Source organism: Flavobacterium rarum (SeqCode), from assembly GCF_965234445.1.
In the GTDB taxonomy this organism is placed as follows: Bacteria; Bacteroidota; Bacteroidia; order Flavobacteriales; family Flavobacteriaceae; genus Flavobacterium; species Flavobacterium rarum.
On the sequence record NZ_OZ248484.1, the window covers coordinates 57,672 to 100,409 of the forward strand.

The window sequence follows — 42,738 nt, forward strand, 5'->3', positions numbered from 1 at the left end:
TTTGTCTTGTAAACCGAAGTGCCTGATTGGGCAGTAATATGATTTCTTTTTCTTTTGAATTTGTGATGGACGGATTAGGCCTAACTCTAACCTTGCCGGTTCGAACAATTACTTCAACGTTTGGTAAATCGGCGTATGCTTTTATTCTAAAACTCGTTCCAACAACTTTGGTTACAATTTCATTAGCATATACAAAAAAAGGTTTTTTTGGATTTTTGCTAATTTCAAAAAAAGCTTCTCCAGAAAGATATACTTTTCTTGTGTTTCCGGTAAATATTTTTGGGTAACTCAGCTTGCTATTTGGTTTTAGCAGAACAGAACTTCCATCAGACAATGTGATTATTTGTGGTTTGTATGAATTATTTGTTTGCTCCACAAGACCAGTGTAGTCGTCCTTTATGATTTCGTTGTAAGTAGATTCTGTATCGTTTGAAATGAAATGATTATTGTAAAACCAATTGGATAAAAAACCAAATAGGAATACAGCAGCAACCCCTTTCATCCAATTTTTTTGCCATAATTGTATAATGGATCTTTTTGCTTCAGCCGATGATTTTTCTTTTTTATTGATTTTTTCCCAAGTGGATACTAATCCGCCTTGGATAACTTCAGTTGGGATTTCCTCATGGTGTACGGACATCGCCAATAGCCATAATCTGGAAATTTCGACTAGTTTGGCACGATCAGGATTTTCCAAAGTCCATTCTTCCCAACCTTGATTATCTATTTTTGATCGCACCCATAACTGGAATGAGGCATCGGCCAAAAAATCTTCTATTTCTGTATAATTATTACGTTCTTGCATAAAAAAATTAGCTTACAAGAACATAGAGGACAGTTTCTTTATTAGATACTCATTAAATTAGTATTATTTTTAAATTAAATAAAAAACAATTAAAAAGTGGTTGAAGATAATAACAAGATTAGGGAGAGATTGCCTTTCCATTCTCTTCGAAGTTGAAGTAATGCTCGATGTAATAAGTTATTCGCTGATTGATAATTGATCTGAAGCAATTCGGCAATTTGTTCCACGGTAAGTCCTTGATGGTATCGAAGATAGAGTGCTTCTTTTTGTCTGGCGGGTAAGTTGTTCAAAAAAGAATTTAGATGTGCCACTTTTAGTGCTGACTCTTCATCTGAGATAAGTTGATGTTCTATTGAAAAATCAAATAAAAATTCAATAGAATCCGTAGTCGATGTCTTCATGAAAATATAATCACGTTCCTGTAAGCGTGCAATTCTCTTGCGTACACAGGATAACAAATAAGCTTTTACTACGACCGAATTACTTAGTGATTGTCTGTAAATCCAAACATCTGCAAATACATCTTGTACGCAATCTTGTACTTTTTCTTTAAAAGGAGAAAATGAATTTCCGTAGCGAATTAAATCCGAATAATATTTTTCGAAAAGTATTGAGAATGATTTTTCATCACCCGCTTTCAAACTGGACCAAAGCGTAGAATCTTCAGTATTTTTTATGTTTTGGATTTGGCTATTCAAAAGTAAGGGTATTTGTTGGTTTATTTGAATTGGTATAATTTTTTGCAATAACGTATTTTTTTTTAAATAAATGTGTTTAAATTGTTATTTTTTGTCAATTTAACTGCTTGTTTGTGTTAAAAACATGACGAAACGTAGTGTTTTAAAAGAAAAGATAAATTTTCTTATAGAAAGAAAAATAATATAAATATTATTTTGAAAATCAATTATATATTTAGACATTTGTCTAAATATATAAATACTTTAAATGATGAACGACATATTTAAAGCATTAAATGATGCCACGCGAAGGGAAATATTAGAGCTTTTGAAAACAAAAGATAGGTCTGCCGGTGAAATAGCCGATCAGTTTAATATGTCTAAGCCAAGTATTTCTCATCATTTGGATATTTTGAAACGTGCCGATTTGATCACTTCCGAAAAATCGGGACAATTTATTTTCTATTCCATCAACACCACCATTATGGAAGATGTGTTGCAATGGATCTTAACTTTTAAAAAATAATAACTATGACTTCAACTTTTAAAAAAGAATTACCTATCATCGCAATTGTGTTAATGCCTTTTGTCTATTTGGCTTTTATCTGGAATTCCTTACCCGAAAAAGTGCCTACGCATTGGAATTACAAAGGTGAGGTTGATCATTGGGGAGACAAATTTTCCCTGATTGGATTGCTCTTTATGTTACCTGTTTTTGTTTATATAATTATGCTTGTTGCCCCAAAAATCGACCCTAAAAAAAGAATAGCACTTATGGGAGGAAAGTATTACCAATTGAAGTTTATCCTCGTTTTATTTATGTCAATATTAGCATTATTTATACTTTATATCTCAAAGAATCAGTCCTTTTCTAGCCCCAATATGATTTATGCCATAATCGGTATTCTTTTTACCGTATTGGGGAATTATTTCAAAGTGATTCAACCCAATTATTTTATCGGCATTCGTACCCCTTGGACATTAGAGAACAAAGAAGTTTGGAAAATTACCCATGTTTTTGCCAGTAAACTTTGGGTTATTGGCGGGTTAGTAATGGTTTTAGGCGCATTGCTGTTTCCTAGTGGAACTTTTTCTATCGTTTTTATTGCTCTTGTTTTTGTTTTAGCAATCGTCCCAATGGTGTATTCTTACATCAAGTTCAAGGAGATAGAGAAAAAAGGATAATAAAAAAAGGTCGATTATTAATTTGGAGTGGAAAGATTGGGTTTTTTTTAGGAGACAAAGTACCCGCCCCCGATAGCTATCTGGGTTCCAATCTTTTGTAGCGACGGGTTTCAAACCCGTCGCTACAAAAGGATTTTCCCTTCCATCGGGACTAAAAGGAAATATTTTACCTTTTTGCCATTATCCAAAAACAGAAAAACAGCAATATTAAATTCAGTTTTTAATTTAATGTTAATCAATATTTAATCAGATAAAATATGAAGAAAACAGCATTTTTTACAATAGCATTTTTAGTAATTTTTAATGCGTTCGGCCAAGAAATTACCGGGCAATGGAATGGCATTCTAAAAGTTCCAGGAGGACAATTAAGAGTGGTTTTTAACATCTCAAAAACCGAAAATGGATACACCACGACTATGGATAGTCCAGATCAAGGCGCAAAAGGAATTCCAGTAACAACAACCCATTTTGAGAATTCCGTTTTGAAATTGCAAATACCCACTGCTACGATTAGTTACGATGGAACTTTAAACAGTGACAATACAATAGTGGGAAGCTTTTCACAAGGAGGCCAGTCTTTTGCAATGAATATGTCAAAAGGTAGTATAGAAAAAAATGCAGTTCTAAGACCACAAGAACCTCAAAAACCGTATTCGTATTATACCGAAGAAATAACATTTGAAAGCAAAACGGATAAAAATGTTTTGGCAGGGACTTTGAGTTTACCCCAAAAAGAAGGTCATTTTCCTGCTGTAATTTTGATAAGCGGTAGCGGTCCTCAAAACAGAGATGAAGAATTATTTGGTCACAAACCTTTTCTGGTTTTAGCTGATTATTTGACTAAAAAAGGAATTGCAGTATTGCGATTTGATGATAGAGGAGTTGCCAAATCAACAGGTGATTATAAAACAGCAACCACTCCCGATTTTGCCAAAGATGTTCAAGCAGGAATCGATTTTTTGCGAACACGAAAAGAAATCGATAAGAACAAGATCGGATTAATTGGCCATAGCGAAGGTGGAGTAATTGCGCCTATGGTTGTAGGGAATTCAAAAGATATAGATTTCATTGTATTGTTGGCAGGAACTGGAATTCGCGGGGATCGATTAATGCTTTTGCAAAAAGAAAAGATAGAACGCCAAATGGGAGTTCCTGAAAATGAAATTCAAAGAGGGCAAGAAATTTTCAAGGGCGCTTATGAAATGATTTTGACTTCCCCAGAAAATGATGCTAATCTTAAAACTAAAATAAACAGTTATTTCAAAGTGCAATTTGGAGACAAAATGAACGAGCAACAACTAAGTGGAGTAACGTCACAAATCACAAGTTCTTGGATGTTTTATTTTCTAAAATTTGATCCTTCATCGGCTTTAGAAAAAGTAAAATGTCCAGTTTTGGTATTAAATGGCACTAACGATTTACAAGTTCCCGCTGATGTAAATATTCCTGCGATTAAAAACGCATTGGCCAAAGGCGGAAATAAAAAAGTAACCACCAAAGTATTACCAAATTTGAATCATCTCTTTCAAGAATGCAAAACGGGTTTAATGGACGAATATGAAACTATCGAGCAAACATTCTCTTCAATTGCATTAGAGGAAATTTCCAAATGGATTTTGGTACAAGTAAAGTAATAGAAATTATATTGTATGTAAAAAGCCCATTTTATTGGGCTTTTTTTGTGCTATTTTTTATCTTTTCAAGCTAAAATGACCTTTGTATTCTTTTCCGTTTTTTCGGGTAACTACAAACCAATAATCTAATTGATAAATTTTTGTAGAAGTAAAATAATTTGTCAAATGGTTATTTTAAAAACCCATTGGCTCTTATTTCTTTATGGATGACAAGAATGTTTTCTGGTATTTCACATTGTAAAATCCAGTTTACGTCTAGTCCGTTGTTTACAGCTGTTCTCATCAGTAGTGGAGTTTCGGAAATATGATTTCCTAATTTTTCTAAATCATTTCTAAATTCCATAAAGTAATCTTCATGGAGAGCATTGATAAGTATCATGATTTTAAAAGTGCGCGCAATTACATAAATGCAAAAAGTATAAGCGTCTTTAGGTTTTGAATTTAGTAGATGCAACTTGTTTAAGGCTAGGGCTTCATTTAGCATTTGCAAATTCAGGCTTATTTCGCCGTATTTATCTTTAGTAATCCTAACGTGTTCTGTAATACTTCCACTCAAATAACGCATATCCATCAAAATGTAACCAAAAGAAAAAAAGCGTTTACTCGTTCTTTTGATTTCTTTTGTAACTTCATCTTGCATTTTATTTCTTCGGTCTTCAACACTCTCGGTACTTACCAACTCAAAGAGTAATCGGTTGGCTAAATCCAAGTCGTGTTTTAACAATCTAAAAATTAGTTTATCTTTTTCAGCACTTGGTAAATTTTTAATTGCTTCTTTAAATTCTTTTGTAAATGTCATTCTTATTATATTTCGATTAACTCAATTTTAAATTTTAAAAGTAATAATAATATTTCAAAATTAAAAAAATACAGGTATCTATGGTGTATTTCTTTTTCAAATTCTAAAATAGATTACTTTTGCACTAAAACAATCTCACCCTTGAAACAAAAAGGTTGAGTCATCACGCCCCCGTTTATCCAACTGAATACTCCGTATCCGACGACCGCTTATATCAAAGGGTTTCTTGATGTAAAATTTAATTAGTAAATTCGCTTAAATTATTTTTTTTATGAAAATTAAAAATCTTTCCCTCAAAAATATAGGTCCTTTTCTTGAGGCTGAACTCGAATTTATTAATGATGAAAATCAAAAACCTCCCGTTATTATCATTACAGGTGAAAATGGAACAGGGAAAACTATTGTTTTGGATGCAATAAGAGGAATTTTGTTAGGAACAAATGATGGACATAGGGGGAGTTTGCAAAGGAATATTATTAGAGATGAAAATGATTTCCAAATTAAGTCAAATTTAGATTTCAATAATACAAACTATACCTTAATTAGTGAAGAAATAGATGATTTTAATAAATTTCAAATCAAATCTGACGAAATTAAATCATTTTATAATGTCTCTAATGGTTTTGGAGGGCATGAAGGAAATATTTGGGTAGCGAGTTATTGGACGTCAAAAACTGACAACTCAAAATTTAAATTAGATTCCTTAGTTTCTTGGAATTCCAAAGGATATTTGAATGGTGCTTTTACTGGTGTTCAATCTAATGTTGAAGTATTGAAGTTGATAACCGCCTTTGACTATTATAGATCGAGTGATAATCCAAAGGAAAAAGAAGAAGGTGAGTTTTTATATTCAATTATTAAAAAAATATTTAAACTTGGACTTTTTGATGGCGAGTTGAAATATGTAGAAAGGAAAACAAATATGCCAATTGTTTCTCAAAATGGGTTTGATGTTTCGTTGGATAAATTGAGTAGCGGAAATTTGTATTTGATTCAAAGAATGATTTCTCTTTTAGGACAAATGTATTCAGTATATGAATTAAATAATTTAAAATTGGAAGAGTTACTTTTGACACCAGGTTTATTGTTAATTGATGAAGCTGAAAATCATTTACATCCCAAATGGCAAAAAACGTTTTTGAATTCTATTTTAAATATTTTTCCAAATCTCCAAATTATTATAACCACACATTCTCCTTTTATTGTTTCATCAATTGAAAATTCAAAAGTTTTTGTGTGTAAATCAGAAAAAGACCATTCTATCATTGTTGATGAAACAGATGTTTATTCTAACAAGCCAATAGAAGAAATTTTGCAATCGGAGGTTTTTAATACAAATCCTTTTAATGCTGAAATTTCAGAATTAATGAAGGAAAGAAAGTTAGCTATCGAAAGTAAAGATTTTGCTAAGAAAGAAGAGATAGAAGAAAAATTAAAAGCAATTAATCCTGAATATTTCTCTTATTTTGATATTGATAAGCTTATTAAAAGTATTTCAAAATAGTTTTATGAGGCATTTAGAACGATTACCAAAACCAAATATCCTTAGTCAAAAAGATAAGGAATGGACTGATAAATTTATTGAATCAGGAAAAACAAGACCAGACAACAGTAAATATGGGCATAAAGATATTATTACTGATTTGAATGCTATTAGTTTTCATAAATGTTTTTATTCTGAACAAAAGTTAAAAGGAATTCCAAGAGAGATTGACCATCATATTGAGGTTTCTGAAAGGAAAGATTTAGCTTATGATTGGGATAATTTATATTTATCTTCTACCGAATGTAATAATAAGTTACCAAATAAAATCATTTCTGTTTCGGATGTTCTTAATCCGTTTAATAATTCTGATGAAGAATTTGAAAGCCATTTTGTTTTTGAGAATGAATTTGTAACAGCACGAAATGGGTCTGAATTAGCATTAAATACTATTAAAAAATATCGATTAGATTCTCCATTATTAGATAGTTTGAGAAGTGCAATATTGCATCAATTTAAAGATGTATTAGAAGTTATTCGTAAAAATCAAATTAGCGAAAATGGAAGAGTTATGAATGATATCGAAATTGAAGCTTTGAGACGTTTTGCCCAACCCGATTACTCTTTTTCTCTAATGTTTCGACTTTTACTCAAAAAACACAATCTTTGAAACCAAAACTTTTCCTCATCACGCCCCCGTTTACCCAACTGAATACGCCTTATCCAGCAACGGCTTATATCAAAGGGTTTTTGAATACCAAAAACATTGAATCGGTTCAGGCGGATATAGGGATAGAAGTGATTTTGAAATTGTTTTCGAAAGAAGGACTTTTAAGTTTGTTTCAAGTGTCAGATTTCAAGTTTGAAGTTGGAGATATTTCGGATAATTCTAAGAGAATTTTTGCTTTACAAGACGAATACATCAAAACCATTGATTCCGTCATTTCTTTTTTGCAGGGAAAAAATCCAACCTTAGCACTCCAAATCTGTCAGGAAGATTTTCTGCCCGAAGCTTCACGGTTTGCACAATTGGAAGAACTGGATTGGGCTTTTGGAACAATGGGAACGCAGGACAAAGCCAAGCATTTGGCCACTTTGTACCTCGAAGACATCTCCGATTTTATCGTAGAATGTGTCGATGAAAACTTTGGTTTCAGTCGATATGCGGAAAGGTTGGGAAGAAGCGCGAATTCTTTTGATGAATTGTATACTGCTTTGCAACAAGAACCAACCTATATAGATAACATTCTTCTTTCGATTTTAAAAGATAGAATTGAATCGATTCAGCCGACATTATTCTTGATTTCGGTTCCGTTTCCGGGAAATTTATACTCTGCTTTTCGCTCGGCACAATGGGTAAAAAAGCATTATCCGAATATCAAGGTTTCTATGGGTGGCGGTTTCCCGAATACAGAATTGCGTTCACTTTCAGATCCCCGAGTTTTTGAGTTTTTTGATTACATCACTTTGGATGATGGTGAAACACCAATTGAGGAATTAATTTCCAATATTAAAAACCCAAATCACAATTCATACAAAAGAACTTTCCTTTTAGAAGATGAAAAAGTAGTTTATAAAAATAATTCCACACAACACGATTACAAACAATCCCAAGTGGGTACGCCTGATTATTCGGATTTGCTTTTGGATAAATACATTTCGGTTATCGAAATCGTGAATCCAATGCACCGATTGTGGAGCGATGGACGCTGGAATAAACTCACGATGGCGCACGGTTGTTATTGGGGAAAATGCACCTTTTGCGATATTTCTTTAGATTATATAAAAGTGTACGAACCCGTTGCCGCGAGTTTGTTGTGCGACCGAATGGAAGAAATGATTGCCCAAACAGGCGAAACCGGTTTTCATTATGTAGACGAAGCCGCTCCGCCTGCTTTAATGCGCGCATTAGCACTCGAAATTCTTCGCAGAAAATTAGCGGTGACGTGGTGGACGAACATTCGATTCGAAAAAAGTTTTACTCAAGATTTATGTCTGTTGCTCAAAGCTTCGGGCTGTATTGCGGTTTCTGGCGGACTCGAAGTGGCTTCGGACAGATTGTTGAAACTGATAGACAAAGGCGTAACGGTGGAGCAAGTGGCCAAAGTAACTCGTAATTTTACCGAAGCGGGAGTTATGGTACACGCTTACTTAATGTACGGCTACCCAACGCAAACGGTTCAAGAAACGGTGGACAGCCTCGAAATGGTGCGTCAACTGTTTGAAGCAGGCGTTTTGCAATCTGGATTTTGGCACCAGTTTGCGATGACGGCTCATAGCCCAGTGGGATTGTATCCTGAAAAATTTGGGGTTACACCAGAACTCCTTCCATTGCAAGGTTCAGAGAAGGGAATTTTTGCCATCAATGACATTAATTATAGCGACAAAACAGGTATTGACCACGAAAAATTTAGTTTCGGACTGAAGAAATCGTTGTTCAATTTTATGCACGGTATTTGTTTCGACTTTGAGCTGCAAGAATGGTTTGACTTTAAGATTCCAAAAACCAAAATTCACCCTGATTTTATTTTTAATGCGCTTCAAGAAGAAGAAAATTTCACCACAAAACCTACAGCCAAAGTAGTTTGGTTGGGAGGAAAACCTTCGGTTGAATATTTTACTAAATCCAAAAAAGGCAATTCTTGGGAACTCGCTAAATTGACCTTTCACGATAAAAAAGAAAGTTTTGCTGTTCAAACCAATAAAGTGGAAGGCGAATGGTTGGTTGCTATTTTAGAAAAAATTGCGGTTTCACAATCCAAAGTGTATTCTTTTCAAGAAATTAAAGCTGATTTTGAAGGCCATTTACCCGATTTTGAGCTGTTTTGGTACTCAAAACCGATGCAAACGTTACGCTCCTTTGGATTGTTGATTCTATAGCGGTAGAATATTTCACACCGTGAATCCATTATACATTGCCACAATCAATCACAGCGATTTCCTTTCTACCACGAAAATGAGGAGAGAATTTTTTAAAAAGTAAAAGAAATACAACTACGGTGCGTTTAGTTAATAAATTTATTTTTCTTTATTGGGCAAACGCTTCTAAAACGGCTGCTAACCCGAGGGATGTGCCAAAAGGAATAGCAGATAAGTCTACCCAGAAATCAGGATTATGATTCGAAAAAGGGAATTGTTTTCCTTCTTTCATAGCCGTTTCATATACTTCATGATTAGCAATACCAACAATAAAGTAATTGTAAGGTACTTCCGGATGGTCTTTTAGTAATTCTTGAACATCTTCTGATCCCATAACTGGCGGTATGGATAAATTCTTATTGGGTCCAGCCATTTTTTCTAGAGCACCATTAATTTTGGCGGTCAATACTTCATTATTTTTCAAAGTACCAAGGTTTTGTTTGATCACTGTTTTGGGATATAAATCCTTAGGAAGATTATTGGCAACAGCTATACCTTCGTTTATCTCATTAATTCTTTTTAATAAAAGTTCTTTGTCTTCTTGTCTATACCAACGGAGGTTTAATTTCAATAACGCTTTATTGGGGATTACATTGTTGTCTATTCCTGCTTCAACAGCGCCAACCGTTAATACTACTGGAAATTGAGGGTGGGAGTTTCTGCTAACAATAGTTTGATATTGAAGAATAGCATTAGCAGCCATCACGATAGGATCTTTAGTTTGTTCGGGCGTCGATCCATGTCCGCCAACTCCAAAAAAGGTAACATCTAATTGTACTGCACCTGCCATTCGCTCACCCGGTCTGTTCAAGTACACTCCTACTGGGGCAGGGCCAGTATGCATACCTAAAAGTAAATCTGGAACTGGGACTCCTTTGGTATACATTTCATTTGCCATGGCTATTGCACCAAATCCGTTTTCTTCAGCGGGTTGTCCAACTAGGACAAGGGTACCTTTCCATTTGTCTTTTAATTTTACCATTTGTTTGGCAATGCCTAGCATCCAAGTGACATGAGCGTCATGCCCGCAAGCATGCATTACAGGTAGATCTTTGCCTTCTTCATTTTTTCCTTTTTTGATGCTTTTGTATGAAAGATTGGTAGCTTCTTCGACTGCAATACAATCCATGTCAGCACGATACATAATCGTTGGTCCATTGCCGTTTTTCAGTACTCCAACAACGCCAGTTTTGCCAACTTTTTCTGTAATTTGAAAACCTAATGCTTTTAACTCTTTAGCAATAATTCCTGAGGTTCGCACTTCCATAAAAGGAAGTTCTGGATTACTGTGTAAATCTTTAAAAATAGCCTCCAATCTTTGTGAGTCATTTTTACAGAGTTCTTTTAATTCTGTAATCGGAATGCCATTGATAGTCGCTTTTGAAGTTTCTGAATTCGCAGTCTGACTAGCTGAAAAATACGAAACAAAGCAAAAAACAAAAGTGGAAAGGATGGTTTTCATGTTTATTTTGGTTTTAAATTGTTGAAAGTTAGTAAATTATTTTTATATATAGAAAGTCAAAGCAAATTTTAGTTCAGTAAATTGAAAAGAAAATGGAACTTATAAGGGTAAGTTGTTTTAGATAATTACAAAAAAAGAACTACTTAAAAATTCTCTGTGTTGAACTTATAATAACAAAGTAGGTAGTTTTGTACCTTCTATTTTATACTCCTTTGGATTATTAATTTTGTAATTTATTTACATTTTTCTTTCGAAATCTATCGTTAAAAAAACCAATTTTCATTATTTCTTTTAAAACAGTATACTACTTAGTATTTTTTGTATAAAACTTACTTTAACTGTGTTACGAAAACGTTTTCTTTAATTACATTTACCAATACTAAAAACGTAAACATGAGTAGTAGTTATCAACTAAAAGTAAATGATACTTTTCATTTCGAATGCGATGCAGCCTCAGCCAATGCGCTAGATGTGGTTGCGACAACTGACAATCAATTTCATATTTTAAGTGAAAACAAGCGGTATCAAGCTCAGATTATAGCTGCTGATTTTCATAAGAAGGAATACACTATTGAAGTGAATAATTCAGTGTATACTATCGCCATTGCTGATGCTTTGGACCTTTTGATTAAAGAAATGGGATTTGATACCAGCACGGTACAAAAAGTAAATGCCATCAAAGCACCTATGCCAGGTTTAATTTTAGAAATCAATGTCAGCGTGGGACAAACCGTTCACGAAAACGATAATTTACTCATTTTGGGAGCGATGAAAATGGAAAACAGTTTTCAGTCGCCACGAAATGGAGTAATCAAATCGATTGCAGTAGCTGTTGGCGATGCTGTAGATAAAGGACAATTGTTGGTAGAATTTGAATAGAAAAAAAATGGAAAAAATACTAGTTGCCAATAGAGGAGAAATCGCGATTCGCGTGATGAAAACTGCTCGAAAAATGGGAATCAAAACAGTAGCGGTGTATTCTACTGTAGACCGAAATGCACCTCACGTAGCTTTTGCAGATGAAGCCGTATGTATCGGTGAAGCGCCATCTAACCAGTCCTATTTGTTAGGAAATAAAATTATTGAAGTGGCCAAAGCGGTACAAGCTGATGCCATTCATCCTGGCTATGGTTTCTTGAGTGAAAATGCTGAATTTGCAGAAGAAGCCGAAAAAAACAACATCATCTTCATTGGTCCAAAATCCAAAGCCATTCATATAATGGGTAGTAAATTGGCCGCCAAAGAAGCCGTTCTACAATACGATATTCCAATGGTTCCTGGAGTGGACCACGCGATTACCGATATTGAAGAGGCTAAGCGTACTGCAAAAGCAATTGGTTTCCCTATTTTAATCAAAGCCTCTGCAGGAGGTGGAGGTAAAGGAATGCGTGTGGTGGATAATGAAGCCGATTTTGAAGCGCAAATGAACCGTGCTATTAGCGAGGCAGTGGCTGCTTTTGGAGATGGAGCGGTTTTTATTGAAAAATATGTGGCGTCGTCAAGACATATCGAAATTCAAGTGATGGCGGATAGTCACGGCAATGTGTTGTACTTGTTTGAAAGAGAATGTAGTATTCAACGTCGTCATCAAAAAGTAGTGGAGGAAGCACCCTCTGCGGTTATCACGCCTGAAATTCGAAAAAAGATGGGAGAAGCCGCGGTATTGGTAGCCAAATCTTGTGATTATTTAGGTGCAGGAACGGTTGAGTTTTTGGTGGATGAACAGCTGAACTTTTATTTCTTAGAAATGAATACGCGTTTGCAAGTAGAGCATCCTGTGACTGAAATTATTGCTGGAGTTGATTTGGTCGAAATGCAAATTCGTGTGGCGAGAGGCGAAGCGCTTACATTGCAACAAGAAGATTTGAAAATTCACGGTCACGCTGTAGAATTACGTGTGTATGCCGAAGATACTTTGAATGGGTTTTTACCGAGTGTAGGTAATCTAGAAGTGTACCAATTGCCCGAAGGCGAAGGTGTCCGAGTGGATAACGGATATGCTCAAGGAATGGATGTCCCTATTTATTATGACCCGATGTTGGCCAAATTAATCACTTACGGAGCTACTCGTGAAGAAGCTATTCAGCGTATGGAGCAAGCTATTGCGGATTATAAAGTGGTGGGTGTGCAAACGACCTTGCCATTTGGTGCTTTTGTAATGCAGCACGAGGCCTTTCGTTCTGGAGATTTTGACACCAATTTTGTGAAAAAATATTACAATCCTGAAATTTTAAAAGAGCAAACCCAAAAAGAAGCATTGATTGCAGCAAAATTGGCGTTGAAACAGTATTTACAGGACCAAAAAGTGCTTCGATTGCCTAATTAAATAGGCGATAGGTACATTTTAATAACAACAGAAAAGTATGGAATCTAAAATTAAAGTATTAAACGAAAAAATAGCACTAGCCCAATTGGGCGGTGGCCAAGCGCGAATTGATAAACATCACGCTAGTAAGAAACTAACCGCAAGAGAGCGTGTGATGTATTTGTTGGACGAAGGTTCTTTTGAAGAAATTGGGATGTTGGTTACCCACAGAACTACCGATTTCGGTATGGAGAAGGACTTGATTTACGGTGATGGTGTAGTTACGGGTTACGGAACTATTAATGGTAGATTGGTGTATGTTTTTTCCCAAGATTTTACTGTTTTTGGAGGTTCTTTGTCTGAAACGCACGCTGAGAAAATTTGTAAAGTGATGGATATGGCGCTCAAAGTGGGTGCGCCAATGATTGGATTAAACGATTCTGGAGGTGCCCGAATTCAAGAAGGTGTCCGTTCTTTGGGAGGTTACGCTGATATCTTTTATCGCAACGTACAATCTTCAGGTGTTATTCCACAAATTTCGGCTATTATGGGACCTTGTGCGGGTGGTGCAGTGTATTCCCCAGCGATGACCGATTTTACTATGATGGTAGAAAAAAACAGTTATATGTTTGTTACAGGACCTAATGTTGTGAAAACGGTAACCAATGAGGAAGTAACTTCAGAAGCTTTAGGTGGAGCCGTAACGCACGCTTCCAAATCGGGAGTGGCACATTTAACTGCTCCCAACGGAGTGGCTTTGTTGAACAGTATCAAAAATCTTTTGAGCTATTTGCCACAAAATAATAAAGAAACGACGCCAAAAGTCCCTTATGTTTTGGGTGATGAAGTACGAATGGAATTGGCTACGATTATTCCAGACAGTGCCAACAAACCCTATGATATGCACGAAGTGATTCGAGGAATTATTGATGCCGATTCTTTTTATGAAATTCATAAAGAGTATGCCGAAAATATCATTGTTGGTTTTGCCCGTTTGGGAGGAAGAAGTATCGGAATTGTAGCCAACAATCCAATGTTTTTAGCCGGCTGTTTGGATGTTAAGAGCTCTATCAAAGCCGCGAGATTTGTTCGTTTTTGCGACAGTTTCAATATTCCGTTGCTGGTGTTGGAAGACGTTCCAGGTTTCTTGCCAGGTACCGACCAAGAATGGAACGGAATCATTGTACACGGTGCTAAATTATTATATGCTTTTAGCGAGGCGACCGTGCCAAGAGTTACGGTGATTACACGAAAAGCTTATGGAGGAGCTTACGATGTGATGAACTCAAAACACATTGGTGCCGATATGAATTTTGCTTGGCCTACGGCAGAAATTGCAGTTATGGGTGCCAAAGGAGCCTCAGAAATTATCTTCAAAAAAGAAATTAGCGAAGCCGAAGACCACGAAGCAAAACTATTAGAAAAAGAAGCTGAATATGCTGAGTTATTCGCCAATCCGTATACCGCAGCACAACGTGGATTTATAGATGAGGTTATCCTACCACAAGACACCAGACGCAAATTGATCAAAGCGTTTAGTATGCTGGAGAATAAAGTAAGCGTAACTCCAAATAGAAAACACGGGAATATTCCTTTGTAGATTTTTTATAAGAAATGAAAAACCACCTGATGATTTTGGGTGGTTTTTTTTTGGACTTATTCTTTCAAAGTTACTCTTTCAATTAATTGTGGCCTCTTTTTGATTTATTGACTTTCAGTTTTGCATTAGAAACTATCAGAAGTATAGATTTTACCGTAAAAAGCTGTTTATTTATAGACTTTACCGTATGTAATATTCGTTTTACTGTAAAAACGCAATAGAATGATGTTACTTTTTATTTTAAATATTGATTTTACCGTAAATAAAGTAATTTATACGGTTTTTACCGTAACAATTATGTATTTTACAGTAAATTGATTTAAATTTAGTATTTTTACTGTATGATATAATTGTTTTACCGTAAAAGCATATCAATCAATGGAACAAAGTGCAGGATTTTATTGGCTCAAAAATCATTATCAATTGCATAGACTTTCGCTAAAAAGTCAATCGTATATAGGAGATAACGAAAAAATGGAAATTACTTCTAAGGGAGTTGTTTTGCGTGTGTTTGGATTAAAGTATGCAGTAGAGAATAATCCAGTGAATCATATTGTTTTTGGTTTAAAATTTGATTATTTCAATCTGCATTTACTAAAATCGGTTTTTAATTGCATTTCTGAAAAGAAAATACTTAATTATATAATGAGCGCTCCAACAGGTATATATAGTCGAAAAATTGGCTTCCTATTTGAGTTTCTTATGAATAAATCACTTGATTTAGACTTTGTTATTTCTGGGAATTATGTTGATTTATTAGACGAAAAAAAATATATCGTTGGTAAAACGGTTAAGAATTCTAAATGGAAAATCAACGATAACTTACTGGGAACTTCAGAGTTTTGTCCAATCGTTAGAAAAACAGCCGAAATAGAAACTTTTCAAAGTATTGATATTTCGGCTCAAATACTGCAATTAAAAAAAGAGTATCCGTTGGATATATTTCATAGGGCGACCAATTATTTGTACGGAAAAGAAACAAAATCATCTTATGAAATTGAGCATGAAAAACCTTCGCCAAAACGTATAGAACGCTTTGTTTCCTTACTGATGAAAGCGGGGACAGTAGCTGGGGAGACAATGTATGATGAGGGTAATTTGACACTTTTGCAAAATGAAATTGTGGATCCCAGATTTGCCGTAAAACAGTATCGCGATTTTCAGAATTATGTTGGACAATCACTTCCCAATTATTCAGAAGTGCTGCATTATATATGCCCGCCACCAGAACTTGTACACTCGTTGATGCAAGGTTTAAAAGGAGTTGCTTTAAAAACGGGAACTGCATCAGCATTAGTTCGAGCCAGCACTTTGTCATTTGGGTTTGTTTTTATTCACCCTTTTGAAGACGGAAATGGACGATTGCATCGATTTTTAATTCATGATACTTTGGTTCGGGATAAAGTGGTTCAAGATGGTTTAATTATTCCTGTTTCAGCACATATATTGAATAATCTCAAAGAATATGATGCAGTGTTAGAAGATTTTTCTAAAGTATTAATGCAAACAATAGATTACGAAAAAGATGACAAGGGAAACATTCATGTTTTAAATTTGGAGGAAATAGAAAGTTATTACCGCTTTCCTGATTTGACAGTACAAACTTCTTTCTTGGGTAAAACGATTCAAGAAACCGTTATGACAGATATTCCGAATGAGCTTGAATTTATTATGAGATACGATGAATTGAGGCTGTCTATACAAGAAATTGTCGATATGCCTGATACTGAAATTAACAGAATGATCCTTTTTCTTCATCAAAATAAAGGCATATTCCCAAAAAGGAGAAGAAAAGATTTTGAAAAACTAACCGATGCAGAAATTGAATTGATGGAGAAAGAATATCTGACTATTTTTGAAATTTAATTATCCCATTTTTTGAGTCTATTAAAGGGTTTCTTAGCTGTTACTCCGCTTTAAACCGAAACCCAATCCCGTGCAAATTCTCAATGGCTATTCCTTTTTCGTTTGCCAAAATTTTGCGCAGGCGGGAAATAAAAACATCCAGACTGCGTCCCATGAAATAATCATCGTCACCCCAAAGAGAGGTTAGGATTTGTTCTCGTTTTAAAACCACGTTTTTATTGTCTAGAAATAATTTTAAGAGGTCGGCTTCTCGCTGGGTGAGCGGTATTTTTTCGGTTTCATTAAAAAGGATGAAATTCTTGGTATCGAATTGGTATTTCCCAATTTCGTAGATTGATTTTTCAACCGAATTATTTTTGCGGGAACGTCTTAGGAATATTTCAATTTTCAACAGTAATTCTTCGATGCTAAAAGGCTTTACGAGATAATCGTCGGCTCCTAATCTAAGACCTTTGATGCGGTCTTCTTTTAAGGTTTTGGCCGAAAGGAAAATTATAGGAACATCAACATCGAGTTTTCTGATTTCAGTAGCCAATTCAAATCCATCCATTTTCGGCATCATTATATCTAGAATGCAAATGTCAAAGCTTCCTTTTTTGAAGGCTTCAAAACCCGATTTTCCGTCTTCGCAATGCGTCACTTCATAGCGGTTTTGCTCCAAATTGTCTTTGGTCAGGAATGCTAAGGTGGCATCGTCTTCGGTATACAATATTCGAACAGTACTCATTTAGTTTTGAGGAATTAATAGTGAAAAGGTACAGCCTTTTTTGGGATTGCATTTTGCGGTTATTTTCCAGTGGTGGAGGTCGCATACTTTTTTGGCATAGTACAATCCCAATCCAAAACCGGTAACTTCATTGCTTTTTTTACTCGGAATTCTATAAAATTTATCAAATACAAAGGGAATGTTTTTGGAATCAATTCCAATGCCGTTATCTGTAAAATCGAATTGCAAATGCTTTCCAACTTTTGCAATAGCGATACAAATTTCGGGTTTGTTTTCGCTATATTTTATCGCATTATCGAGCAGGTTGTACACCAAATTGGTAAAGTGAAATTCGTCCGCTTCAATAGTGACGGTTGCTAAATCGGTTTTAATTTCGATTTGGGTTTCAGGATGTTTTAGGGTGCTGTTTTCAATTACAGCTTCTAAAATTAGCAAGACATTCAGTGTTTTTTTATTCAGTACCAAAGGAGCATTATCCGATTTTGCGACGCTCAGAATTTTCTCGATATGCTGATTCAGCTTGTTGCTTTGGTCAATAATAATGTGGGTGTATTTTTCCAGTTTTTCATCTTGCAGAATTGGATTTTGTTTGATGAGGTAATTGGAAGCAATTAATATGGAGGACAAAGGCGTTTTGAATTCATGTGTCATATTATTGATGAAATCACGTTGCAAGTCAGAGTATTTTTTTTGCTGTAAAAGCGTGAAAATAGAATAGACATAAACCAGTAAAATAACAATTAAAGCAATCGAAAGCACAAACCAAAACCGTAGGGAACTGAATAAATAACTCGTTTCATTGGGAAACCGAATGGCAAAATAATAGACCAAATTTTTGTGTTTGGGGAAATGTACAGAATGTTTGGTCTGTTTTTTTTCGGATAGCGAAATGTAGTTGCCATAGACCATTTCATCGCTTTGGCAATTGTACATGGCATATTCAAAATCGGTGGTGATATTCATTTTCTTAAACTCGGATATGAGATAAAACTCTAAAATTTCGGGTTCAAAATCGTTATCAATATTGACAATATAATAATCATTGGAGATTTTCCGCACCGGATTTTTCCCTGGAAGTTCTTGATTCGTTCCCTGATACAATTTTTTGGCAACCTCCAGTAAGGCGACATGTGCTCTTTGACTGAATTTTTTTTCTTCAACACTGAAGGCTTCTTTCGTCCAAAGCAATTGCGCTATTAGGATTCCGATGATGGCGATTAACCCGATTAAGATGCTGCTATTGAGTTTGGTCAGTTTCATTATGTAATATTAATCAAAATTTGCTTGACTTTTTTGCATTAACAAGTCGTTAACAAAGATTGAATAACGCTTAACAAGAGTGTCTGTTTTTCTAATCTACTTTTGGATTGTTGAAAAACAGTAACCAATAAAACTAATTTATTATGAAAATGATTAAAATTTCAATGTTGGCATTAACTCTAGGATTAATGTCATTTTCGGCCATCGCTCCTGTGAAAACTTTGGTATCAAAAGTAGCTGTTACCGCTTCTTCAATTGTATGGAAAAGCGAAAGCATAGATGTGGGACAGATTCCGCAAAACACTCCAAAACCAATTGTTTTTGAATTCAAAAACACTGGAAAAACAGCTGTAATCGTTACCAATGTGCAAGGTTCTTGCGGATGTACGGCAACAGATTATACCAAAACCCCAATTGCCCCAGGAAAATCGGGCACCGTTACGGCTACTTACAATGCGGCTAATCCAGGTGGATTTACAAAAACAGTATCGGTAACTACAAATGCTGAAACGACAGTTAAAGTTTTGACGATAAAAGGAACTGTTGTTGCAGCTACTGGAGTGAAAAGTTAATTTTTAAGATTAATTTTTGGAGCAGAATCATTAGGCATTTTCAGGAAGCATTGGTTCCCGCCATCATTCCAATCTTTTGTAGAGACGGGTTTCAAACCCGTCTCTACAAAAGGATTTTCCCTTCTGTCGGGGCTAAAAGGGATTATTTTGCTTTTTTGCCATTATTTAAAAAAAAGGTCTGCCCTTAACTGTTTGGTTTTTATAAAAGAACTTTTTTCAAAATAAAATATTGAAAAGAAATAGACCATTAAGGAATTAAGAGTCAGTAAGGTTGTAATGGCTTAATGACTCTTAATTCCTTAATGGTTTAGAATTTTTAAATTTAATCTTAAATTTGAAACCCACACAATTCGTAATAGAATTCAAAAAATAGTAATTCAAGATTTAACTATCGTCAGCGGTTTTAATCGTTGGCATTTCAATAATCGAGTTCCCGATTTAAATAAAAAAGGATATGACTATCCGTAAAGCAGACCATGATTGATTTTTTGACACCGATTAGCACTGATTATTTGGGTATAAATTAAAAGTTTGAGTAATAAATATACATAATCTATAAGGCCAGATATGTATTGACTAATTTTTATCTGTGTAATCCGTCCAATCTGTAGAATCTGTGTTCTATTTTTAGATGTGTCCACTCGTTAGCGGTAATAATTTAACGAATATTTCTAAAAATAAAAATATTGTACATACATTTGTACAAAATGCAATAATTATGTTAGTAGCAAATATTTCAGACTTCAGAAAAGATATTAAATCTTACTTTGATAGAGTAGCAATAAACTTTGAAACTCTAATTATAAATCGTGGAAAAGATTCAGGGATTGTTGTTATTTCACTTGAAGAATATAATTCACTAATTGCAACAAATTATGAATTATCAAACAGAACTAACGAAAGTAGATTAGATTCTGCTATTGATAAACTTAAGAGTGGTAAATCATTTTCAAAAGACTTAATTGAGGAGTAAAATGAAATATGTATTTGTTGATGAATCTTGGGAAGATTATTTGTATTGGCAAAAAAATGACAAGAAGAAAGTAAAAAAAATAAATGATCTACTCAAAGATATTTCAAGGAATCCTTTTGAAGGAATAGGAAAGCCAGAACCATTGAAACACAAGTATGCTGGATTTTGGTCAAGAAGAATTGATGAAGAGCATAGATTAATTTACAGGTTTATCGATGATGAAATTCAAATTTTGAAATGTAGACATCATTATGACTAATATTACTACCGCTTACACACGCTAAAAGCAAATTGGGGATTTGGCTTAATTTGAAGATGGTTTTGTGTCAGGAAGATTTGCCAAATCCTAAAATTGGGCTTAATTTAGTCCCAAACTACTTCTAGCGCGGGTACGATAGGGAAGCTTTTGTTCTGCAAATTAATCTGTGAAAATTTGTGTAATCTGTGTCAAATAATCATATTTAAGTTTTTACATTCATTTAATAAATCGAGTAATAATCTTATTGGAATTAGTTACGGACATTCATAAAAAAGTATATCAAACCACCTCTTCGGGTGGTTTTTTTGTTTGCAATAGAAGCTATGTAAATTTTTGATTATAGTTTGAAGAAATAGTATCGAAAAGTAATTCACAATCAATTTATATTTGTTGTCTATACTATCATGAAAGTCCCAAAAGATTATGAATTGCTTAAAAAAACACCTTTTATTTTTATTGATTGCCATTTCGTTCGTTTCTACTGCCCAAAAAAAGGTTGAAACCCAATCATTTTTTGAATATAAAGGAAGGGTAGAAAAAATGCAAGAAAATAAAGTCATGCTCATAGGTTCTGCTTCGTCTGTGTCATTTGATTTTAGCGGCAATTCCTGTACCATTTCCTTGCAAAGCATCGATTCTTGGGAACATCAAAACTATGTTTCCCTGGAACTCGATGGTAAATACATCGGAAGAATCCGAATTGAAAAAGGAACTGTACAATCTTTCCCGATTACAGTTCCAAAAAGCAAAAAAGCCCATCATCTTTCTATTTATAAAGCCACAGAAGCTTCCAACGGCGGTGTTTTGTTTGCAGGAACGACGGCGAAATTGATCGCAAGTTCTGCTACCCAAAAAAAGAAAAAAATTGAACTCATCGGTGATTCTATAACGTGTGGTTATGGTAATGATGCTTCTGAAATTCCTTGTGGTAAGGGAGATTGGTTTGACCAGCACAATGCGTATTGGGCTTATGGACCAGTGCTTGCAAGAGATTTAGATGCTGATTTTGTATTGAGTTCTGTTTCGGGATACGGAATGTACCGCAATTGGAATGATGAACATCTTGACGAAGCTATTATTCCCGATGTCTATGAAAATTTATACCTGAATAAAGACAAATCGAAGCCATACAATTTTGCTTTTCAACCCGATTTGGTCAGCATTTGTTTGGGAACCAACGACCTTTCAGACGGTGATGGCAAAAAAGTAAGATTGCCGTTTAATGAAGAAAAATACGTTTCAAATTATATTGATTTCATCAAAACGGTTTACAAACACGCACCCAACACCCGAATTGTTTTGCTGAACAGTCCAATGGTTTCGGGAGATCGAAATGTAACTTTGGTGAGATGCTTGAAAAAAGTGATTCAGGCTTTCGAAAACGACACCATTCATAAACCCATTGCTTTGTTCGAATTCCAACCAATGAGTCCAAAAGGCTGTGGTTATCATCCCGATATTGCAGATGATAAAGTGATGGCCGACCAATTAAATCCTTTCTTTAAAAAATTATTAAATGAAAAATAACATATTTAGATTCATTTTCTTACTGATACTTTCAAATACCGCTTTCGCAAATGTTACGCTACCGAATATTTTTTCGGATAATATGGTTTTGCAACGTAATGCCGAAGTTACAATTTGGGGCTGGGCAAATCCGCAGGAAGAAGTGTTGATTACGCCAAGCTGGAATAATGAAACCTACAAAATCAAAGCCAGTAATCAGGCCAAATGGGAGATTGTCATTCCAACTTCAAAAGAGGGTGGACCATATACTATTGCGATAAAAGGCTACAACGAAATCGTATTGAAAAACATTTTGATTGGCGAGGTTTGGATTTGTTCCGGACAATCGAATATGGAGATGAACGCCAGTTGGGGAATTGAGAATGGAGATGAAGTGGTAAAAAATGCGACCACCCCAAACATCCGATTTTTTTCGGTACCCAAATTAACGGCTACGACTCCTCAAGATAATCTTTCAGGAACTTGGACAGCATGCACGCCCGAAACGATGAAATATTTTAGTGCAGTGGGTTATTTTTTTGGAAAGCGTTTGCAGGAAGAATTAAAAAACGTGCCTATTGGTTTGATTTCTTCCAATTGGGGCGGAACACCTGCTGAGATTTGGATGCCAGAAGAAGTAATTCAGAACGATGCTGTTTTATTAGAATCGGCGAAAACCCGAAAAGAAGAAAGTTATGGTCCCAACCAACCGGGACGTGCTTTTAATGCGATGATTTATCCGCTGACTCAATTTAAAATAGCAGGGGCGTTGTGGTACCAAGGCGAAAGTAACGTGGGGTCAGCGGTTTATGACAAGACGCTTTCGGCTTTGATTACTTCGTGGCGACAATTATGGAAGTATGATTTTCCGTTTTACTATGTTCAGATTGCGCCTTATAAATATGGAGAAGATCATTTTGGAGGTTCAATCATTCGTGATGCACAACGAAAAGTGTTGCAGGAAGTTCCAAATACGGGAATGGTTGTAATTAGTGATGTTTCAACAGCTGAAGATATTCACCCAAAGGATAAAAAATCGGTAGGAACTCGTTTGGCGAATTTAGCTTTGGCGAATACGTATAAAACCAACTCGACATTGGTAAACGGCCCACTTTATAAAGGTTTTAACATTGAAAAAAATAAATTAACAGTCACTTTTGAGTATGCAGAAGGTTTGTATTTTAAAGAGAAGAAAGCCGATTTGTTTGAAGTTTCAGGTGCAGATAATGTGTTTTATAAAGCGACTGCTGTAATCAAGAACAATTCCGTCGTTGTACAATCGGATAAAGTAAAAACTCCTACGAAAGTGCGTTACGCATGGAAGAATACGGATCAAGCGACTCTTTTTAATAAAGCGAATTTACCGGCTTCTAGTTTTATAAGTGAATAATTTTTTAACCCTTTCAGAGTTTTGAACTCTGAAAGGGTTAAAAGAGTTGATGATGAACTGCGTAAGGGATAGCAGTGAAAATCCTCCCGATTTTTCTCGGGAGATTGTAACGGATAGCCCGACCCGACTTTTTCTGGAGGGATACGCCCAAATAATAAATTACGAATTATGAAAAACAATACACTAATTATTGCAGGGATTTTTACCCTGATTAGCACAGGAACTATGATTGCACAAAAATCACCACATTTAGACAAAACAAAACCGATTGAAGAACGTATCGATTTGTTGATGAAGCAAATGACGCTTGAAGAGAAAGTCGGACAAATGAATCAATATAACGGTTTTTGGGAAGTAACCGGTCCTGCACCAAAAGGCGGAAATGCCGAGTTGAAATACAAACATTTGCGCGATGGTTGGGTAGGATCTATGCTATCGGTTCGCGGGGTGAAAGAGGTAAAAGCGGTTCAGAAAATTGCCGTGGAGGAAACCCGATTGGGAATTCCGTTAATCATTGGTTTTGACGTGATTCACGGGTACAAAACCTTGAGTCCGATTCCATTGGCAGAAGCGGCGAGTTGGGATATGGAAGCGATTAAAAAATCGGCTCAGGTGGCAGCAGACGAAGCTTCGGCATCTGGAATCAACTGGACTTTTGGTCCTAATGTCGATATTTCTCATGATGCGCGTTGGGGGCGCGTGATGGAAGGAGCGGGAGAAGACCCATATTTAGGGAGCAAAATTGCCATTGCACGAATCACTGGTTTTCAAGGAGATACCAAAGCAGATTTGCAGAAAGTAAATACGATTGCGGCTTGCGCCAAACATTTTGCTGCTTATGGTTTTGCCGAATCGGGAAGGGACTATAATACAGTGGATATAAGCAATTCTAAATTGTACAATACGGTTTTGCCTCCGTTTAAAGCGGCGACTGATGCGGGTGTTCGTACAATGATGAATTCGTTCAATATTTTGAATGGCGTTCCGGCAACCGGCAACAGTTTTTTGCAAAGAGACATTCTAAAAGGCAAATGGAAATTTGACGGTTTTGTGGTTTCAGACTGGGCTTCGGTTCGGGAAATGATCGCGCATGGTTTTGCCAAAGATGGTGCAGATGCAACAGCCAAAGCGGTAAGCGCGGGATCGGATATGGATATGGAGTCGCATTTGTATGTAGCAGAATTGGTAAAACTGGTAAAAGACGGTAAAGTAAAAGAAGCCTTGGTTGACGATGCCGTTCGCAGAATTTTGCGTGTAAAATTTGAATTGGGATTGTTTGATGATCCGTACAAATATTGTGACGAGAAAAGAGAAAAAGCAACCATAGGTAACAAAGCCAATAATGATGCGGTTTTGGATATGGCCAAGAAATCGATTGTGTTGTTGAAAAACGAAAAAGGATTACTTCCGCTAAAAAAATCCGGACAGAAAATTGCATTGATTGGAGCTTTGGCCAATGACAAAAACAGCCCATTGGGAAGTTGGAGAATTGCTTCAGATGATAATACCGCCGTTTCGGTTCTGGAAGGTATGCAACAGTACAAAGACAATCAATTGACTTTTGAAAAAGGAGCCGATTTGACTGTTGGAAAAAAGGCTTTTGTGGATGAATTGGTTTTCAATACCACTGACAAAACTGGATTTGATGCTGCCAAAAAAGCTGCTGCAAACGCTGATGTTGTGGTAATGGTTTTAGGCGAACATGGTTTTCAGTCGGGAGAAGGACGCAGCAGAACAAACCTTGATTTACCGGGCGTTCAACAGGAATTGCTGGAAGAAATTTACAAAGTGAATCCGAACATTGTTTTGGTTTTAAATAATGGAAGACCATTAGCTTTACCTTGGGCGGCCGAGCATATTCCTGCCATTGTTGAAGCTTGGCATCTGGGAACACAAACCGGAAATGCTGTCGCTCAGGTGTTGTACGGCGATTACAATCCAAGTGGAAAATTGCCAATATCTTTCCCTAGAAATGTAGGTCAAGTGCCGATTTATTATAATAATTACAATACGGGAAGACCAGTAAATAGTGATAAAAATGTTTTTTGGTCACATTATATAGATGTAGAGAAAACGCCTTTGTATCCTTTTGGGTTTGGGTTGAGTTATACTACTTTCGATTATAAAAATTTGAAAATCAATAAAACCGCTTTCGCAAAAGGGGAGCCGGTTGTGGTTTCGGTGGATATTACCAACTCCGGTAATTATGACGGTAAAGAGGTCGCGCAATTGTACATACAAGACGTTGCTGCTAGTTTGGCAAGACCCGTAAAAGAATTAAAAGGTTTTGAATTGGTAGCACTGAAAAAAGGTGAAACCAAAACCGTAACGTTTACTTTGACTGACGCAGCATTAGGTTTCTTTGATAATGAAGGTAATTATTTGGTAGAATCGGGAGCTTTTAAAATTTGGGTAGGAGGAAGCTCTGACACCCGTTTGGAAAGTAGTTTTGAGTTGGAATAATTAATAAATTTCTTAGCCATAGCCCACTCCCGATAATTATCGGGATCAACCGTGGGATTTTTTAAAAATATTATTTTGACATTATTGTCTCCAACGGTTGAAACCGTTGGCTATGGTATAACGTTTATAGGGTTACAAGAATTAAGTAAGCTAATAATTCAAACCCGATTTGTACTCAAAAACAAGTCGGGTTTATTTGTATTATAAATTTACGAATGCGAACTTTACCAATTATGAAAATGAATGAGACTGCCCGCAACTGATACCAAGAGTCTAAATGTTGAAAATGTACTTTGCGTCTCTGCGTCTTTGCGTGAAATTGGGCTCGCAAAGGCGCAGAGACGCTAAGAACGAAAAGGTTAATATTTGTAAAAAATAATTCGATAATCGACTTTTATAAAAAATTGCACTAGTGACTGATAGTCATTACATTAAAAATTAAACCTAAAATAGAGACAATGAAATACAACAGATGTGGAAAAAGCGGCTTATTATTGCCACAAATTTCTTTGGGATTATGGCATAATTTTGGTTCGGTCGATTCTTTTGAAAATGCCGAAAGTATTGCCAAAGCAGCCTTTGATAAAGGAATCACCCATTTTGATTTGGCCAACAATTACGGGCCAGTTCCAGGTTCGGCGGAGACTAATTTTGGTACTATTCTAAAAAATAATTTTCAAGGAAACCTTCGGGATCAAATTGTAATATCGACCAAAGCGGGTTACGGCATGTGGGATGGGCCTTATGGGGATTGGGGTTCCCGCAAGTATTTGTTGTCGAGTTTGGATCAGAGTTTGAAACGAATGAATTTGGACTATGTGGATATTTTCTATTCGCATCGTTTTGATCCCGAAACCCCTTTGGAAGAAACAATGATGGCATTGGATTATGCTGTTCGAAGCGGAAAAGCCTTGTATGCTGGAATATCCAATTACAATCCAGAGCAAACGAAGGAAGCTACCAAAATCTTGAAACAACTGGGAACGCCTTGTTTGATTCATCAAGTAAAATATTCCATGTTTGAAAGAACTCCCGAAGCTGGATTATTGGATGTTCTCGAAGAAAAAGGAGTAGGCTGCATTGCTTTTTCGCCTTTGGCACAAGGGCTTTTAACGGACAAATATTTAAAAGGAATTCCAGAAAACTCCCGTGCTCATAATCCAAACGGTCATTTGCAAGAAGATGAGGTGTCTGGGGAAAGAATCCAGAGAATTATTGAACTAAATGACATTGCTAAAGAAAGAAATCAGTCTTTGGCGCAAATGGCTTTAGCTTGGTTGCTCAAAGATAACAGAATTACGTCGGTGTTGATTGGTGCCAGTTCGGTGGGGCAATTAAATAATAATATAGATTCATTACAAAATTTGGAATTTTCATCAGATGAATTGGTTGCAATAGAAACTATTTTAAGTTAATAAGAAAAGGAGCAAACTGATGTTTGCTCCTTTTTTTATTTCAATAGTAAATTATACTTTTTTACAATCTCTAATGTTGTCTTGTCCGCAGAAAAAACTGAGTTCAAACCCTGTGGTTCCTGTGGCGGATCTGTAGTCAAAGGATCACCAGGATTCCATTTTCCGTCTTTGTTAACCGCTTTTCCTTCACCGCCAAAACCCCAAAAATTGGCCGCTTGTAAGGCGCCATTGCTTTTATGACTTTCGGCAACTCTTTGGAAAATATAATTGTAAAAAACGTCTCGGTTGGTTACTAATGCTGTTGTTGTTAGACCTTCATTTTCTCTTGGTAAACCAAATTCTTCAATGATAATCGGTCTTTTCAAATGATTGGCGACTTCAACGTGTAAGTCAATATATTTCCCGGCATTTTCTAGCGTTGTTGGCAATGTTTTTTCGGCATCATCAGCTTTGTACCAATTCCAGTTTTTGGGCCAAATGTGCATGGTTAAATAATCAATATTCGGATTTGTATGTGTTCTTTCAAAAGTTTCCATGCTGTCGTTCGAACTGTTTTTTCCCTCAGAACCTGTCGAAATCAAATGATTTTTATCCAAGCTATCCATTAGGTTGACAATAGTGTTGAGCCAAACCGTAAATTTTGCTTCATTTTCTGCTGTAAAAGTGCGTGGTTCATTCCCCACTTGCCAAGCCATAATAGTGTTATCCTCAGTATATTTTCTTTTGGTATAAGCGTTTGTTCGTCCCAAAATAAATTTCACATGCTTATTCAGAGCTTCCATGCAAGGCTCGCAACTGTGGAATTTCTCGGTATAACTCATAAACTGTGGCCAAGTGTTGGGCGGAATAGCTGGAACCGGAATGGCGCCTTTGCCGTTCCATTCCAAATATTGTGACATCCCACCCGACCATTCCCAGTTGTTGGTTAAGTACAACACTGCATACATCTTGCGTTTCCCCATTTCGGCAATCAAAAAATCCAAGCCGTCGAGTAAGTCCTGATCGTATTTTCCTTGTTCGTATTGCAAAGCAGGACGAACAGTATAATCGTATGTTCCGCCATCGCCACCGACCAAAACCCGCAAGTTGTCAATACCGTATTTTTGCATTAAATCCAGTTCTCGAATCAGTCTTTTTCGGTCACCCACTTTCTTCGAAGCCAACAAACTGCCATACCAATAATTGGTTCCAATGTAAGAGTAGGGTTTGTTTCCTTTAAAGAATTGGGTTCCTTTTACCGTGATTCGGGCTTGTTGTTTTTGGGCTTCACAACCGATGCTTGCCAGACAAATGAGAGCCAAAACTATTTTTAATGCTGATTTTTTCATAATTGATTTAATTTTGTCATTACGAAGAATTAAGTAATCAGGAGCTATTTACTTCGTCAGTTCGCTTCGCTCGTGTCCTGCTATTCGTTGCAAGTCCTCACTGGAAAAGCAAAGTTTCCAATGTTGCAAAAAGAGCTTCCTTTGGTCGCTTTTTTGCACCAAGAAACTTTAACTTTTCCTGTTCCGGGCTTTCCACTGCTATCAAGGCTAGGGCTTTCCGTTTACGATCTTATTTCTGTTAATTTTGGAATTCTTAGCCTAACTTAGATTTCCTTTTATGCTTAAAAAAAGCAGTTAATTCGGCAGAACATACATACTCGGCAGTCCATTTACCAAAGCCGATTTTGATTTTGTTGCAAAAGTTTTAAAATCAGCTGCGTTTGCTGCTGTAGGTGTTGGTACATAATAACCATCTTGATTGTTGTTCCAAAACATAACATAACTGATCTGGATGCTATTTGCCGTCAGTGTGCTGTACAAATAAGAAGAGAACCAATTGGTGACGGGAGAAATAGTTGCTGTAACGCGGTAACCCGTTTCGGTCATTGCGGCAATTTTTACTTTGGTGATTGCCAAATCGGATAGCATTTTAAGTTTAGCATTGGCTTTGTCAGCTCCTACCTGTCCTTGGTTATTCAAATCACCATAATTGTCCATTCCCAAAACATCTACGTATGCATCGCCAGGATAACGGCTCAAATAATTGGAGGAAGTAGAATAGAAGTTATCAGGAGAAAAAGCATATAAAATGTTGTGAATTCCTTTGGTATCTCTTAAATAGTCTACTGTAAATTGATATGCAGCTTTGTACTCATCTGGCGAACAAAAATCAGCTCCCCACCAAAACCAACTTCCATCAAATTCATGAAAAGGTCTGAAAATAATGGGAATCAATTCTCCTTTGGAGCCTTTTAAATTCGAAATTACACTAGCAATTTTATCCAGTTTTGTTTTGTACCAGGCGTTATTGACACCACCAGGCAAAATGCTCTTGAATGCAGTTGCTTTTTGATCGGCGGTCATATCTGTGGCATAAAAGCTGTCTTCTTTATTGGGTTCTCTGAGGTGCCAACAAAAAGTATTAATAATACCTGCGGCATAAGCTTTTTTTACATCGCTTATTGTTTTTAGCTCTTGTTGATAAAACCAATTATCGGCTTGACCATTATTGCTTTTATCAGTGATAAACATAAAATCGGAACCCAAAAGTGCGGGGTCAAATCCAGTTGTTTTCTTGATATCTGACTCTGATGTAGAACCGTTATTATAAAATCCATTGAAAGCATCTTGCTGGCCAATAGCAAATTTGGTTTTTGCCAATTTCTTTAAGTTATAAAATAAAGCAACTGTTTCTGCAGTAGCGTTTTTATCGACTAAATAATTTTTCGCATTTAGAGCTGTAAGTGCATCCGAAGGTGTTGTCACGGGTGGAGTGACAACAACTGGAGGTGTAACTGGATTTGGAGCAGGATCATCTTTGGAACAGCTACTAAATACAATTATAAAACTGCTTATTATGGTTTTTAGAGATAGGTTTTTCATCTTGTGTTTTTAAATACGGTGAATTAATTCAATGCAAGCTCTGCTATTGTGATACGGGCATTTCCAGAAACCAGCCTTGTCTTTTTGCATTTTAGAATAATCACCGTTGATACCCCAAAACCATTCGCCATTTTGTTTGTCAATAATGTGTTTTTGAACAAAATCCCAGTTTTTGAAAACAATGTCTAAGTATTCTTGTTTTCCAGAAAGTTGCCAAGCGTTAAAGTAACCAATCATCAGTTCAGCTTGTGGCCATGAATGTTTTTCGGACATTAATTTTTGGGTTTCTGGATCGTATTCATACCATAATCCGCCATCGGAATCGATTCCTTCTTTGGTTACTTCGGCAATTTGAATGGCGTGTTTTTTATAACTGGCGATTAATGCTGCGTCTCCCGAAATTTCAGCACATTGCAACAAAAGCCATGCTGCTTCAATGTCATGACCGTAGGAGATAACATCTTTCTTTTCTACCCAATTTTCGTCAAAAAACAATCGTAAATGACCGGTTTCGGTATTGATGAAATATTTTTCGATGGTTTTCAGTAATTCGATAATTATTTTTCGTAACGATTTGTCTTTCCAAACTTTATATAAATTGGCATACCCTTCAACGATGTGCAAATGGGTATTCATTGTCTTCTTTTCGTTGGCATCTTTTTCGCTCAAGCGTAAATCTTCAATAGGTTGCCAGTCACAGGTAAAGGCTTCCAGATATCCTCCTTTTGAGACATCGTAACTGTATTTTTGAATTTTTTCATACAAAGAAATGGCCATTTCCAATGCTTTTTTGTCTTGAGTAACCGAAAAATATTCGCTTAAACCATAAATAACAAAGGCCAAGGCATAAATTTGGTTTTTGGTGTCTTTTGGAGTTCCATCAGAATTTAGACTCCAAAAGACACCGCCAAATTCAGCGTCGTAAAAATGTGCTGAAATGTATTCAAAAGCACGTTCTGCGGTATTTAAGTGTTCTTGGTTGTTTGAGATTTTATAAGCCGCAGAAAAAGTCCATAGTAATCTTGCATTCAGCACAGACCCTTTCTCGGCTTCGAAGTTTTTTGCATCATTATAATCTATTTGACCAATGAACCCCCAGTTTTTAGTGTCAACAGTGTTTTCCATCCAATAGGAAAGAATACTTTGAAGTTCTAACTTTAGTTCTATTTTTAGATTTTTTAAATGGGTTTGCACGTTTATGAAATTTCTTTGTTTTTATTCACTTGCTTGATAATAGTGTTTACAGAGCCAGAAGAAGTAAAGGTGTCCTCAGGGGTGTTCATAACATAATCCACTAACTTTTCTACAGAGGAAACTGCCACGTGCATTCTGGTGTCTGAAGAAGCATAATAGATATAAACTGTCCCATCTTTGTCTTCAATCCAGCCATTAGAAAACAAAACATTGGAAACATCTCCAACTCTTTCAATTCCTTCAGGAGCCATGAAATGTCCAGCAGGAACATACGTTACTTTGGCAATATCATTCAAATCTGTCATGAACATGTAAAGTGTATATCGTAAACCTGCAGCTGTATTACGTACACCATGAGCCAAATGCAGCCAGCCTTTTTCTGTTTTTATAGGTGCTGGTCCAAGACCATTCTTCAACTCATATACGGTGTGGTATTGTTTTCCGTAAATGATTTTTTCGTCTTTTACAATTGGATTACTCATGTCTTCGACAAAGCCAAGTCCAATGCCACCACCGTTTCCTACATCAATAAATCCATCTTGGGGACGAGTGTACAGAGCATATTTGCCATCTACAAATTCAGGATGCAAAACTACGTTGCGCTGTTGTCCTGTATTCGAAATCAAATCAGGTAATCTTTCCCAGTTGATTAAATCTTTGGTACGAACAATTCCGGCATTTGCAATAGCGGTGCTTGTATCTCCTTTTGGAGCAGAAGGATCTTTTCTTTCGGTACAAAAAATACCATAAATCCATCCGTCTTCATGGTTTATCAAACGCATATCATACACGTTGGTGTCTGGTTCCTCCGTTTGTGGAATCACGCAAGGTTTGTCCCAAAATTTGAAATTGTCAACACCATTTGGGCTTTCGGCAATGGCGAAAAACGATTTTCTGTCGGCACCTTCTACACGGGCTACGAGGATGTATTTGTCATTCCATTTTATGGCGCCTGCATTGAATGTTGCGTTTATGGCAATTCGTTCCAAAAGCAACGGATTTGTACTTGGGTTAAAATCAAATCTCCATTCCAGCGGAGTGTGTGACGCTGTTAAAATTGGGTTTTTATAGCGAGTGTATATTCCGTTTCCAATTCCGTCTTGTGGTTCGTTTTTTGTTTGAATTAAGGCATTAAATTGTTTGTCGAGTTCGATTTTTATTTGATTTAAATCGGCGTTTAGTTCTGTTGTGCTCATAATTGAATTTTCTAAAGTCAAGTATTATTTGTTTAAATTTCTTTTTGTATTAAGTTCATCTTCGATAGTTTGCAGCATTTCTTCCGATAGCGGGTAGAATAAAATAAAAAGCACCGATACTGCGGCTGCAATTGCTGGAAGTATACTCAGCATTAATAATATTCCGTTTTGTGTTGTAATTGATTGTACCACATTGGCCTGGAAACCAAAATAGCCAAGAAGCCATCCTGTAGCGGCGCCACCAATTGTCCAACCAAATTTTTGGGACATCGACGAAGCCGAAAAGATAAGTCCAGTGGCTCTTCTGCCTTGTTTCCATTCCGAATAATCGGCACTATCGGCATACATAGACCAGATTAATGGGAAGATGCATCCGGCACAAATACTGATTAGTACTTGGAAAACCATGATAAGCACTACATTTTCTTTACCGATATAATAGAAAAAGACACTCAAAATAGCGGCTAGAGCCATAGCACCAAAGAAGGTTTTCTTTTTGCCAATTTTATTAGCAATTGGAGTAGCTGCGATTACACCTATGATGTTGGCTGCTTGTCCTAATACCAAATAGAGTGTGGTTGGAGTCATTGCAAAATTTTCGCCCAAAATGTTGAAACTATAACTTACCGTGCTGCTTACATAATATTTAAAATAATAAACTGCTGCTCCATCACGAATTGAATTGAATACCAAAGCACCAACTCCCGCTCCCAATAATATCCACCAAGGTCTATTTTTGAGAAGGTCATTTAGATCTTCTTTTAAATTGGGTTTTTCGTCATTTATGGGTTGCACTCTTTCTTTGGTAAGAAAAAAACAAGACCAAAAGAAGATAGTTGTGATGATTCCAAAAACGATTATAGTATACAGCCAACCTGTTTTAGAGTTTAAGTTTCCGCCAAAATGATTCACCAAAGGTTCAATTAACCAAAGTGCCAGTAAGCTTCCCGCAAAAGCAAAAACCATACGGTAAGAAGAAAGTGTGGTGCGTTCTTTTCGGTCACCAGACATAACTCCAAGTAATGACGCATAAGGAACGTTAATTATTGAATACACCATCATCATTAAAGAATAGGTAACATAGGCGTATATTATTTTTCCTTTTTCATCAAAGTCGGGTGTGTAGAAAGTCATGATTCCTATTAGGGCAAACGGAATGGCTGTCCATAATAAATAAGGCCTGAATTTTCCCCATCGGCTTTTGGTACGGTCTGCAAGAATGCCTACCAAAGGATCAAAGCAGGAATCCCAAATACGAGTTATCAAAAACATGGTTCCTACCACGGCAGGAGCTAGTCCAAAAACATCGGTATAAAAAAACATGAGATACATACTGAAAATTTTCCAGAACATAGAGGAAGCGGCATCTCCTAATCCGTAACCGACTTTTTCTTTTAAACTAATTTTTTGGTTCATTTTTGTTGAGGTTTATAGTCTTGGGTTTTTATTTTTTATAAAGGTTAAAATTTGCTGCATCTTTTTCAAAAAGAATGTTGTCCAGATTATAAAATTCGACAAAATCTTTTTCACTCACTTGACCTTTGAAAGGTGCGTAATAATGCATTTTTTGTTCTTTTTCCTGCCAGCCATGGTTTCTCCAAACCAGTACATAAGATATTTTGTAGTCTCCCATAGCTTTCATCAAAGTGTCCGTCCACCATTTGTCATAAGGAATGGCTTCGTATCCTGTTTCGGCAAAAGCGATGATTTTGTTTTGTTCTTTGGCGATTTGGTCTATGATTCCAAACTGTCGTTGGCAATTTTCAACAAAGGAATTGTCTTTCAAAGGGTCATTGTAAATATACTTGTCAAAACTTAAAACATCAACATATTCGGGGCCTGGATAGTATTCTAAGAAATCTTCTTTGGAGTTGAAATCGGCAGTATTGTACACATAAATTAAATTGTGAACACCTTTTTTTTGTAGATAATCAATAGTGAATTTCCAAAGCGTTTTAAACTCTTCGGGACTTCCATTATTCTTGCACCACCAAAACCAATTTCCAGTAAGTTCATGAAACGGACGATACAACATTGGGATTAAATTCCCTTTTTTATCCTTTAAGGTTAGTATGTATTTTGCAGCTTCATCCAGCCAAGCTTTGTATTTTTCATGACTTACACCTCCAGGTAATGAAGATGCTAATGATTTTGGAGTGGTGTCCCAAGCATTTTTTCCAGTAAGAGGATTGTCAAAATGCCAACTCATTGTAATCACACCTCCTCTATTGTATCCGTCAATGATGTATTGCCTCATTTTGTCAAAAGGAATGCCGTCAATGTTTTTGTCGGATTTGGTTTCAAGACCGCCTAAATCCCAACCATAAACTGCAGGATAGTCTCCAACAACATCTTTGATATCACTTCTGCCTTCCTCGTATTTCCAATTTACTCCATAGGCCAAATCATCTTGATGGCCAAATAGTATTCCTTTGTTGACCGATTTGTATAGGTTTTGATAAAACTGCATAGTTAGTTTAGTTGCTTTTTTGTCGGATAATGATAATTTAGTATTACTTGTCTGGGCAAGAGACAAACAAAATGTGCTAAAAGTGAACAAAAGAGATGCTATATAGGTTGTTTTTTTCATATTTATGGAAATGAGTTTTGATTGGCTTGAATTAAAATTTAATTGAATTAAAATTGAGTGTCAAATGATTATAAATTTAAAATTTTGATTTTGTGTTTTTATTAATTTTTTATCAAAATGTTAAAAAAATAACAGCTTTAAAATGATTTTTATTTTTTGCGGCTATTTTTATAAATAAAAATAAAATTTCATTTTTCAAAGATATAGTAATAACATGTTTTGAATTAATATTATTTTATCAATTTTATATCTTATTATTGCAAATAAAAAAATTAATTATGAGCGCTTTTAAAAATTTTCATAGAGAAATAGTTCCTCTTGCAGCACAAGATAGTTTTTTGGTTTTTGATAGAGTGAAAGATGAATTTGATTATCCGGTGCATTATCATCCTGAATTTGAAATCAATTTTATACGCAATGGAAAAGGAGTAAAACGTGTGGTAGGTGATAATATAGAAGAGATTGATGATGTTGAATTGGTATTGGTTGGTCCCAATTTATACCATGGCTGGGAGTTGAATAAATGTAAAAACAAAGAAATTCATGAGATAACTATTCAGTTTCACAATGATCTTTTTCATGAGTTTTTGTTGTCTAGACGAATTATGACACCTATAAAGGAGATGTTCAATCGTTCTGTGCATGGTATTTTATTTTCAAATCAAGTAGCAGAAATGCTTACTCCACGGTTAATAAAGATATCCAAGTTGGATGGAATGGATTATTTTCTGGAAATCATATCCATACTCTATGATCTTGCAAACTCCCGTAATCAAAGGCTTTTGTCTACTTTTACTGTTGAAAATGATACTTTTGAAGAGTATGATAAGATGAAATTAATATACGATTATATTCAAAAGAATTTTGCCGAAAAATTATCATTAGAAGAAGTAGCGAGTGTGGCCAATATGACAACGATTTCTTTTAATCGATTTATAAAAAAACGCACTGGAAAGACTTTTGTCAATTATATTAATGATATTCGAATTGGATATGCAGCAAGATGGCTTGTCGAGAAAGACCTGAGTATCTCTGAGGTTGCATTCAAATCCGGGTTTAATAATATAGCTAATTTTAATAGAAGTTTTAAAGCTTTTAAAAAATGTACTCCCAGTCAATACAGAGATGATTTTTCAGGATTAAAGAGAATTCTGTAACAATCAACTGATTTTCTGTTAAAAACACTCCTTTAGAAAATTTTTAAGGAGTGTTTTTGTGATTAAGTATATGATATGTATTGTAGCTATTATGTATTAATAATTTAAAAAATTATAACTATAATTTTGTTATGTGTAATTAAATTTTTCATTTTGAAAAAATATTATCATTAAATGATATAATACTATTAATTTAATGTTAGCTACTGTTATAAATTTGTTAATTATAAATCACATTTATTAATGCCAATAATAATAGACGAATTACCCTTTCGGAAATTATTAAACTTAACTAACAAATTTTTATTATGAAAAAATTATTGTCCAACTTAATTCATTGGAAAGTTAACCACAGAAAGGTTCCTTTGATGTTTTTATTACTAACCTGTGGAATAATGAGTGCACAACTTAAGGTACAAGGTGTAGTTACTGATTCGAATAATCTGCCATTGGCTGGAGTTAATATTAAACAAGATGGTGCCTCTCAAGGGGTTTCTTCTTCTTTTGATGGTACTTTCGCAATCGATGTACCTGCAACTGCAACTTTGACTTTTACATTTATTGGTTTTGATACTAAGAAAGTAGCCGTTAAAGGAAATGCAAAACAGAATGTAACCTTAACGTCTTCCTCTGAAAACTTGAAAGAAATTGTTGTTATTGGATATGGTACTCAAAAAAGAGGGAATCTTAATGGTTCTATATCTTCTGTAAAAGCAAAAGATATCGAAAACCTAAAAGTAGTAAGTGTAGATCAAATGCTACAAGGTAAAGCTTCTGGGGTTTCTGTTTCTAATAATAGTGGTGCTCCTGGTGGAGCTGCATCGCTTAGGATTCGAGGGACTACTTCTATTTCTGGGACTAATGAACCTCTATATGTAATTGATGGAATTCCAGTTTCTGGTGATGCCACAGGTAAATCTTCTAGTGGTCAAGCATTAGTGGGGAAAGAAGGTTTTTCTTCTACTGGTGGTGGGGGTAATAATGCAGTTAGTCCATTGTCGATGTTAAATCCAAGTGATATTGAGTCTATTGATATTTTGAAAGATGCATCGGCTACAGCAATATATGGCTCTAGAGGTGCTAATGGGGTTATCATAATCACAACCAAAACGGGTAAAAAAGGAAGTGGTAAGATTGCTTATGAAGGGTATACTTCAATCAGTTCAAATTATAAAAATTTGGACGTGATGAACTTGCAACAATACGCAACAAATAAAACCAATTTGGCCAATTTGTATGGTAATGAAACACGTCCTGAGTTTTCACACCCAGAATTGTTAGGCAAAGGAACAGATTGGCAAGATGAAGTCTATAGAACTGCAGTTTCTAGAAGTCATCAATTGTCTTTTTCTGGAGCCAAAGAGGGTTCTAGCTATTATTTGTCTGGTGGATATTTGGATCAACAAGGTACAATTATAGAATCTGGTTTGAAAAGATATACAATTCGTTTGAATGTAGATTCAAAAATTAGAAGTTGGTTGCGAATAGGGTCAAATCTATCCTCTGGTATTACAGATGAAAAAGTTACAGTAAACCAAAGTTTTCAAGGACTTATCAGTAATACTTTAATGCAATCTCCTGATATACCGGTACGTAATCCTGATGGGACTTTTGCAGGACCGCCATCTGCAGATCAAAGTGTTACCTATTATAATCCTGTTGGAGAAGCTTTGACTAGAGATAATAAATTGACTAGAAAAAACTTTTTAGGAAATATTTATGCTGAATTCTCTATAATTGAAGGTTTGAAATTTAGAACTGAGTTTGCTGCAAATACAGAATATTCTCAAAATGAAGATTTTAGACCTTCTTACAAGTGGGGATCACAAGTAAATCTTTTAGCGGATTTGGATACCAGAAATCAAAATTGGTATTCTACCAATTTTAAAAACTTTTTGACTTACGATAAAACTTTTGGTAAACATCATTTTACTGTTCTATTAGGTCAAGAAGCAAATGATAGCCATTGGGATGGTGTAGTAACTTCTTCTCAAGGATTCAAAAGTAACGATGTTCATACTATCAATTTGGCAGATCCAAAAAACAATACAGTTACAGGTTATAAAGGTAGTGCATCTTTGGCGTCAATTTTTGGACGTGTTATCTATGATTTTGATAATAAATATAGCATTATGGGATCTATCAGACAAGATACATCTTCAAAGTTTGACCCAACTACTGATAATCAAACGGGTGTATTTAGATCAATTTCTGGTTCTTGGAAATTGTCCAATGAATCCTTTATGGAAAGTACTCGCAAATATGTGGACAATATCAAATTCAGATTAGGATACGGAGAAACAGGAAATCAACAAATTGAGAATAATAGATATACAGCCATGTTAGCTACTCAAAATTCTGGTTTAGGTAGCGGTTTCTTAGTGTCCAATTCTCCAAATCCTGATTTAACTTGGGAGTCATTAAACCAAACCAACTTTGGTATTGATTTTACTTTGTTTGATTCTGCTTTTAATGCTAGTATTGACTTTTATAATAAAAAATCGGAAGGGTTTTTATTCCAAGTTCCTTTGCCAACTTACCTTACAGGAGGAGGAGGTCAATATGGAGGGATTTCCGCACCATACTCGAATTTAGGAGTAATGGAGAATAAAGGATACGATATTAGTGTTGGGTATACTTTGAAAGGGAATGGTATTTTTAATTGGGATTCATCATTCAACTTTTCGCATTATTCAAATAAATTAGTTGAAATGCAAAATGGCGTTGTATTGACGCAACAGGTAAATACAAATGGTTACCAGCCTGTTGTTGTTACCAATACAGTTGTAGGACAACCAATTGGTATGTTTTATGGATATGTTACTGATGGTATTTTTAATGACTTGAATACTTTAAATGCAGCTCCTTTGCAATTTGGACAAGCTGTGGGTACTGGAGCAGGAGAAACGTATCTTGGAGATATAAAATACAAAGATGTGAATGCAGATGGGGTTATAGATGCGAAAGACAAAACTTTAATTGGTTCACCACACCCTAAATTTACTTATGGATTTACGAATAATTTCAAATACAAAAACTTTGATTTATCATTATTCATGCAAGGATCTTACGGGAATGATATTATGAATCTTACCAGAAGAGCTGGAACAACAAATGCTTCATTGTTTGAAAATCAATTAGTGGAAGCGTCTAACTATTGGACTCCTACTAATACTAATACAAACATTCCAAGACCAATTGACAATACGGCTAATAATAACCTTCTTATTTCAGATCGTTATATTGAAGATGGTTCATATTTGAGAATTCAAAACTTAACTTTTGGTTATTCATTGCCCCAAGATTTAATTACAAAATTAAAAATGTATAGATTAAGACTGTATGGCTCGGCTCAAAACCTATATACTTTTACAAACTATTCTGGTTATGATCCTGAAATTGGTTCTTTCAATCAAAATCCACTTTTAGCGGGTATTGATAATGGAAGATACCCTTCGCCTAGAATGTATTCATTAGGACTTAATGTAGAATTTTAAAAATAAAAAAATGAAATATAAAACTTTTTTTAGTACCTATAAATTGCTGAGTGCAGCAATTGTGTTTTTGGTTTTTGGGTCTTGTAGTGATGATTTTACCAATAGACCTTCAGAAGATTCTATAAGTTTAGATTCATACTACTCTACAAATGAACAAGTAGCAGCTGCAACCAATGGTATGTATAGCAGAACTTGGTTTCAATTGTTCAATAAATTTTATTGGGCACTAGAAGTGGGGTCTGGAAATATGTATTCTGGTTCACCAGATGTAAGTGGACTTAGAACTTTTTCTTTGAATGGGAGTGATCCGGAATTAGAAAATGGTTGGTCGTCTTTATGGGCGAATGTGGCTCAAGCCAATGCAATTATCAATTTTCTTGAATCTAGAGTAGGCTCCGGAGTTGATCAAAAAGTGTTGCAAAATACCGTTGGAGAAGCTTATTTTATGAGAGCAACAGCTTATTTTTATTTAGTACGCATTTGGGGGCCAGTACCTATTATTGAAAATAACTTGGATTATTCTAAGGACCCAGCAATTAATACAAACCCCGAAGCCGATATTTATAAATTAATCGTAAAAGATTATTTAGCTGCAATCGATAGATTGGCGGATAAAAATAGAGGATCAAACTATAGTGATAATGGACACGTTTCCAAAGGATCTGCCAAAGCATTTTTGGCAAAAGTATATTTGTATCAAAAGGATTATGCTAATGCAAAATTGATGGCCGAAAGTGTAATCAATAGTGGAGAGTTTAAATTAATGGGTGGAGATGCATTACCTGGTTCTTCATTTGCAGATTTATTCAAATACAAAAATAATAACAATGAAGAATCTATCTTCGCTCTGCAATGGAAAGGCGATGGAAGTTATGGCTCTGGAAACAACTGTAATACACAATTTGGAATCAGTTCTTCAACTGTATCTACTTCAAATGCTTCTTATGGAGGTGTTTTTGGACCTTCACAAGAGGTGTTGTCCCTTTATGAAGCTGGAGATGTTAGAAAGCAAGAAACAGTTATGACACCAGGAGCTATCTATCCAGATATTAAAACAACAACTGGTACAGGTTTTACAGTTCCTGCAGGCGAAGGAAATGCACAAAATTCTGGTGGCGGAATCAAGAAATATTGTCTTGGTGTTGTTTCAGCAAACACAGGACCAGCTGATGCTTGGGCTATGATGGATAACAATACGTATATTATGAGATATGCTGAGTTATTGTTGATTCACGCTGAAGCCGTTTTGGCCGGTGGCGGAAGCACATCTGATGCTGGAGCTTTAAATTCTTTTAATGCAGTACGAAAAAGAGCAGGTTTATCTACTAAAGCGAGTATCACTGCGGATGATATTTTTAAAGAAAGAAGATTGGAGCTTTGCTTTGAGGGAGATTATTGGTTTGACTTAGGTCGTATTGATAAAACTAAAGCCATTGCAATTATGTCTGCTCAGAATAGAGGAGATAGAAATGCGGCAAAATATTTTACACCTGTTTATTCTACAGATCATGGTACAAATGACTTTTTTATGGATTATCCAGACAATGACGTAGCTAAAAACCCTAAGTTATTGGAGCCACCTGTTCCTTATACTTTTAAATAAAAAACACTATGAAAAATTTTAAAATAAAGCAAATTTTGAGCTTCTTTACGATAGCCTCAATATTTATAAGCCTCTTTTCTTCTTGTTCAGACGATGACAGTAGTAGTACGGCAAGCCCATTGGTTGTTAATAGTGTGAGCAAAGCCGAAGCTGGGGATTTGGTTCCTACAACTTTTGGTTATCCAGCTAATATGTATGTGATTCAAGGAAGTGGTTTTTTGGGTGTCAAAAAAATCTATTTCAATGATGTTGATACGTATTTCAATCCTACATTGGTTACAGATTCAGCTATTTTTATAACCATAGATTTAAACACACCTTATGCCAATGCATCTAGTGAATTGAAAATTGTAACTTCAAATGGTTCAGTAATTTATCCTTTTATAATTGCTCCTCCTGCTCCCGTTTTTGTAAAAGGATTCAATCCTGTTAATGCATTAGCTGGAGATGTAATAACTATATATGGTAATTTCTTTTTGAAACCAACTGTCAAAATTGGTACTACTGATGTTCCAGTTATTTCTTCATCTTTAACAGAAATAAAGGTAGCAGTTCCTGCAGATTCAAATGATAAATATGTAACAGTAACGACAATATCAGGTTCAGTAGTGTCTTCGAATGCAATTGGTTCTGCGCTTTATGATGATGCTTTGCAAGGAGATGCAGGTCACTGGATGTGGGGTGGAAGTGATGTTTTTGATACCAATAATACGTCTGATGTAGATCAAGGTGAGAAAAGCATAAAATTCGTTTTTGGAGGATGGAGTGGTTCTGATATGAAATTTGTATCTAGAAATGTTTCCAAGTATAAAGCCTTTAGAGTTCGAGTTAAGAGTATTTCTACGGATACAAAAGCAAGTCTAAAATTCGTTTTTGGCGGATGGGCTTTTCAAATCATTAAGCCAATAACTTCGGAGTGGACTACTATTGAAATTCCATTTTCAGAAATTGGAAACCCTACTAATTTTGATCAATTGACTTTACAAGAGTCAGGTAATTTTGGAGGAAATACAATTTTATTTGACAATATGGGTTTTGTATTAAAATAAAATTTGGTTTTGTTTATTTGAGTTAGTTTAAGATATTCCCTGATTGAAAAATCAGGGAATTCTTTTGGTATGTCGGGCATGGTCTTTTTCTAGCAGAGTGAGAGTCTCTGTACACGCCGAGTTGATAGGAAGTGTTAGCAATTGGCAAGGGTGTCTACCGTGAGGTAGAATCTGAAAGAAGCCATCAGCAAAAGTGAGGTTCTGACGCACAGAAATCTAATATAAGGCTGATTTTGAGGGGCAAGCAGGCCATAGACTGCGAAAGCCCAAAATTCAAACGTA

At 35.6% G+C, this 42,738-nt stretch carries 33 protein-coding genes (1 of these 33 cut by a window edge); 21 read left to right on the plus strand and 12 right to left on the minus strand.

Annotation, left to right across the window (positions count from 1 at the left end; translation table 11 throughout):
• Both AC8GF4_RS06505 and AC8GF4_RS06510 read right to left on the minus strand, forming a co-directional pair.
• Positions 1-805 carry the 5' portion of a FecR family protein gene (locus AC8GF4_RS06505; protein ID WP_506593438.1) on the minus strand. 311 nt of this gene lie to the left of the window's left edge, so the window shows 805 of its 1,116 coding nt (coding positions 1-805); the start codon lies at positions 803-805; its stop codon lies beyond the left edge, outside the window.
• Positions 806-894: 89 nt separating this feature from the next.
• A complete protein-coding gene (locus AC8GF4_RS06510) occupies positions 895-1,551 on the minus strand; it encodes an RNA polymerase sigma factor (RefSeq protein ID WP_506593439.1) in 657 nt (218 codons plus the stop codon).
• 202 nt (positions 1,552-1,753) lie between these two features.
• Here AC8GF4_RS06510 and AC8GF4_RS06515 point away from each other — a divergent pair, with 202 nt between their 5' ends.
• The 3 genes from AC8GF4_RS06515 to AC8GF4_RS06525 all read left to right on the plus strand — a co-directional run bounded on the left by AC8GF4_RS06515 (position 1,754) and on the right by AC8GF4_RS06525 (position 4,301).
• Positions 1,754-2,008, plus strand: a complete 255-nt coding sequence (locus AC8GF4_RS06515) for an autorepressor SdpR family transcription factor (protein ID WP_506593470.1) — start codon at positions 1,754-1,756, stop codon at positions 2,006-2,008.
• Positions 2,009-2,013: 5 nt separating this feature from the next.
• Positions 2,014-2,667 (plus strand): SdpI family protein, encoded by a 654-nt coding sequence (locus AC8GF4_RS06520; RefSeq protein ID WP_506593440.1) that lies wholly within the window; start codon positions 2,014-2,016, stop codon positions 2,665-2,667.
• 257 nt (positions 2,668-2,924) lie between these two features.
• Positions 2,925-4,301, plus strand: coding sequence for an alpha/beta hydrolase family protein (locus AC8GF4_RS06525; RefSeq protein WP_506593441.1), 1,377 nt, complete (start codon positions 2,925-2,927; stop codon positions 4,299-4,301).
• Between the two features lie 169 nt (positions 4,302-4,470).
• On the opposite strand, the gene AC8GF4_RS06530 is transcribed toward AC8GF4_RS06525, so the two are convergent.
• Positions 4,471-5,100, minus strand: coding sequence for a hypothetical protein (locus tag AC8GF4_RS06530; RefSeq protein WP_506593442.1), 630 nt, complete (start codon positions 5,098-5,100; stop codon positions 4,471-4,473).
• A gap of 271 nt (positions 5,101-5,371) precedes the next feature.
• Between AC8GF4_RS06530 and AC8GF4_RS06535 the strand changes: the two genes are divergently transcribed.
• Genes AC8GF4_RS06535 through AC8GF4_RS06545 form a run of 3 tightly spaced genes read left to right on the plus strand, consistent with a single transcriptional unit; the run spans position 5,372 to position 9,463 of the window.
• On the plus strand, positions 5,372-6,604 hold the full coding sequence (locus AC8GF4_RS06535) for an AAA family ATPase (protein WP_506593443.1): 1,233 nt from the start codon (positions 5,372-5,374) through the stop codon (positions 6,602-6,604).
• 4 nt (positions 6,605-6,608) lie between these two features.
• On the plus strand, positions 6,609-7,253 hold the full coding sequence (locus tag AC8GF4_RS06540; RefSeq protein WP_506593444.1) for a hypothetical protein: 645 nt from the start codon (positions 6,609-6,611) through the stop codon (positions 7,251-7,253).
• The gene (locus tag AC8GF4_RS06545; RefSeq protein ID WP_506593445.1) at positions 7,250-9,463 is read left to right on the plus strand and encodes a B12-binding domain-containing radical SAM protein; all 2,214 of its coding nucleotides are present in this window, start codon (positions 7,250-7,252) and stop codon (positions 9,461-9,463) included. The genes AC8GF4_RS06540 and AC8GF4_RS06545 overlap by 4 nt, the downstream gene beginning before the upstream one ends.
• A gap of 148 nt (positions 9,464-9,611) precedes the next feature.
• Here the strand turns inward: AC8GF4_RS06545 and AC8GF4_RS06550 are convergent, their stop codons facing one another.
• Positions 9,612-10,964 carry an amidohydrolase gene (locus AC8GF4_RS06550; protein WP_506593446.1) on the minus strand — a complete coding sequence of 451 codons (1,353 nt, stop codon included), beginning with the start codon at positions 10,962-10,964 and terminating at the stop codon, positions 9,612-9,614.
• Between the two features lie 393 nt (positions 10,965-11,357).
• Between AC8GF4_RS06550 and AC8GF4_RS06555 the strand changes: the two genes are divergently transcribed.
• From AC8GF4_RS06555 to AC8GF4_RS06570, 4 genes are all read left to right on the plus strand, one after another.
• On the plus strand, positions 11,358-11,843 hold the full coding sequence (locus AC8GF4_RS06555; protein WP_506593447.1) for an acyl-CoA carboxylase biotin carboxyl carrier protein subunit: 486 nt from the start codon (positions 11,358-11,360) through the stop codon (positions 11,841-11,843).
• A 7-nt stretch (positions 11,844-11,850) separates the two neighbouring features.
• Entirely contained in the window at positions 11,851-13,290 is a 1,440-nt protein-coding gene (locus AC8GF4_RS06560) for an acetyl-CoA carboxylase biotin carboxylase subunit (RefSeq protein WP_506593448.1), read from the plus strand.
• Between the two features lie 37 nt (positions 13,291-13,327).
• A complete protein-coding gene (locus AC8GF4_RS06565; RefSeq protein ID WP_506593449.1) occupies positions 13,328-14,869 on the plus strand; it encodes an acyl-CoA carboxylase subunit beta in 1,542 nt (513 codons plus the stop codon).
• 378 nt (positions 14,870-15,247) lie between these two features.
• The gene (locus AC8GF4_RS06570) at positions 15,248-16,735 is read left to right on the plus strand and encodes a Fic family protein (RefSeq protein ID WP_506593450.1); all 1,488 of its coding nucleotides are present in this window, start codon (positions 15,248-15,250) and stop codon (positions 16,733-16,735) included.
• Positions 16,736-16,775: 40 nt separating this feature from the next.
• Here AC8GF4_RS06570 and AC8GF4_RS06575 read toward each other — a convergent pair whose 3' ends face one another.
• Positions 16,776-17,462, minus strand: coding sequence for a response regulator transcription factor (locus AC8GF4_RS06575; protein ID WP_506593451.1), 687 nt, complete (start codon positions 17,460-17,462; stop codon positions 16,776-16,778).
• On the minus strand, positions 17,463-18,722 hold the full coding sequence (locus AC8GF4_RS06580; RefSeq protein ID WP_506593452.1) for a sensor histidine kinase: 1,260 nt from the start codon (positions 18,720-18,722) through the stop codon (positions 17,463-17,465).
• A gap of 143 nt (positions 18,723-18,865) precedes the next feature.
• Here AC8GF4_RS06580 and AC8GF4_RS06585 point away from each other — a divergent pair, with 143 nt between their 5' ends.
• The 7 genes from AC8GF4_RS06585 (at position 18,866) to AC8GF4_RS06615 (ending at position 27,300) form a co-directional block, all read left to right on the plus strand.
• Positions 18,866-19,294 carry a DUF1573 domain-containing protein gene (locus AC8GF4_RS06585; protein WP_506593453.1) on the plus strand — a complete coding sequence of 143 codons (429 nt, stop codon included), beginning with the start codon at positions 18,866-18,868 and terminating at the stop codon, positions 19,292-19,294.
• 718 nt (positions 19,295-20,012) lie between these two features.
• On the plus strand, positions 20,013-20,267 hold the full coding sequence (locus AC8GF4_RS06590; protein ID WP_506593454.1) for a type II toxin-antitoxin system Phd/YefM family antitoxin: 255 nt from the start codon (positions 20,013-20,015) through the stop codon (positions 20,265-20,267).
• A 1-nt stretch (position 20,268) separates the two neighbouring features.
• Complete coding sequence (locus tag AC8GF4_RS06595; protein ID WP_506593455.1) at positions 20,269-20,526, plus strand: Txe/YoeB family addiction module toxin; 258 nt, start codon at positions 20,269-20,271, stop codon at positions 20,524-20,526.
• A gap of 423 nt (positions 20,527-20,949) precedes the next feature.
• A complete protein-coding gene (locus tag AC8GF4_RS06600; RefSeq protein WP_506593456.1) occupies positions 20,950-22,053 on the plus strand; it encodes an SGNH/GDSL hydrolase family protein in 1,104 nt (367 codons plus the stop codon).
• Positions 22,043-23,422 carry a sialate O-acetylesterase gene (locus AC8GF4_RS06605; protein ID WP_506593457.1) on the plus strand — a complete coding sequence of 460 codons (1,380 nt, stop codon included), beginning with the start codon at positions 22,043-22,045 and terminating at the stop codon, positions 23,420-23,422. Before AC8GF4_RS06600 ends, AC8GF4_RS06605 begins: the two co-directional genes overlap by 11 nt.
• Positions 23,423-23,590: 168 nt before the next feature.
• Positions 23,591-25,885: a beta-glucosidase BglX gene (bglX, locus tag AC8GF4_RS06610; RefSeq protein WP_506593458.1), complete on the plus strand. Its 2,295-nt coding sequence runs from the start codon at positions 23,591-23,593 to the stop codon at positions 25,883-25,885.
• A gap of 458 nt (positions 25,886-26,343) precedes the next feature.
• On the plus strand, positions 26,344-27,300 hold the full coding sequence (locus tag AC8GF4_RS06615; RefSeq protein ID WP_506593459.1) for an aldo/keto reductase: 957 nt from the start codon (positions 26,344-26,346) through the stop codon (positions 27,298-27,300).
• Positions 27,301-27,335: 35 nt separating this feature from the next.
• Here the strand turns inward: AC8GF4_RS06615 and AC8GF4_RS06620 are convergent, their stop codons facing one another.
• The 6 genes from AC8GF4_RS06620 to AC8GF4_RS06645 all read right to left on the minus strand — a co-directional run bounded on the left by AC8GF4_RS06620 (position 27,336) and on the right by AC8GF4_RS06645 (position 35,150).
• Entirely contained in the window at positions 27,336-28,628 is a 1,293-nt protein-coding gene (locus tag AC8GF4_RS06620; RefSeq protein WP_506593460.1) for a glycoside hydrolase 5 family protein, read from the minus strand.
• Between the two features lie 294 nt (positions 28,629-28,922).
• Entirely contained in the window at positions 28,923-30,170 is a 1,248-nt protein-coding gene (locus AC8GF4_RS06625; protein ID WP_506593461.1) for a glycoside hydrolase family 26 protein, read from the minus strand.
• 9 nt (positions 30,171-30,179) lie between these two features.
• On the minus strand, positions 30,180-31,295 hold the full coding sequence (locus tag AC8GF4_RS06630; RefSeq protein WP_506593462.1) for an AGE family epimerase/isomerase: 1,116 nt from the start codon (positions 31,293-31,295) through the stop codon (positions 30,180-30,182).
• A 71-nt stretch (positions 31,296-31,366) separates the two neighbouring features.
• Complete coding sequence (locus tag AC8GF4_RS06635; RefSeq protein WP_506593463.1) at positions 31,367-32,560, minus strand: glycoside hydrolase family 130 protein; 1,194 nt, start codon at positions 32,558-32,560, stop codon at positions 31,367-31,369.
• A 24-nt stretch (positions 32,561-32,584) separates the two neighbouring features.
• A complete protein-coding gene (locus AC8GF4_RS06640; RefSeq protein ID WP_506593464.1) occupies positions 32,585-33,976 on the minus strand; it encodes an MFS transporter in 1,392 nt (463 codons plus the stop codon).
• 28 nt (positions 33,977-34,004) lie between these two features.
• The gene (locus tag AC8GF4_RS06645; RefSeq protein ID WP_506593465.1) at positions 34,005-35,150 is read right to left on the minus strand and encodes a glycoside hydrolase family 26 protein; all 1,146 of its coding nucleotides are present in this window, start codon (positions 35,148-35,150) and stop codon (positions 34,005-34,007) included.
• A 278-nt stretch (positions 35,151-35,428) separates the two neighbouring features.
• Between AC8GF4_RS06645 and AC8GF4_RS06650 the strand changes: the two genes are divergently transcribed.
• From AC8GF4_RS06650 to AC8GF4_RS06665, 4 genes are all read left to right on the plus strand, one after another.
• Positions 35,429-36,307, plus strand: a complete 879-nt coding sequence (locus AC8GF4_RS06650) for a helix-turn-helix domain-containing protein (RefSeq protein ID WP_506593466.1) — start codon at positions 35,429-35,431, stop codon at positions 36,305-36,307.
• A gap of 308 nt (positions 36,308-36,615) precedes the next feature.
• Positions 36,616-39,804, plus strand: a complete 3,189-nt coding sequence (locus AC8GF4_RS06655) for a SusC/RagA family TonB-linked outer membrane protein (RefSeq protein ID WP_506593467.1) — start codon at positions 36,616-36,618, stop codon at positions 39,802-39,804.
• A 10-nt stretch (positions 39,805-39,814) separates the two neighbouring features.
• Positions 39,815-41,407: a RagB/SusD family nutrient uptake outer membrane protein gene (locus tag AC8GF4_RS06660; protein ID WP_506593468.1), complete on the plus strand. Its 1,593-nt coding sequence runs from the start codon at positions 39,815-39,817 to the stop codon at positions 41,405-41,407.
• A gap of 8 nt (positions 41,408-41,415) precedes the next feature.
• Positions 41,416-42,456, plus strand: a complete 1,041-nt coding sequence (locus AC8GF4_RS06665; RefSeq protein WP_506593469.1) for an IPT/TIG domain-containing protein — start codon at positions 41,416-41,418, stop codon at positions 42,454-42,456.
• Positions 42,457-42,738 lie beyond the last annotated feature (282 nt).

Coding starts and splice junctions, on each gene's coding strand:
- AC8GF4_RS06515 (WP_506593470.1), top strand. CDS start 1,754: ATGAACGACATATTTAAAGCATTAAATGATGCCACGCGAAGGGAAATA.
- AC8GF4_RS06520 (WP_506593440.1), top strand. CDS start 2,014: ATGACTTCAACTTTTAAAAAAGAATTACCTATCATCGCAATTGTGTTA.
- AC8GF4_RS06525 (WP_506593441.1), top strand. CDS start 2,925: ATGAAGAAAACAGCATTTTTTACAATAGCATTTTTAGTAATTTTTAAT.
- AC8GF4_RS06530 (WP_506593442.1), bottom strand. CDS start 5,100: ATGACATTTACAAAAGAATTTAAAGAAGCAATTAAAAATTTACCAAGT.
- AC8GF4_RS06535 (WP_506593443.1), top strand. CDS start 5,372: ATGAAAATTAAAAATCTTTCCCTCAAAAATATAGGTCCTTTTCTTGAG.
- AC8GF4_RS06540 (WP_506593444.1), top strand. CDS start 6,609: ATGAGGCATTTAGAACGATTACCAAAACCAAATATCCTTAGTCAAAAA.
- AC8GF4_RS06550 (WP_506593446.1), bottom strand. CDS start 10,964: ATGAAAACCATCCTTTCCACTTTTGTTTTTTGCTTTGTTTCGTATTTT.
- AC8GF4_RS06555 (WP_506593447.1), top strand. CDS start 11,358: ATGAGTAGTAGTTATCAACTAAAAGTAAATGATACTTTTCATTTCGAA.
- AC8GF4_RS06560 (WP_506593448.1), top strand. CDS start 11,851: ATGGAAAAAATACTAGTTGCCAATAGAGGAGAAATCGCGATTCGCGTG.
- AC8GF4_RS06565 (WP_506593449.1), top strand. CDS start 13,328: ATGGAATCTAAAATTAAAGTATTAAACGAAAAAATAGCACTAGCCCAA.
- AC8GF4_RS06570 (WP_506593450.1), top strand. CDS start 15,248: ATGGAACAAAGTGCAGGATTTTATTGGCTCAAAAATCATTATCAATTG.
- AC8GF4_RS06575 (WP_506593451.1), bottom strand. CDS start 17,462: ATGAGTACTGTTCGAATATTGTATACCGAAGACGATGCCACCTTAGCA.
- AC8GF4_RS06580 (WP_506593452.1), bottom strand. CDS start 18,722: ATGAAACTGACCAAACTCAATAGCAGCATCTTAATCGGGTTAATCGCC.
- AC8GF4_RS06585 (WP_506593453.1), top strand. CDS start 18,866: ATGAAAATGATTAAAATTTCAATGTTGGCATTAACTCTAGGATTAATG.
- AC8GF4_RS06590 (WP_506593454.1), top strand. CDS start 20,013: ATGTTAGTAGCAAATATTTCAGACTTCAGAAAAGATATTAAATCTTAC.
- AC8GF4_RS06595 (WP_506593455.1), top strand. CDS start 20,269: ATGAAATATGTATTTGTTGATGAATCTTGGGAAGATTATTTGTATTGG.
- AC8GF4_RS06600 (WP_506593456.1), top strand. CDS start 20,950: ATGAATTGCTTAAAAAAACACCTTTTATTTTTATTGATTGCCATTTCG.
- AC8GF4_RS06605 (WP_506593457.1), top strand. CDS start 22,043: ATGAAAAATAACATATTTAGATTCATTTTCTTACTGATACTTTCAAAT.
- bglX (WP_506593458.1), top strand. CDS start 23,591: ATGAAAAACAATACACTAATTATTGCAGGGATTTTTACCCTGATTAGC.
- AC8GF4_RS06615 (WP_506593459.1), top strand. CDS start 26,344: ATGAAATACAACAGATGTGGAAAAAGCGGCTTATTATTGCCACAAATT.
- AC8GF4_RS06620 (WP_506593460.1), bottom strand. CDS start 28,628: ATGAAAAAATCAGCATTAAAAATAGTTTTGGCTCTCATTTGTCTGGCA.
- AC8GF4_RS06625 (WP_506593461.1), bottom strand. CDS start 30,170: ATGAAAAACCTATCTCTAAAAACCATAATAAGCAGTTTTATAATTGTA.
- AC8GF4_RS06630 (WP_506593462.1), bottom strand. CDS start 31,295: ATGGAAAACACTGTTGACACTAAAAACTGGGGGTTCATTGGTCAAATA.
- AC8GF4_RS06635 (WP_506593463.1), bottom strand. CDS start 32,560: ATGAGCACAACAGAACTAAACGCCGATTTAAATCAAATAAAAATCGAA.
- AC8GF4_RS06640 (WP_506593464.1), bottom strand. CDS start 33,976: ATGAACCAAAAAATTAGTTTAAAAGAAAAAGTCGGTTACGGATTAGGA.
- AC8GF4_RS06645 (WP_506593465.1), bottom strand. CDS start 35,150: ATGAAAAAAACAACCTATATAGCATCTCTTTTGTTCACTTTTAGCACA.
- AC8GF4_RS06650 (WP_506593466.1), top strand. CDS start 35,429: ATGAGCGCTTTTAAAAATTTTCATAGAGAAATAGTTCCTCTTGCAGCA.
- AC8GF4_RS06655 (WP_506593467.1), top strand. CDS start 36,616: ATGAAAAAATTATTGTCCAACTTAATTCATTGGAAAGTTAACCACAGA.
- AC8GF4_RS06660 (WP_506593468.1), top strand. CDS start 39,815: ATGAAATATAAAACTTTTTTTAGTACCTATAAATTGCTGAGTGCAGCA.
- AC8GF4_RS06665 (WP_506593469.1), top strand. CDS start 41,416: ATGAAAAATTTTAAAATAAAGCAAATTTTGAGCTTCTTTACGATAGCC.